This window comes from Streptomyces sp. NRRL S-337 (assembly GCF_000720175.1).
GTDB lineage: Bacteria > Actinomycetota > Actinomycetes > Streptomycetales > Streptomycetaceae > Streptomyces > Streptomyces siderophoricus.
Genome location: NZ_JOIX01000019.1, coordinates 56,264 through 112,335 on the forward strand (window position 1 = coordinate 56,264; position 56,072 = coordinate 112,335).

52 protein-coding genes (1 of these 52 cut by a window edge) are annotated in these 56,072 nt (G+C 72.0%); 23 read left to right on the top strand and 29 right to left on the bottom strand.

Features of this window, described 5'->3' with window-relative positions; translation table 11 throughout:
• Positions 1–174, top strand: the 3' portion of a protein-coding gene (locus tag IG62_RS0116715) for an ATP-binding SpoIIE family protein phosphatase (protein ID WP_030802835.1). It extends 1,998 nt beyond the left edge of the window; only the last 174 of its 2,172 coding nucleotides appear in the window; the start codon falls outside the window, past its left edge; it ends in the stop codon at positions 172–174.
• Here IG62_RS0116715 and IG62_RS0116720 read toward each other — a convergent pair.
• From IG62_RS0116720 to IG62_RS0116730, 3 genes are all read right to left on the bottom strand, one after another.
• A complete protein-coding gene (locus tag IG62_RS0116720; protein WP_030802838.1) occupies positions 96–1,250 on the bottom strand; it encodes an AI-2E family transporter in 1,155 nt (384 codons plus the stop codon). The genes IG62_RS0116715 and IG62_RS0116720 overlap by 79 nt on opposite strands.
• A 123-nt stretch (positions 1,251–1,373) precedes the next feature.
• On the bottom strand, positions 1,374–2,327 hold the full coding sequence (locus tag IG62_RS0116725) for a pirin family protein (protein ID WP_030802841.1): 954 nt from the start codon (positions 2,325–2,327) through the stop codon (positions 1,374–1,376).
• 185 nt (positions 2,328–2,512) lie between these two features.
• Complete coding sequence (locus IG62_RS0116730; protein WP_030802844.1) at positions 2,513–2,986, bottom strand: SseB family protein; 474 nt, start codon at positions 2,984–2,986, stop codon at positions 2,513–2,515.
• A gap of 168 nt (positions 2,987–3,154) precedes the next feature.
• Between IG62_RS0116730 and IG62_RS0116735 the strand changes: the two genes are divergently transcribed.
• The 7 genes from IG62_RS0116735 (at position 3,155) to IG62_RS0116765 (ending at position 12,656) form a co-directional block, all read left to right on the top strand.
• Positions 3,155–4,981 (top strand): acyl-CoA dehydrogenase, encoded by a 1,827-nt coding sequence (locus IG62_RS0116735; protein WP_030802847.1) that lies wholly within the window; start codon positions 3,155–3,157, stop codon positions 4,979–4,981.
• A 313-nt stretch (positions 4,982–5,294) separates the two neighbouring features.
• Positions 5,295–6,590: a M18 family aminopeptidase gene (locus IG62_RS0116740; protein WP_030802850.1), complete on the top strand. Its 1,296-nt coding sequence runs from the start codon at positions 5,295–5,297 to the stop codon at positions 6,588–6,590.
• Position 6,591: 1 nt separating this feature from the next.
• Positions 6,592–8,595 (top strand): AfsR/SARP family transcriptional regulator, encoded by a 2,004-nt coding sequence (locus IG62_RS0116745; RefSeq protein WP_030802853.1) that lies wholly within the window; start codon positions 6,592–6,594, stop codon positions 8,593–8,595.
• Between the two features lie 145 nt (positions 8,596–8,740).
• The gene (locus tag IG62_RS0116750; protein WP_030802855.1) at positions 8,741–9,541 is read left to right on the top strand and encodes a DUF4232 domain-containing protein; all 801 of its coding nucleotides are present in this window, start codon (positions 8,741–8,743) and stop codon (positions 9,539–9,541) included.
• A gap of 293 nt (positions 9,542–9,834) precedes the next feature.
• Complete coding sequence (locus tag IG62_RS0116755; protein WP_030802859.1) at positions 9,835–10,758, top strand: hypothetical protein; 924 nt, start codon at positions 9,835–9,837, stop codon at positions 10,756–10,758.
• Positions 10,759–11,063: 305 nt separating this feature from the next.
• The gene (locus IG62_RS0116760) at positions 11,064–11,834 is read left to right on the top strand and encodes a helix-turn-helix domain-containing protein (RefSeq protein ID WP_107052999.1); all 771 of its coding nucleotides are present in this window, start codon (positions 11,064–11,066) and stop codon (positions 11,832–11,834) included.
• Between the two features lie 171 nt (positions 11,835–12,005).
• Positions 12,006–12,656: a DUF4232 domain-containing protein gene (locus tag IG62_RS0116765; protein WP_030802866.1), complete on the top strand. Its 651-nt coding sequence runs from the start codon at positions 12,006–12,008 to the stop codon at positions 12,654–12,656.
• 70 nt (positions 12,657–12,726) lie between these two features.
• Here the strand turns inward: IG62_RS0116765 and IG62_RS0116770 are convergent, their stop codons facing one another.
• Positions 12,727–14,529: an NHL domain-containing thioredoxin family protein gene (locus tag IG62_RS0116770; protein WP_030802869.1), complete on the bottom strand. Its 1,803-nt coding sequence runs from the start codon at positions 14,527–14,529 to the stop codon at positions 12,727–12,729.
• A 64-nt stretch (positions 14,530–14,593) separates the two neighbouring features.
• Here IG62_RS0116770 and IG62_RS0116775 point away from each other — a divergent pair, with 64 nt between their 5' ends.
• Positions 14,594–15,124, top strand: coding sequence for an LURP-one-related/scramblase family protein (locus tag IG62_RS0116775; protein WP_051798160.1), 531 nt, complete (start codon positions 14,594–14,596; stop codon positions 15,122–15,124).
• Positions 15,125–15,278: 154 nt separating this feature from the next.
• Entirely contained in the window at positions 15,279–16,103 is an 825-nt protein-coding gene (locus IG62_RS0116780) for a maleylpyruvate isomerase family mycothiol-dependent enzyme (RefSeq protein WP_030802875.1), read from the top strand.
• 107 nt (positions 16,104–16,210) lie between these two features.
• Here the strand turns inward: IG62_RS0116780 and IG62_RS0116785 are convergent, their stop codons facing one another.
• From IG62_RS0116785 to IG62_RS0116795, 3 genes are all read right to left on the bottom strand, one after another.
• Positions 16,211–17,464 (bottom strand): MFS transporter, encoded by a 1,254-nt coding sequence (locus tag IG62_RS0116785; protein ID WP_037838468.1) that lies wholly within the window; start codon positions 17,462–17,464, stop codon positions 16,211–16,213.
• Between the two features lie 143 nt (positions 17,465–17,607).
• A complete protein-coding gene (locus IG62_RS0116790) occupies positions 17,608–18,291 on the bottom strand; it encodes a GntR family transcriptional regulator (RefSeq protein ID WP_030802881.1) in 684 nt (227 codons plus the stop codon).
• A gap of 110 nt (positions 18,292–18,401) precedes the next feature.
• The gene (locus IG62_RS0116795) at positions 18,402–19,241 is read right to left on the bottom strand and encodes a GNAT family N-acetyltransferase (RefSeq protein WP_030802884.1); all 840 of its coding nucleotides are present in this window, start codon (positions 19,239–19,241) and stop codon (positions 18,402–18,404) included.
• 198 nt (positions 19,242–19,439) lie between these two features.
• Here IG62_RS0116795 and IG62_RS47820 point away from each other — a divergent pair, with 198 nt between their 5' ends.
• Positions 19,440–19,616, top strand: a complete 177-nt coding sequence (locus tag IG62_RS47820) for a hypothetical protein (RefSeq protein WP_199812485.1) — start codon at positions 19,440–19,442, stop codon at positions 19,614–19,616.
• A gap of 6 nt (positions 19,617–19,622) precedes the next feature.
• Here IG62_RS47820 and IG62_RS0116805 read toward each other — a convergent pair whose 3' ends face one another.
• From IG62_RS0116805 to pdhA (IG62_RS0116825), 5 genes are read right to left on the bottom strand one after another with little or no spacing between them, the layout of a single operon-like run.
• On the bottom strand, positions 19,623–20,078 hold the full coding sequence (locus IG62_RS0116805) for a VOC family protein (RefSeq protein ID WP_051798161.1): 456 nt from the start codon (positions 20,076–20,078) through the stop codon (positions 19,623–19,625).
• Positions 20,079–20,126: 48 nt separating this feature from the next.
• Positions 20,127–21,134: a helix-turn-helix domain-containing protein gene (locus IG62_RS0116810; protein ID WP_078872046.1), complete on the bottom strand. Its 1,008-nt coding sequence runs from the start codon at positions 21,132–21,134 to the stop codon at positions 20,127–20,129.
• A gap of 6 nt (positions 21,135–21,140) precedes the next feature.
• Positions 21,141–22,622, bottom strand: a complete 1,482-nt coding sequence (locus IG62_RS49555) for a dihydrolipoamide acetyltransferase family protein (protein ID WP_030802893.1) — start codon at positions 22,620–22,622, stop codon at positions 21,141–21,143.
• Between the two features lie 23 nt (positions 22,623–22,645).
• A complete protein-coding gene (locus IG62_RS0116820; RefSeq protein ID WP_030802896.1) occupies positions 22,646–23,629 on the bottom strand; it encodes an alpha-ketoacid dehydrogenase subunit beta in 984 nt (327 codons plus the stop codon).
• Positions 23,630–23,631: 2 nt separating this feature from the next.
• On the bottom strand, positions 23,632–24,849 hold the full coding sequence (pdhA, locus tag IG62_RS0116825) for a pyruvate dehydrogenase (acetyl-transferring) E1 component subunit alpha (RefSeq protein WP_030802900.1): 1,218 nt from the start codon (positions 24,847–24,849) through the stop codon (positions 23,632–23,634).
• A 327-nt stretch (positions 24,850–25,176) separates the two neighbouring features.
• Here pdhA (IG62_RS0116825) and IG62_RS0116830 point away from each other — a divergent pair, with 327 nt between their 5' ends.
• The 3 genes from IG62_RS0116830 to IG62_RS0116840 all read left to right on the top strand — a co-directional run bounded on the left by IG62_RS0116830 (position 25,177) and on the right by IG62_RS0116840 (position 27,281).
• Positions 25,177–25,836: a response regulator gene (locus tag IG62_RS0116830; RefSeq protein ID WP_030802903.1), complete on the top strand. Its 660-nt coding sequence runs from the start codon at positions 25,177–25,179 to the stop codon at positions 25,834–25,836.
• A 139-nt stretch (positions 25,837–25,975) separates the two neighbouring features.
• Positions 25,976–26,185 (top strand): hypothetical protein, encoded by a 210-nt coding sequence (locus IG62_RS0116835; protein WP_030802912.1) that lies wholly within the window; start codon positions 25,976–25,978, stop codon positions 26,183–26,185.
• A gap of 52 nt (positions 26,186–26,237) precedes the next feature.
• Entirely contained in the window at positions 26,238–27,281 is a 1,044-nt protein-coding gene (locus tag IG62_RS0116840) for a phosphotransferase (protein ID WP_030802915.1), read from the top strand.
• A 21-nt stretch (positions 27,282–27,302) separates the two neighbouring features.
• Here the strand turns inward: IG62_RS0116840 and IG62_RS0116845 are convergent, their stop codons facing one another.
• Positions 27,303–28,916, bottom strand: a complete 1,614-nt coding sequence (locus IG62_RS0116845) for a protein kinase domain-containing protein (protein ID WP_030802917.1) — start codon at positions 28,914–28,916, stop codon at positions 27,303–27,305.
• A gap of 321 nt (positions 28,917–29,237) precedes the next feature.
• Between IG62_RS0116845 and IG62_RS0116850 the strand changes: the two genes are divergently transcribed.
• Positions 29,238–30,896, top strand: a complete 1,659-nt coding sequence (locus IG62_RS0116850; protein WP_030802920.1) for a protein kinase domain-containing protein — start codon at positions 29,238–29,240, stop codon at positions 30,894–30,896.
• Positions 30,897–30,959: 63 nt separating this feature from the next.
• Here IG62_RS0116850 and IG62_RS0116855 read toward each other — a convergent pair whose 3' ends face one another.
• From IG62_RS0116855 to pdhA (IG62_RS0116895), 9 genes are all read right to left on the bottom strand, one after another.
• Complete coding sequence (locus tag IG62_RS0116855) at positions 30,960–31,523, bottom strand: bacterial proteasome activator family protein (protein WP_030802922.1); 564 nt, start codon at positions 31,521–31,523, stop codon at positions 30,960–30,962.
• Between the two features lie 244 nt (positions 31,524–31,767).
• Positions 31,768–32,631 (bottom strand): hypothetical protein, encoded by an 864-nt coding sequence (locus IG62_RS0116860; RefSeq protein ID WP_158795050.1) that lies wholly within the window; start codon positions 32,629–32,631, stop codon positions 31,768–31,770.
• 137 nt (positions 32,632–32,768) lie between these two features.
• Positions 32,769–33,746, bottom strand: coding sequence for an NAD(P)H-quinone oxidoreductase (locus IG62_RS0116865; RefSeq protein ID WP_030802927.1), 978 nt, complete (start codon positions 33,744–33,746; stop codon positions 32,769–32,771).
• Between the two features lie 104 nt (positions 33,747–33,850).
• On the bottom strand, positions 33,851–34,993 hold the full coding sequence (locus IG62_RS0116870) for a potassium channel family protein (protein WP_030802930.1): 1,143 nt from the start codon (positions 34,991–34,993) through the stop codon (positions 33,851–33,853).
• Entirely contained in the window at positions 34,990–36,579 is a 1,590-nt protein-coding gene (locus IG62_RS0116875) for a molybdopterin molybdotransferase MoeA (protein WP_037838449.1), read from the bottom strand. Before IG62_RS0116875 ends, IG62_RS0116870 begins: the two co-directional genes overlap by 4 nt.
• Positions 36,576–37,460: an NTP transferase domain-containing protein gene (locus IG62_RS0116880; protein ID WP_030802936.1), complete on the bottom strand. Its 885-nt coding sequence runs from the start codon at positions 37,458–37,460 to the stop codon at positions 36,576–36,578. The genes IG62_RS0116875 and IG62_RS0116880 overlap by 4 nt, the downstream gene beginning before the upstream one ends.
• Positions 37,461–37,551: 91 nt before the next feature.
• The gene (locus IG62_RS0116885) at positions 37,552–39,027 is read right to left on the bottom strand and encodes a dihydrolipoamide acetyltransferase family protein (protein WP_030802938.1); all 1,476 of its coding nucleotides are present in this window, start codon (positions 39,025–39,027) and stop codon (positions 37,552–37,554) included.
• Positions 39,027–40,061 (bottom strand): alpha-ketoacid dehydrogenase subunit beta, encoded by a 1,035-nt coding sequence (locus tag IG62_RS0116890; RefSeq protein ID WP_030802940.1) that lies wholly within the window; start codon positions 40,059–40,061, stop codon positions 39,027–39,029. The genes IG62_RS0116885 and IG62_RS0116890 overlap by 1 nt, the downstream gene beginning before the upstream one ends.
• On the bottom strand, positions 40,058–41,248 hold the full coding sequence (gene pdhA, locus IG62_RS0116895) for a pyruvate dehydrogenase (acetyl-transferring) E1 component subunit alpha (protein WP_030802943.1): 1,191 nt from the start codon (positions 41,246–41,248) through the stop codon (positions 40,058–40,060). The genes IG62_RS0116890 and pdhA (IG62_RS0116895) overlap by 4 nt, the downstream gene beginning before the upstream one ends.
• Positions 41,249–41,473: 225 nt before the next feature.
• Between pdhA (IG62_RS0116895) and IG62_RS0116900 the strand changes: the two genes are divergently transcribed.
• Positions 41,474–41,989 (top strand): Lrp/AsnC family transcriptional regulator, encoded by a 516-nt coding sequence (locus tag IG62_RS0116900; RefSeq protein ID WP_030802946.1) that lies wholly within the window; start codon positions 41,474–41,476, stop codon positions 41,987–41,989.
• 118 nt (positions 41,990–42,107) lie between these two features.
• Here the strand turns inward: IG62_RS0116900 and IG62_RS0116905 are convergent, their stop codons facing one another.
• A complete protein-coding gene (locus IG62_RS0116905) occupies positions 42,108–42,698 on the bottom strand; it encodes a TetR/AcrR family transcriptional regulator (RefSeq protein WP_030802949.1) in 591 nt (196 codons plus the stop codon).
• A complete protein-coding gene (locus IG62_RS0116910; protein WP_030802951.1) occupies positions 42,695–44,221 on the bottom strand; it encodes a 3-hydroxyacyl-CoA dehydrogenase in 1,527 nt (508 codons plus the stop codon). The genes IG62_RS0116905 and IG62_RS0116910 overlap by 4 nt, the downstream gene beginning before the upstream one ends.
• A 146-nt stretch (positions 44,222–44,367) precedes the next feature.
• Here IG62_RS0116910 and paaN point away from each other — a divergent pair, with 146 nt between their 5' ends.
• Positions 44,368–46,050 (top strand): phenylacetic acid degradation protein PaaN, encoded by a 1,683-nt coding sequence (gene paaN, locus IG62_RS0116915; protein WP_030802953.1) that lies wholly within the window; start codon positions 44,368–44,370, stop codon positions 46,048–46,050.
• A 52-nt stretch (positions 46,051–46,102) separates the two neighbouring features.
• On the opposite strand, the gene IG62_RS0116920 is transcribed toward paaN, so the two are convergent.
• From IG62_RS0116920 to IG62_RS0116930, 3 genes are read right to left on the bottom strand one after another with little or no spacing between them, the layout of a single operon-like run.
• The gene (locus IG62_RS0116920; protein WP_030802955.1) at positions 46,103–46,777 is read right to left on the bottom strand and encodes a TrmH family RNA methyltransferase; all 675 of its coding nucleotides are present in this window, start codon (positions 46,775–46,777) and stop codon (positions 46,103–46,105) included.
• On the bottom strand, positions 46,774–48,222 hold the full coding sequence (locus tag IG62_RS0116925) for an HTTM domain-containing protein (RefSeq protein ID WP_107053000.1): 1,449 nt from the start codon (positions 48,220–48,222) through the stop codon (positions 46,774–46,776). The genes IG62_RS0116920 and IG62_RS0116925 overlap by 4 nt, the downstream gene beginning before the upstream one ends.
• Positions 48,223–48,230: 8 nt before the next feature.
• Entirely contained in the window at positions 48,231–48,902 is a 672-nt protein-coding gene (locus tag IG62_RS0116930; protein ID WP_030802959.1) for a DUF5819 family protein, read from the bottom strand.
• Between the two features lie 167 nt (positions 48,903–49,069).
• Between IG62_RS0116930 and paaA the strand changes: the two genes are divergently transcribed.
• The 6 genes from paaA (at position 49,070) to IG62_RS0116960 (ending at position 54,096) form a co-directional block, all read left to right on the top strand.
• Entirely contained in the window at positions 49,070–50,020 is a 951-nt protein-coding gene (gene paaA / locus IG62_RS0116935) for a 1,2-phenylacetyl-CoA epoxidase subunit PaaA (RefSeq protein ID WP_030802962.1), read from the top strand.
• Positions 50,017–50,367, top strand: coding sequence for a 1,2-phenylacetyl-CoA epoxidase subunit PaaB (gene paaB / locus IG62_RS0116940; protein WP_199812487.1), 351 nt, complete (start codon positions 50,017–50,019; stop codon positions 50,365–50,367). Before paaA ends, paaB begins: the two co-directional genes overlap by 4 nt.
• Positions 50,364–51,083: a 1,2-phenylacetyl-CoA epoxidase subunit PaaC gene (gene paaC / locus IG62_RS0116945; RefSeq protein WP_030802967.1), complete on the top strand. Its 720-nt coding sequence runs from the start codon at positions 50,364–50,366 to the stop codon at positions 51,081–51,083. Before paaB ends, paaC begins: the two co-directional genes overlap by 4 nt.
• Positions 51,084–51,295: 212 nt before the next feature.
• The gene (gene paaD, locus IG62_RS0116950; protein WP_030802971.1) at positions 51,296–51,763 is read left to right on the top strand and encodes a 1,2-phenylacetyl-CoA epoxidase subunit PaaD; all 468 of its coding nucleotides are present in this window, start codon (positions 51,296–51,298) and stop codon (positions 51,761–51,763) included.
• Positions 51,763–52,806 (top strand): 1,2-phenylacetyl-CoA epoxidase subunit PaaE, encoded by a 1,044-nt coding sequence (gene paaE, locus IG62_RS0116955; protein WP_030802974.1) that lies wholly within the window; start codon positions 51,763–51,765, stop codon positions 52,804–52,806. Before paaD ends, paaE begins: the two co-directional genes overlap by 1 nt.
• Positions 52,807–52,962: 156 nt before the next feature.
• Positions 52,963–54,096: an acyl-CoA dehydrogenase family protein gene (locus tag IG62_RS0116960; protein WP_030802977.1), complete on the top strand. Its 1,134-nt coding sequence runs from the start codon at positions 52,963–52,965 to the stop codon at positions 54,094–54,096.
• Between the two features lie 358 nt (positions 54,097–54,454).
• Here IG62_RS0116960 and IG62_RS0116965 read toward each other — a convergent pair whose 3' ends face one another.
• Positions 54,455–54,799, bottom strand: a complete 345-nt coding sequence (locus IG62_RS0116965) for a rhodanese-like domain-containing protein (protein WP_030802980.1) — start codon at positions 54,797–54,799, stop codon at positions 54,455–54,457.
• Between the two features lie 10 nt (positions 54,800–54,809).
• Positions 54,810–55,931, bottom strand: a complete 1,122-nt coding sequence (locus IG62_RS0116970) for a J domain-containing protein (RefSeq protein WP_234326574.1) — start codon at positions 55,929–55,931, stop codon at positions 54,810–54,812.
• Positions 55,932–56,072: the final 141 nt, after the last annotated feature.

A 56,072-nucleotide genomic window follows, 5' to 3' on the forward strand; every position in this document is an offset into this window, starting at 1 on the left:
GCCTCCTCGGGGCGGGGGTTGGTGCTGCTGGAGCTGCTGGCCGGGAAGTGGGGCGTGGATCCGCGCGGGGACGGCAAGTCGACGTGGTTCGAGCTCTACGAGGACGCGGGGGACGCGCTGGGCCCGGTGTCGCCGGAACTGGAGTCCGAGCCGGAGTCCGAGTCCGCCGCGTAGTGCTTGCGCAGTTCGTGCAGGACGCCGGAGACCGCGGCGGTCAGCGGGACGGACAGCAGCATGCCGAGGATGCCGGCGACACTGGCGCCGGCCGTGATCGCCAGCATCACCGTCGCCGGGTGCATCTGGACCGTGCGGCTCTGGATCATCGGCTGCAGGACGTGCCCCTCCAGTACCTGGACGGCGAGGACGACGCCGAGCGTCCACAGTGCGATGACGAAGCCCCGGTCGGCGAACGCGACCAGGATCGCCACCGCGCCGGAGATGAACGCGCCGAGGTAGGGGATGTACGCGCCGACGAAGACCAGTGCGCCCAGGCCCGGGGCGCCCGGCACCTGGAGGATCAGCAGGCCGACGGTGATGCACAGGGCGTCGATCAGCGCGATGACGGTGGTGCCGCGCATGAAGCCCTGTATGGCCTGGAAGCCGCGGCGGGCCATCCGTTCGAGCTGGGGCCCCGAATTGCCGGGCGCCCAGTCGTGCAGCGCGCGGACGGCCTTGTCCGCGTCGCGGAGGAAGAAGAATGTCAGCAGCAGGGCGAGGACCGCGGCGGCGATGAACTGGCCGACGACGCTGACCCCGGCCAGCAGCCCGGAGGCCGCCTCACCGCCGAACCTGGTGACCAGGCTCTTGGCGTTGGAGGCCAGGTCGCCGAGCGACGCACCGGCCGTGCCGAAGTTCTTGGAGAGGCCCTGGCCGGCCTCCTTGAGCGAGGCGATGATCTGGTCCCCGGTGTCCACCAGCGCACTGACGACGACATATCCGGCGCCGCCGACCACCACCAGCAGGACGGCGCAGGTCAGCCCGGCCGCCAGCGAGCGGTTGAGCCGCATCCCGACCAGCCGCCGGTAGAGCGGCCCGAGCAGCGCACTGCCGAGCAGCGCCAGCAGCACGGGCGTGACCGCCGCGCTCAGGAAGACGCACAGCCAGACGCCGACGGCCAGCACGGACGCGACCAGCAGCGCCACCACGCACCAGGCCGCGGCACGGCGGGCCTCGACCGGCAGCAACGGCTTCTCCGTCAGCGGCCGTTCGGGGCCGGAGCCGCTCCGGTCATGATCCGAATCGTTTCGCACCCGGACAGTCCACCATGACGCACGGTCCGGAAACGGGCAGGGGAACGCGCCGGGGCGGTGTTTCACGTGAAACACCTCGTTTCACGTGAAACACCGCCCCTCATCACGAGGTCCGGCGCCGGGTCAGTGCTCCCCGGCGGGGATCGTGCCGAGCCGGCCGGCCTGGAAGTCCTCGAAGGCCTGGGCCAGTTCGGCATGGGTGTTCATCACGAACGGGCCGTAGTGCATCATCGGCTCGCGGATCGGCAGCCCGCCCAGCAGCACCACCTCGAAGTTCGGGCTGCGCGACTCCTGGGTCTCGTCCGCCCGGATCGTGAGCGAGTCGCCGGCTCCGAACACCACCGTCTGGCCCATGCGGAACGGGCGTCCCTCCGCGCCGGCGGTGCCACGGCCGGCCAGGGCGTAGGCAAGGGCGTTGAAATCCTTGCGCCAGGGGAGGGTCAGCTCGGCGCCGGGGTTCACCGACACATGCATCATCGTGATCGGCGTGTGCGTGATGCCCGGGCCGTGGTGGCCGTCGATGTCACCGGCGATCAGGCGCAGCAGCGCCCCGCCGTCGGCGGAGGTCAGCAGCTTGACCTGGCCGCCGCCGATGTCCTGGTAGCGAGGGGCCATCATCTTGTCGCTCTTCGGCAGGTTGACCCACAGCTGGAGGCCGTGGAAGAGACCGCCGGACATGACCAGCGACTCCGGCGGCGCCTCGATGTGGAGCAGGCCGGAGCCCGCCGTCATCCACTGCGTGTCACCGCCGTTGATGACCCCGCCGCCGCCGTGCGAGTCACGGTGCACGAACGTGCCGTCGATCAGGTACGTGACGGTCTCGAAGCCGCGGTGCGGGTGCCAGGGCGTGCCCTTGGGCTCTCCGGGCGCGTACTCCACCTCGCCCATCTGATCCATCATGATGAACGGGTCGAGGTGCTTGTAGTCGATGCCGGCGAAGGCCCGGCGCACCGGGAAGCCCTCGCCCTCGAATCCGCTCGGCGCGGTGGCGACGCCCAGCACGGGACGGGTCTGCGCCTCGGCGGATGCCGCCACGCGGGGCAGGGTCAGCGGGTTCTCTACGGTCACAGCGGGCATGACGGCCTCCTCGGTCGCTCCAAACTTAGTTGAATGCTGAACAACCTGCAAGGCATAGTCATTCCCACGGGCGTTTCCGCAGGTCGAAGAACCAAAGCAGACGGCCGGCCGAACAATGTCGGCCGGCCGTTCAGGAACCCGGGCGGTCTCCGCGGGGCGCTCAGCCGCCCGCGCGGCAAGGGCGGCTAGCCGTACATCCGCCGCATCGCGAAGTCGACCATCTGCTCCACGGCCTTGGCGTCGAAGACCATCCGGTGGTCACCCTCCATGTCGAGGACGAAGCCGTAGCCGGTCGGCAGCAGGTCGAGCACCTCGGCACCGGTGATCACGAAGTACTTGGACTCCTTGCCCGCGTACCGCCGCAGCTCCTTGAGCGAGGTGAACATCGGGATCACCGGCTGCTGGGTGTTGTGCAGCGCCAGGAAGCCGGGGTTGTCACCGCGCGGGCAGTACACCTTGGACGTCGAGAAGATGCCCTGGAAGTCCTCGGCCGACATCGAGCCGGTGGTGAAGGCGCGCACCGCGTCGGCGAGCGAGGGCGGGGACGGCTCGGGATAGAGCGGCTGTTCGCCGTAGCCCCCGGGGGCCGACTGCTGCGGCGGTGGCGGAGGCGCGCCGTACTGCTGCCCGGTACCCGCGTTCTGGTCGTAGCCGTACATGCGCCACAGCGTACTGAGTCGGCGCACCGCCGGGGGACGCTCGTCACAGATGGGCGGAAGGGGTTGATTCTTATTACCCGCGGGTAGCATCATGCTAGCTACTAGCCGGTATTGCGTCTGAGGTCCCAGCCTTGGGGTCCTCTCCCGAACCCTTACGGAGCCGTACCCATGGGCCACTACAAGTCGAATCTCCGCGACATCGAGTTCAACCTCTTCGAGGTGCTGGGCCGTGAGCGCGTGTACGGCACCGGACCGTTCGCGGAGATGGATGTCGACACCGCCAAGAGCGTGCTGTCCGAGATCGCCCGACTGTCCGAGAACGAGCTCGCCGAGTCGTTCGCCGACACGGACCGCAACCCCCCGGTCTTCGACCCGGACACCAACACCGCGCCGGTCCCGGACACCTTCAAGAAGAGCTACCAGGCCTTCATGGACGCCGAGTGGTGGCGTCTGGGCATCCCGGAGGAGCTCGGCGGCACCCCCGCGCCCCGCTCCCTCCTCTGGGGCTTCGCCGAGACGATCCTGGGCGCCAACCCGGCCGTGTGGATGTACGCGTCCGGCCCCGCCTTCGCCGGTGTGCTCTTCGACGAGGGCACCGAGGAGCAGCACCGCATAGCCCAGCTGATGGTGGACAAGCAGTGGGGCTCCACCATGGTGCTCACCGAGCCGGACGCCGGTTCGGACGTCGGCGCCGGCCGCACCAAGGCCACCCAGCAGGAGGACGGCTCCTGGCACATCGAGGGCGTCAAGCGCTTCATCACCTCCGGTGAGCACGACATGTCCGAGAACATCGTGCACTTCGTCCTCGCCCGCCCCGAGGGCCACGGCCCGGGCACCAAGGGCCTCTCGCTGTTCATCGTGCCGAAGTACGACTTCGACTGGGAGACCGGCGAGCTGGGTGAGCGCAACGGCGTCTACGCCACGAACGTCGAGCACAAGATGGGCCTGAAGGCCTCCAACACCTGCGAGATGACGTTCGGCGCCAACCACCCCGCCAAGGGCTGGCTGCTCGGCGAGAAGCACGACGGCATCCGCCAGATGTTCAAGATCATCGAGTTCGCCCGGATGATGGTCGGCACGAAGGCCATCGCCACCCTCTCCACCGGCTACCTCAACGCGCTGGAGTACGCCAAGGAGCGGGTGCAGGGTCCGGACCTGGCCGCCTTCACCGACAAGACCGCGCCGCGCGTCACCATCACCCACCACCCCGACGTGCGCCGCTCGCTGATGACGCAGAAGGCGTACACCGAGGGCATGCGCGCCCTGGTGCTCTACACCGCCTCGGTCCAGGACGAGATCCTCATCAAGGAGGCCGCGGGCGAGGACGCGAGCGCCGCGAACCGCCTCAACGACCTGCTGCTGCCGATCGTCAAGGGCTACGGCTCGGAGCGGTCCTACGAGCAGCTGGCGCAGTCGCTGCAGACCTTCGGTGGCTCCGGGTACCTCCAGGAGTACCCGATCGAGCAGTACATCCGCGACGCCAAGATCGACACCCTCTACGAGGGCACCACCGCGATCCAGGGCCAGGATTTCTTCTTCCGGAAGATCGTCCGGGACCAGGGCCAGGCGCTGACCGTGCTGTCCGAGGAGATCAAGAAGTTCCTCGCCGACAACACCGGCGGCGAGGAGCTGGCGCAGGCCCGCGGCGAGCTGGCCAAGGCCGCCGCCGACCTGGAGGCGATCGTCGGCGCCATGCTGACCGACCTCGCCGCGACCGAGCAGGACGTCAAGTCCATCTACAAGGTCGGCCTCAACACCACCCGCCTGCTGATGGCCTCCGGCGACGTCGTCGTCGGCTACCTCCTCCTCAAGGGCGCGGCGGTGGCCGCGGAGAAGCTGGCCGGCGCCTCGGCGAAGGACAAGCCGTTCTACACCGGCAAGATCGCCGCGGCGAAGTTCTTCGCGCACAACATCCTGCCGGACGTCTCCGTCCAGCGTTCCCTCGCCGAGTCCGTCGACCAGTCGCTGATGGAGCTCGACGAGGCCGCGTTCTGAAAGAGCGCACAGGGGAGGGCAGGTCGCGTTCCGGGGCAGGGTCCGCTGCCCGGGCGCGCGGCCTTCCCGAGAGCCTCTGTCCCGGCGTTCTTAGAGGTCTCTCATAGAGGCAGTCCAGACTGACGTTGCCCGCCTCCCTTCCCCCGGGGAGGCGGGCTTCGTCATTCTTGGTCCGACCCACCCGCCCACCAGACCGGAATCGTTCGTTCCAGTGGGGTTCTCGTTCTGGAATGCAGAAATCGTGGCCGGAAGGGAGCGGAGTCACTCCGCACGCGCACGGGGAATGCGGGGCCCGGCTCCTTATGCTGAATCCATGACCAACTCCGCCCGCTTCGATCGCGGCCACACCGACGACCTGATGTCCTTCCTCGCCGCCAGTCCGTCGCCGTACCACGCGGTCGCCAATGCGGCGGAACGGCTGGAAAAGGCAGGTTTCCGGCAGGTCGCGGAGACCGACGCCTGGGACGGCGAGAGCGGCGGACGGTACGTGCTGCGCGGCGGCGCGATCATCGCCTGGTACGTCCCCGAGGGTGCGAGCCCGGCGAGTCCGTACCGAATTGTCGGGGCTCACACCGACTCTCCCAATCTGCGGGTCAAACCGATTCCGGACACCGGCGCCCGCGGCTGGCGGCAGGTCGCCGTGGAGATCTACGGCGGCACCCTGCTCAACACCTGGCTCGACCGCGACCTCGGGCTGAGCGGCCGGGTGACCCTCGGCGGCGGGGAGCACCGGCTCGTGCACGTGGACCGGGCGCTGCTGCGGGTGCCGCAGCTCGCCGTGCACCTCGACCGTTCGGTCAACGCCGAGGGCCTCAAGCTCGACAAGCAGCGGCACATGACGCCCATCTGGGGCCTGGGCGAGGTGGCCGAGGGCGATCTGATCGCCTTCGTCGCGGAGGAGATCGGCGTCCCGGCCGGGGACATCAAGGGCTGGGACCTGATGGTGCACAGCATCGAGCCGCCGGCCTATCTGGGCCGCGACCGCGAACTGGTCGCCGGGCCGCGGATGGACAACCTGCTGTCCGTGCACGCCGGTACGGCCGCGCTCACCGCGGCCGCCGCCCAGGGCTCCGCGCTGACCAGCATCCCGGTGCTGGCCGCCTTCGACCACGAGGAGAACGGCAGCCAGTCCGACACCGGCGCCGACGGCCCACTGCTCGGCACGGTCCTGGAGCGCTCGGTGTTCGCCCGCGGCGGCTCGTACGAGGACCGGGCGCGGGCCTTCGCCGGCACCATCTGCCTGTCGTCCGACACCGGGCACGCCGTCCACCCCAACTACAGCGAGCGGCACGAGCCGGGACACCAGCCGATGCCCAACGGCGGTCCGATCCTCAAGGTGAACGTCAACCAGCGCTACGCCACGGACGGCAGCGGGCGGGCCGTCTTCGCGGCGGCCTGCGAGCGCGCCGGCGTGCCGTGGCAGAGCTTCGTCTCCAACAACTCGATGCCGTGCGGGACCACCATCGGGCCGATCACCGCGGCCCGGCACGGCATCGCGACCGTCGACATCGGCGTGGCGATCCTGTCCATGCACTCGGCCCGCGAGCTGTGCGGCGCCGAGGACCCCCACCTGCTCGCGAACGCCCTGACGGCCTTCCTGGAGGGCTGAGTTGGACTTCTCGCTGCTCGGCCCGATCGCCGTGACGGCCGGCTCCCGGGAGCTGCCGCTCGGCCCCGCAAAACGGCGCAGTGTGCTGGCGCTGCTGTTGCTGCAGCCCAACACCACCGTTCCGCTGGAGCAGTTGATCGACTCCCTGTGGGAGGACGAGCCGCCCGAGCATGCGCGCACGGTCGTCCAGGGGCATGTCTCCCGGCTGCGCGCCACGCTCGCCGAGGGCGGCGCCGATGCGTACGGCATCGAGCTGGCCACCCATGGCTCGGCCTATCTGCTGCGACTGCCGGAGGAGCTGATCGACGCCCACCGCTTCAGCGAGCTGGTGACGCTGGCCCGTCCCGAGGCGGCCCCGGCCGACGCGGTGGCACTGCTGCGCGAGGCGCTGGGCCTGTGGCGCGGGCCGGCACTGACCGGCACGGTCACCAGTCCGCCGTTCGCGGCCGCGGCACATGCGCTGGAGGAGCGCCGGCTGGCGGCCGTGGAGGCACTGGGCCGGGCGCACGGCGCACTCGGCGAGCACGACCAGGCGGTGGCGATCCTCTACTCCGCGGCCGCCAACCACCCCTTGCGGGAAGGGCTGATCGCCGGGCTGATGCGGGCGCTGTTCCGCACCGGGCGGCAGTCCGACGCGCTGGAGTGGTTCCACCGCACCCGCCGGCTGCTCAACGAGGAACTGGGCGTCGACCCCGGCGAGCGGCTGCGCAGTGCGTACGAGGAGATCCTGCGCGCCGAGGCGGCGGGCAGCGGGCGCGGGAGCGCGACGAAGCCGGCGACGGGCAGGGACCGGGAGACGGCGCAGCTCGCGGGCGGGGAGCGGGGCGCAGCGCGTTCCGCGGGCGGGGGCCGGGTGCCCGCACCGGGGAGCCCAGCGGGTTCGGGGGCAGACGGCCCGGGACCCGAGGGAGTGCTTTCCGCCGCTCCGCCGTTCGGTCCCGTATCGGGCGGGCCGGGAGCCGGGGCCGAGCGGACCGGTGCCGCGCCGCGGCTGCTGCCCCGGCCGCCGGCCCGCTTCCTGGGCCGGGAGCACCAACTCGCGACGCTGACCGACGCCTTGATGGACCGTACGACCGGTGAGAGCCCGCTCGCGGTGGTCGCCGGACCGGTCGGCGTCGGCAAGACCGCCTGTGCCGTGCAGTGGGCGCATCTGCACGCCGACGCCTTCCCCGACGGCCAGCTCTTCGCCGACCTCCGCGGTTTCGGCGAGGGCGACGAGGCGGCGCCGGCCGAGATCCTGCGCGACTTCCTGCTCGCGCTCGGCACCCCCCAGGAGCAGGTTCCCGGCTCGGCGCAGGCCGCCTCGGCACTGTTCCGTTCACTGGTCGCCGAGCGCCGGCTGCTGGTCGTCCTCGACAACGCCCGCAGTTCGGCACAGGTACGGCCGCTGCTGCCCGGCGGACCGCACTGCGCCACGGTCGTCACCAGCCGCAGCCGGCTCGACGGCCTGGTCGCCACCGACTGCGCCCGGCCGGTGGGTCTCCAGGCGCTCGGTCACGAGGAGGGCGCGGCGCTGCTCGGCGCCATGCTCGGGCCGGAGCGGGTGGCCGAGGACCCGGCCGCCGCGCGCGAACTGGTCGACCTGTGCGACGGGCTGCCGCTGGCGCTGCGGGCCGCGGCCGCCCAGCTGACCGCCCGGCCGCGCTGGCGGCTGGCCCGGCTCGCGGCCGCCCTGCGCGACGAACAGCGGCGGCTGGCGCTGCTGTCGGCGGAGGACACCGGGATCGCGGCGGCGCTGCGAATGTCCGTCGCCCGGCTGTCCGCGGACGACGCCCGGCTGCTGTCGGCGCTGGCGACCAGCGCGGACGGGCACCTCAACGCGGCGGTGGCGGCGGCGCTGGCCGGTTACGACCCGGAGCGCACCCAGGACGGCCTGGACCGGCTCGCCGAAATGCATCTGGTGGACGAGGAGGCCACCGATGTCTACACGATCAGCACGCTGACGCAGCTGTTCGCCCGGGACGAGCGCGGCGAGGGCGGAGGAAGCGGCGCGGGCGGGGCGTAGCGGCGCGGGTGGCCTAGCGGGTGACGGTAAGGGACATGAGGCGCTGAGGGCGTCGGCGGGCACGGACGTTAGGCGCGCGTTAGTGGCGCGGCAGCGGCGGGCGGCAATCTGAGTGCATCGACCGACCGACTCGGGGGAGACCGCAATGCCGCAGCGTCAGGACCGCACCAGCAGCCCTCGCACCGCCCGTACCGCCCCTCGTGGCGCGCTGCGGATCGCCGCCGCCGGTCTGACCGCGGTGGCCGCGCTCACCCTCACCGCCTGCGGCGGCCAGGACAACCCGCTCCAGACCAGCGAGGCCAAGCCGTTCCACCCCGCGGTGCAGGGCGTCCAGGACTCGGCGTCCCGGACGGCCCGCAAGCTGCCGGAGAAGGAGGCCGGTGAGGCGGGGAGCGGGGCCCGGCCCGACGGCAGCGCGGCGGAGCAGGCCTCCGCACGGCGCGAGGTACCCGGCGCAGCCGGCGGCACCGACGCTCGTCCTGCCGGCGGGACCGCCGGACACGGCACCTCGGGCGTCCGGCATTCCGCCTGTGACGCCGCGACGATCCGGATCGTCGCCAAGCCGCTGCAGCGGCCGGTCAATCACCTGCTGCTGGTGGCCACCAACACCTCCGGCGCCACCTGCGACCTCTACTACGCTCCCAAACTGCGCTTCGACGACGCTCAGTCGCCGCTCGCCGACCTGCCGGAGAGCAGGCCGCAGGCGGTGGTCACCCTGGCGCCCGGGGAGTCGGGCTACGCCGGTGTTCTGACCTCCGCGGCCGACGGTTCCGGCCGCAACGGCGGCCGGCGGACCTCGCTGTCCGTCAGCCTGCCGGGCCGTGACGGCAAGGGCAGCGTCGGCGGCTCGGCGAAGGTGGCGCTGCCGGGCGGCGCGGTGTACGTCGACGACAGCGCGTGGGTGACGTACTGGCAGTCGGACGCGGGCGACGCCACTGCCTGGTAAGGCATCACGCCACCGCCGACTTCCCTTGAACCAGGGCGCCCGCATCCCCCAGCGGGCGCCCTTCCCGTTGTCCCGTCATGTCTCACGCAGGAGCCCGTGACGTCCCATCCAGCCAACATCTCCGCAGGTCACTCCCATGCATGCGGCAGAGATGTCTCAGGGGACACCAAGCCCGGGGCCGGCACCCTTCCGCCGTCCCACGATGTTCTCCGTCGCCGCGGCGGGACCACCCGGCGGCTCACCGACCGGCCGCCGGCCATTGGCCAACCGGCCGCCTACGGAGGGGACTCGGCATGAAGGAGCACACGCAAGGCGGTCGCGGGGCCGCAGTGCGGAAAGTGCTGCCCGCGGTGGTCGCCGCGGGAATCGGCGTCGCCGGATTCGCGGTGCCGGCCCACGGCAGCGAGCCCGGCCCTGCGGCCGCCACCGGCATACGGCAGACCGCGGACGCGGACATACGGCAGTCCACGGCCGCCGACGGACGGCAGGCGGCGGCCGCCGCGGACTTTCCCACCTGGGGGACGCGATGGGTGGTGCACGCCGGCCCCGACGTCAGCTCCCCCGCCGTCGGCATGATCAACAAGGCCGCCGCGGGCCAGGACCGGATCACCGCCGACTACCAGGTCGACACCGGGCACCAGGTGTGCCAGGGCAGCGCCTGCTCGACGTACATGGCCCACCTCACGGGCCCGGTCACCGGCTTCCTCACGGTGGTCGCGGTGGACGTCCCGCAGGACCGGCTGCCGGGCGTACCGGTCCACGGCGATGGCGGCCGGCCGCAGCCCAGCGGCTCCCGCCAGGAGATGCTGAACCGGGCCGCCGCCTGGCTCACCGCCAACAATGGCGCCCAGGTCCCGTACAGCCAGGCCCAGGTCTGGAAGGACGGCTACCGCCAGGACTGCTCGGGCTATGCGTCCATGGCGCTCGGGCTGCCGACGCCGGGCACCAACACCGTGGGGCTGGCCACCAACCGCGATATCACCCGGCCGATTTCGCTCGGCGCACTCAAGCCCGGTGACCTGCTCATCGATGCGTCCGGGGACAACAACAACCGGCACGTGGTGATCTTCGAGAAGTGGAACAACGACGCACACTCCTCGTACACGGCCTACGAGCAGCGCGGCGACCACGGCACCGACCACCGGACGCTGACCTATGGCCTGCCGGGCGGGGACGCGGAGTTCACGCCGTACCGTCCGGTGATGTTCGGCGACTGAGGCGCCGCACGACCTCGCGTCACTGTTTCACGTGAAACGAGGGGGCTGGTGCGAGGCGCTGATGCACGGCCCGTTTCACGTGAAACGTCATCAGCTGGTCCGGGTCCGATCCGGATCGTGTAACGAGGGGTACTTCCGTCACAGGGGAGCGGAAGTGCCCCTCGCGCGCGCATGTCCCCTGTGCTGGAATGCGGGATGTGCCTGGCAATCAGAACCACGCCGCTCATCCCCGACGTAAGCCACTGGCTCCTCTACCCGACGATCTCTCCGGTCCCACCCGTGAGTTCGCCCTCGCTCTACGCCGTATGCATGGTGAACTCGGTTACAGTCTCAAGGAGTTGGAGGGCCGGTTACCGGCGAGCCGCTCGTCGCTCTCGCGCTATTTGCGGGGCCAGGGGCTGCCCGATGAACGGCTGCTGGTGCAGTGGTGCAAGCTCTCCTTCACCGGCGAGGACCGGCTGCCCGCACTCGTCGATCTGCTGCACCGGGCCCAGGAGGCAGCGGACTCGGGCCCTGACCTCGCACGGGAAGCGGCCGGGACGGACGAGCCGGCGGACCAGGGGACGGAGCAGGGAGCGCGGGGACGGCGTCGGCTGCCGCTGGTGCTCGCCGCGCTCGGGACGGCCGCGGTGCTGGCCGGTGCCGCGGTGGCCATTCCCGCGCTCACCAGCCCGGACCGGACCTCGGACGGCCCCTCGCACGACAGCGTGGGCGCAGGCGGAGTGCAGGGGTCGGAGACCTCCGCCAAGGGCACCGGGTCCGCCCGGATCACCGTCAACAACGTCGAACGGGCCTGTCAGCGCCCCCGCACCGAGAACTGTGCGCTCGGCCTGGCCCGTGATCCCTACCTGGTCTACCGGCGCTCCAACGTCGTGGCGCACGTCTGGCACGGCGACGTGCTGCGTGCGGTGTGCCGGATCGCCAACGGTGTGTCGGTCACCGACGAGGCGGGCGGGCACAGCAGCATCTGGTTCCGGGTCGATCACGACGGCGCCAGGATGTGGGTGCCGGGAATCCGCATCCGGCCGGAACAGCTCGACAACACCACCTTGCCGACCTGTCCGGAGGGATCCTGACCCTGCCTTTCCGGGCCGCGACTCCGCCGCGCGTCGCTGACCTGCGGTGACGTCGCTCCGGCCGGAGCCGCCGCGCACCCGCCCTGGAAGATCGAACCGCAATCGATATCGTGGCCGTGCCATGACAGACACACCTCGCTGACCGTAGCGACCCACTGGGGGACTCCACCCATGACCGCACCCCGCTCCCGCCGCCGCTCCGCCGCGTACGCCGCGCTGGCCCTCGGGCTCGCCGGTTCGCTCGCGCTGACCGGCTGCAACAGCCACTCCTCGAAGAAGTCGAAGAAGACCTCCTCCTCGTCCTCCAAGAGCAAGAAGCGGAAGATCATCGGTGGCGGTGCGGCCGCGGCAGGCGCGGGAGCCGGCGCGGCGTCGCGCCGCGTGTCCCCCTGCTGGCCCAGCACCTACCGGGTCACGTTCTCCCAGCAGACCGGCCCGGACAGTCATGTGACGGTGAAGTTCAAGAACACCACCAGCAACACCTGCCGGCTGTACAACGGCCCGCGGCTGCGCTTCAACAACGCCAAGGCACCGCTGCCGCTGCTGGCGGGCGAGCCCAATGTCATGGGCTCGACCATCGACGTGCCCGCCAAGGGCTATGCGTACGCGGTCATCCCGACCAACACGCCGGCCAGCAAGGGCACCGAGCAGAAGTCGGTGACCATCGACTTCATGGGCTCCACCGCGAGTTCCACCACCCGCGGCCCGGTCACCCTGAACTTCGCGGAGAAGCGGCTGCACATCTCCGTCGGCAAGAGCAAGATCACCAACTGGTCGCACAGCATCCACGGGGCCGAAGTGACGGCCGGCGTCGGGAACTGATCCGGCACCACCAACACCGCCGCCCCACCGGCACGGCCCGGGCCCCGTCAACGGGCCCGGGCGCCGGGGGCTATGCGGCGTCCAGCCCCGCCAGCACCAGCCCGAGCCGGGCCACGCCGTCCTCGGTGACGGTCACCGGAACGCCCCAGTCCTGCTGGTGGACGTGGCAGGCGGGGTACTCGATGTCCGGGGCGTCGTCGCAGGACGCGGCCATCGCCGAGACGTGCAGCACGCCATCGGTCACCCCGTCCGCGAGCACCAGCTCCCGGCTGAGGTCCGTGCCGGCGCCCGCACCGTCGGCGAGCAGTTCCGGCGGGGTCGCGCTGACCAGCAGCCGGGTCGACGGGCCGTAGCGGGTGTCGAGCTTCTGGCCCGCCGGGGCCTGGAAGACCACATCGAGCCGGAGTGCGCCCGGCGCCACCTCGGTGGCCGCACGCTGGGTGCGGTGCGCCACCGCCTCCACCCGGACCGCCTCCTCGGGCAGCCGCAGCCGGGTCAGCCGGTGCCGCGCGGACTCGACGACCACGATGTCGTCGTCGACGAGCACCGCGTCGGACGGCTCGCGCAGATCCGTCGCCAGCGTCGTCACCTCGCCGCTCGCCGGGTCGTAGCGGCGCAGGGCGTGGTTGTAGGTGTCCGCGATCGCGACCGAGCCGTCGGGCAGCGCGGTGACGCCCAGCGGGTGCTGGAGCAGCGCCTGCCCGGCGGCGCCGTCGCGGTGGCCGAAGTCGAAGAGACCGGTGCCGACGGCCGTGCGGATGACGTATCCGTCCTCCGCGGGCTCGACCCAGCGGACCGCGCTGGTCTCCGAGTCCGCGATCCACAGCCGGTCAGCGGCCGCCGCGAGCCCGGACGGCTGGGCGAACCAGGCCTCGGCGGCCGGGCCGTCCACCAGGCCCTCGTTCGTCGTGCCGGCGGCCACCTCGACCGTGCCGGTGGCCGGGTCGTACGTCCACAGCTGGTGCACACCGGCCATCGCGATCCACAGCCGGTCCTGCCACCAGGCGATGTCCCACGGGGAGGAGAGGGCCACCTCGCGCGCCGGTCCGGACGTCGGGGAGCCCTGCCACCACTGCTTGCCGGTGCCGGCCACCGTCTCCAGCGTGCCGCTGGCGGGGTCGAAGACGCGCAGGGCGTGGTTGACGGTGTCCGCGACGGCGACCTTGCCGTCGGGCAGCAGGGCCAGGCCCTGCGGTTCGTTGAAGGTGTCCGGGGTCAGGCCGCGCTCACCGCTGCCGATCCGGCGCAGCACCCGCTCGCCGTCCTCGGCCAGCTCGACGAGCTGGTGGCGGGTGGTGTCGGAGACCAGGAAGCTGCCGCCCGGCAGCCGGACCGCCTTGCCGGGGAAGCGCAGGTCCGTGGCGACCGGCTCCGGCGGTACGTACGGGCCGTCGCCGCGCCGCAGGGTGCCCTTCGCCTCGTGCTCGGCCTCCAGCTCCTCGACGAGCGTGGCGATGGCGTGCGCATGGCCCTCGCCGGCGTGCTGGGCGACGACGTACCCCTCAGGGTCGATCACCACCAGCGTCGGCCAGGCCCGGACCGCGTACTGCTTCCACGTGGCGAGCTCGGGGTCGTCGAGGACCGGGTGCTCGACGCCGTACCGCTCGACGGCGTCCACCACCGCCTGGTGTTCGGCCTCGTGCACGAACTTCGGGGAGTGCACACCGATGATCACGACCGTGTCGCGGTGCTTCTCCTCCAGCTCCCGCAGCTCGTCCAGGACGTGCAGGCAGTTCACACAGCAGAACGTCCAGAAATCCAGGACGACGATGCGTCCTCGCAGGTCGGAGAGGGTCAGGTCCTTGTTGCCGGTATTCAGCCAGCCGCCCTTGCCGATCAGCTCGGGGGCCCGGACGCGCGCACGTGAAGCCATGTGGACATTCAACGTCACTCGGGTGCGTGCGCATTCCGCAGGGGCGTCGGGGAACAGGTCAGCCATGCAGCCCTCACCCGCGGCGCAGTCGCCGCGCTCCGGCACCTTCCTCGTCCGCGACCGGATCTTCGGCATCGGCGACGACTACTGGATCGACGACGAACACGGCCGCCACGCCTTCCTCGTGGACGGCAAGGCGCTCCGGATGCGGGAGACGTTCGAGCTGAAGGACGCCGAAGGCCGGGTGCTGATCACCATCCGGAAGAAGATGCTGGCCGTGCGCGACACGATGACGATCGAGCGGGACGACGCGCCGCTGGCCACCATCCGCCGCAAGCGGCTCTCGCTGCTGCGCAACCACTACCGTGTGGAGCTGGCGGACGGCACCGTGCTGGACGTCAGCGGCAAGATCCTGGACCGGGAGTTCGCCGTCGAGTACGAGGGCGAACTGCTCGCCGACATCTCGCGGCGCTGGCTGACCGTGCGCGACACCTATGCCGTCAAGGTCGTACGGGACGACGCGGATCCGGCGCTGCTGATCGCCGTCGCGGTGTGCGTGATCCGGCTGGCCGAGCGGGAGCGCGGCGGGGACTGAGCTACGGGCGCCCGGGAACCCCGCGCCGGAACCCGCTGCGGTCGCGGGACATCGTCCTACGATGGTCCCCCGAAAGCACTGCCGGGGTGCCCGTGCGCAGCGGTAACTTAACTGCACAGACAGCAGCCCGCGTACGAACCGTCCGAGGGGTCCCGTGACCGTCCATCCCAGCCTTCAGTCCTCCATCGATGCCTGGACGCACTCCATAGAAGCGATAACCGAGCTGGTGACTCCGCTCGTCGAGGGCGAGTGGAACCGGGCGACGTGCCTGCCAGGATGGTCGGTTCGCGATGTGGTCTCGCACATCATCGGCCTGGAATGCGAAATGCTGGGCGATCCACGGCCGATTCACACCCTGCCGCGCGACCTCTACCACGTCCGCAGTGAGTCGGCGCGCCGCATGGAGGTGCAGGTCGACGTCCGCCGGCACCACACCGCGCCGGAAATGCTCAGCGAGCTCGAATACACCGTCATCCGCCGTTCCCGGCAGCTGCGCAACGAGTCCCGCGAACCCGACGCGGTGGTGCGCAGCCCGCTCGATGAGGACCGGTCGCTGGAATTCGTGCTCCAGCAGCGGGCGTTCGACGTGTGGGTGCATGAGCAGGACCTGCGCCGGGCGCTCGGTAAGCCCGGCAATCTCGACTCCCCCGGCGCGCAGGTGACCCGCGATCTGCTGGTCAAGGTGCTGCCCGGCATCGTCTCCAAGAGGGCCCAGGCGCCCGCCGGTTCGGTGGTGGTCTTCGACGTCAGCGGCCCGCTGGAGTTCCTGCGTACGGTCCGGATCGACAACGAGGGCAACGCCACCATCGACGGCAGCGTGTCGCTCGGCCCGACGGTGACCCTCGCCCTGGACTGGGACACCTTCCACCAGCTGGCCTGCGGCCGCATCGGCCCGGCGGCGGTCGCCGAGCAGATCAAGATCGATGGTGACCAGGAGCTGGCCGAGGCGATCCTGGACAACCTCGCGGTCACGCCGTAGTGAACGCGGTCACGCCGTAGTGAACTTGGGCCGGCGGACCACTCCGCGTCGGCCGGCCCCCGTTTCACGTGAAACAGCACCCGCCGTTTCACGTGAAACAGCGCCGCTCAGGCCGGAACATGCACCGCCTCGACGCGGCTGACGACCAGCCGCTCACGCTCGCGGCGGGCGGCCCGGCGGCGCAGTCGCAAGATCTGTGAGACACCGACCGCTTCGAGGACGAAGACCGAGGCGAAGGCGATCCGGTAGTTGTCGCCGGTCGCGTCCAGCAGGACGCCGATCGCGAGCAGCGTCGTCATCGACGCGGTGAAGCCGCCCATGTTGACGATGCCGGAGGCGGTGCCCTGGCGCTCGGGCGGATTAGCGGGCCGGGCGAAGTCGAAGCCGATCATCGACGCCGGACCGCAGGCGCCCAGCACGGCGCAGAGCGCGATCAGCAGGCCCATGGGCGCATGGTCGGCCGGCCAGCTCAGCACGCTCGCCCAGAGCAGGGCGGTGGCGCCGACCGTGCCCAGTGCCAGCGGCATACGGGCGGCGTGGTGGCGGGCGATGATCTGGCCGTAGACCAGCCCCACGGCCATGTTGGAGAGCACCACCAGGGTGAGCAGTTCACCGGCGGTGCCGCGGGACAAGCCCTGTGCCTCGACGAGGAACGGCAGGCCCCACAGCAGCAGGAAGACCATGGCCGGGAACTGGGTGGTGAAGTGCACCCACATGCCCAGCCGGGTGCCGGGCTCCCGCCAGACGTCCGCGATCTGCCGGCGCACGAACCCGGTGCCGGTGTGCCCGGCCGGGGCCGGCGGCGGCTCGAAGCCCTCGGGGTGGTCTTTGAGGAAGGCCAGCAGCACGATCAGCACGACGATGCCGCCGGCCGCACTGGCGGCGAAGGTCGGGGTCCAGCCGAAGGTGTGCAGGAAGCGGGCGAGGACGAGGGTGGAGATGAGGTTGCCGGCCATTCCGACCAGTGCGGCGATCTGGGCGATCATGGGGCCTCGCCGGGCCGGGAACCAGCGCGACCCCAGCCGCAGCACGCTGATGAAGGTCATCGCGTCACCGCAGCCCAGCAGCGCGCGCGAGCCGAGCGCCATGGGGTACGAAGCGGAGAGCGCGAAGCCGAACTGGCCGGCGGTGTAGAGGACGACGCCGAGCGTCAGCACCCTTTTGGCGCCGAGCCGATCGACCAGCAGGCCGACGGGAATCTGCATCCCCGCGTACACCAGCAGCTGGAGGATGGAGAAGGTCGACAGCGCCGAGGCGTTGATGTGGAAGCGTTCGGCGGCGTCCAGCCCGGCCACGCCCAGGCTCGTGCGGTAGGTGATCGCGACGAAGTAGACGGCGACGCCGATGCCCCAGACCGCCATGGCCCGGGGGCCGCCGGGCGGGTCGGCGGTCAGCAGCCGGGCGCCGCCCCCTGTGCCGGAGCAGGCGGAACCGCCGCCGACGGACCCCGGGCCCGTGCCGGAGCCGCCGTCTATGGAGCCGTCCGGTCCGCCGGTCCCACCGCTCATCGCACGTCTCCCTGGGCGAGGTTGCGGACCCAGCTGACGTGCCGGTGCACGACCTCGGTCGCGGCCTCCGCGTCGCCGGCCCGCAGCGCGTCGAGGATCTCGGCGTGCTCGGCGATGTTCTTGGCGATCCGGTCGGGGTGGGCGTGCATCACCGCGACGCCCATCCGCAACTGGCGGTCGCGTAGCTGCTCGTAGAGCCGGTCCAGGATCTGGTTGCCGGCGCTGCGCACGATGGCGGCGTGGAAGGCGCGGTCGGTGATGGACACGGCGGCCAGGTCACCGGACGCGGCCTGCTCGCGCATGGTGTCCAGCAGCTCGGTCAGCTCGGTGAGCAGCGGCTCGCTCGCGGGCACCGCCTTGGCGGCGGCGTGCTTCTCCACCAGCAGCCGGGTCTCGACCACGTCGGCGATCTCCTGTGCGGAGACCGGCAGCACCATGGCGCCCTTCTTCGGGTAGAGCTTGATCAGCCCCTCGACCTCCAGGCGCAGCAGCGCCTCGCGCACCGGCGTCCGTGACACGCCCACCGCGTCGGCCAGCTCGCCTTCGGTGAGCAGCATGCCGCCCTCGTAGCGGCGCTGCAGGACGGCGTCCTTGACGTGCGCATAGACCCGCTCGGCGGCGGGCGGTTGTTTGGCGGTGGATTCTCTGGCGGGGGCGGTGGGCGTGGACGCGGTGGGCATGCGCACAGGATAGATACAACAGGTATGCGTCCGAAACGTGATTCCGCGATGCGGACGATCGATGGGGGCGGACGGGCGTGGACGATCGACGGACGGCTCGGAGCCGTACGTCAGCCCGGCATCCGCCCCTGGGCCACCAGGCGGTCGACGACCTGGGAGTGCGCCGGGGCACAGCGCTCGCGCGCTTCCCGGCGGTCGAACCAGGCGTACTCGGCGATCTCCCGGCCCGGCACCGGCACGATGTCCTGTGGCCCGCCGGTGAAGCAGGTCATGTGCAGCCGGCGGCCGTTCTTGCCGTGCGCGACGTCATGGATGACGAACGCCTCCGTCAGGGTCCCGGCGGGGACGTCGAGGCCAAGTTCCTCGGACAGCTCCCGTGACAGCGCCTCAGGGGCGGACTCCCCGGGCTCGTACTTCCCGCCGGGGAGGTAGAACGTGTCGTTGCCGCGCGTGCGGACGCTCAGCAGCCGGCCCTCCCGCACGTGCAGCCAGCTCACCGACCTCAGCGGCGCCGCCCGTTCCAGCACGAGCAGCGGGTGGCCGGTCTCCTCGTCCACCCGCCGCCCCCGCTCGGTGAAGCCCAGGTGCGCGTAGAAGCGGCGGGCGCGGGCATTGCCCTCGAAGACCTCCAGGGTCAGCGCGCCGTACCGCGCCGCCCCGTGTTCCACCAACTGCCGGCCGACGCCGCTGCCTTGGGCCTCCGGCGCGACGAACAGCCCGCCGATCTCGCCGTCGGGGAGCAGGCCGAGCAGCCCGATGACCGTGCCCGCGCGTTCGGCGACCCAGTTCTCGGCCCGGACGAGATACACCTCGCGGAGGATCCGGGCGCGCTCGCCCTCGCCCTCCCCCTCGATGAACGGATGCGCCCGGCGCACCGCCCGCGACCAGAGATCGATGACAACGTCCTGGTCAGCATCCCGGTACCGGCGGATGATCAAGTCGCGGCTCATTCCGCCGACGGTAAGCGGCTGCGACCGGCGACGGCAAACCCTTTCCCGGCCCCGGTCGCAAGGGGGACCACAGGCGGACGGCGGGTCCACCTCAGGTCTGACCCGAGTCCGTACCTGGCGCGTACGGAGCGGCCCGGATTCCATGGGTGAATGGAGGCATGGAGCCGGGGAGGCTCCGGGATTCAAGGGGAGTTGACCATGCAGTCCAGGACGAACGCCGGCCGTCGTGCGCGGAACACCGTCGTACTGGCGTTGATCGTCGCCGGCCTGTGGGCGGGGGTCGCGCTGACCCGCGGCGCCGCACACGCCGATGAGTCCGGTCCGACCGGGCCGGTGGCCCACTTCAGCCGCGCCGTGCAGCTCATCCGCGGCTGACCGGCCCTACGAACGGACCGGCTGCGGCGCGCCGCGGTAGCTGCCGAAGGACCAGCGGTTGCCCTCCGGGTCGCGGGCGCTGAAGCCCCGGGACCCGTAGTCGGTGTCGGCCGGTTCGTCGGTGATCTCCGCGCCGGCGGCCCGGGCACGGGCACACAACGCGTCGGGCCGGCCGGTGACCACATAGGCGCCACAGGCCCCCGGCTGCAGCCCGCAGGGGTCGTCGTCCGCCTCGCGGACCGAACCGAGCATGATGCCGCCGCCCTCGGGCCAGGAGAGCTCGGCGTGCTCGACCCGCTCCCCGTCGCCGTACACCGCGGTCGCTTCAAAGCCGAACGCCTCGGTCAGGAACCGGATCAGGGCGCGGGCGTCCCGGGCCCTGATCATCGGCCACACCTGGGGTGCGGGTGCGGTCGCGGAGTCGTGCGGGGATGTGGTGGTCTCAGACGTGGTCTGCGGCATGAGCGCCGTTCCTCCTCGGTCGGTACGGCCCCGGGTGGGCCGCCGGCCTCAGCCTTTCGCGCAGCCGTCCGCCGGGGCTTGGACGTTTCGGAACTCCTCGGCGAGCCACCGGCTGGGCGGACAGCCGGCCAGCGAGCGGAACTCCCGGGCGAGGTGCGCCTGGTCGAAGTAGCCGCAGTCGGCGGCCAGTTCGGCGAGGAGCGGGGGCGAGCCGGTACGGGCCGCGGCGCCCAGCCGTCGTCGTGCGCGGTCGAAACGGATGACCCGGGCGGCGGTCTTGGGCGTCAGACCGGTTTCCTGCCGGAAGCGGGCGGTCAGATGGCGGGCGCTCCAGCCGATGTCGGCGGCGAGCGCCGCGACCGGTACGGCGCCCCGGGAGGCGGTCAGCAGCTGCCAGGCGCGGGCGACCTCGGGCACCGGGGCGGGCCCCGCACCACCCGGCTCCCGGTCCAGCCACCGCAGCAGATGGGCGTCCAGCAGCGCGAACCGTTCCGGCCAGCCGGCGGCCGCCCGCAACCGCTCGGCGATGTCCCGGCCCCGCGGCCCGAGCACCGCCTCCGCGGGGAGATCGAGACCGGCCAGCTCACCGGCCGGCAGACCCAGCAGCGCCCGGGCGCCCAGCGGGTGCAGACCGAGCTGGATGCCCGACTGGCGGCCCTGATGGGTGATCAGCGCGGGACGGGTGTGCAATCCGCCGAGGAGGGTGACGTAGCTGCCGGGGGCCTGACCGGGGTCCGGGTGGCCGGCCAGGGTGAGCGGTTCGTCGAGGGTGAAGATCAGGGTCAGCCGGGGCGAGGGCAGCCCGCGGTGGAGGGCGGGCGGGACCCCGGCCTGCCGGTATGCGACGTAGGAGCTGACGTACGGCCGGAGCGCGGGCGCGGGCCGGGCGATCAGCTGCTCGTCGACGGCAGCGGACGGGACGGCAGCGGGCGCGCCCCTGGCATGAGGGCGGGCCGGCCCGGCGTGGGGGTGGGGCGGTGTTTCACGTGAAACACCGCCCCCGGCCCCAGGCGCCGTTTCACGTGAAACGACGCCCTTGCCCGACCGGCCCTGCATCCCTGGTCAGCCCCAGGTGATCAGCCGCTTCGGTCGCTCCAGCACCGCCGCGATATCCGCGAGCAGCTTGGAGCCCAGCTCACCGTCGACGAGACGGTGGTCGAAGGACAGCGCGAGGGTGGTGACCTGGCGCGCCTTCACCTTGCCCTTGTGCACCCAGGGCTGGAGCTTGATCGCCCCGACGGCGAGGATCGCCGACTCCCCCGGGTTGAGGATCGGCGTACCGGAGTCGACGCCGAAGACACCGACGTTGGTGATGGTGACGGTGCCACCGCTCATGGCCGCCGGAGAGGTCTTGCCCTCGCGGGCGGTGGCGACCAATTCGCCCAGTTCCTCGGCGAGTTGCGGAAGCGTCTTGGACCCGGCGTCCTTGATGTTGGGGACGATCAGCCCCCGCGGGGTGGCCGCCGCGATGCCGAGGTTCACATAGTCCTTGTAGACGATCTCCTGGTTCGCCTCGTCCCAGGACGCATTGACCTCCGGGTGCCGCTTGAGGGCGACCAGGAGGGCCTTGGCGACGATCAGCAGCGGGTTGACCCGCAGGCCGGCCATGTCCGGGTCCTGCTTCAGTTCCTGGACGAGCTTCATCGTGCGGGTCACGTCGACGGTGATGAACTCCGTGACGTGCGGCGCGGTGAAGGCGCTGGCCACCATCGCCTGCGCGGTGGCCTTGCGTACGCCCTTGACCGGCACCCGCCGCTCGCGGGCCGCGGCGTCCACGACACCGGTCACCACGGGAGCGGCGGCTCGCGCGGCGGGAGCCTCCACGGCCGGTGCCTGCGCCGGTGCCGGGGCGGCGGCCGCGTGCACGTCCTCGCGGGTGATGATGCCGTCCGGCCCGGTCGGGGAGACGGTCGCCAGGTCGATGCCGAGGTCCTTGGCGAGCTTGCGCACCGGCGGCTTGGCCAGCGGCCGCCCGGCGGTCCCACCGCCCACGGGCCGGGCGTCCGGCGTCACCGGCGCGACCGGCTGCGGTGCGACGGGAGCGGCCGGCTGCGCCGCGGGCCGTCCGTTCAGCTCGGCCTGGAGCGCGGCCTTCACCGGCTCCGGCTGGGCCGGCACACCGGCCTGCGGCTTGCGCGCCCGGCGCTTGGTCGAGGACGGCGCGGCGCCGTAGCCGACCAGGACCGCCTGCCGGCCCTGCGGCTCGGCGTCCTCCTCGGACGGTGCGGCCTCCTGCGGCGTGCTCGCGGTCGCGGGGGCCTCGGCCGGTCCCGCGCCCGGGTCGGTGTCCACCGCGATGATGGCGGTGCCGACGTCGACGGTGACGCCCTCGCCGAAGCGCAGCTCGTGCACCACCCCGGTGTAGGGGATGGGCAGTTCGACGGCGGCCTTGGCGGTTTCGACCTCACACACGACCTGGCCGTCGGTGACGGTGTCACCGGGCTGGACGTACCACTTGAGGATCTCGGCCTCGGTGAGCCCCTCGCCCACGTCGGGCATCTTGAACTCGCGGAAGCGCTGGGCGTTGGCGGTGCCTGTAGTCATGGTTCCGAACTCTCCTCAAACCCTCAGTACGCCAGCGCACGGTCGACGGCGTCGAGCACCCGGTCCAGACCCGGAAGGTACTCGTCCTCCAGCCGGGAGGGCGGGTACGGGGCGTGGAAGCCGCCGACGCGCAGGACCGGGGCCTCCAGGTGGTAGAAGCACCGTTCGGTGATCCGGGCGGCGATCTCCGCGCCCGCACCGAAGAACACCGGCGCCTCGTGGACGACGACCAGGCGCCCGGTCTTCTGCACCGACGACTGCAGGGTGTCGAAGTCGATCGGGGAGAGCGAGCGCAGGTCGACGACCTCGACGGACTTGCCCTCCTCGGCCGCGACCTTGGCGACGTCCAGGCAGACCTTCACCATCGGGCCGTAGGCGGCCAGCGTCAGGTCCGAGCCGCTCTGGGTGATCCGGGCCTTGTGCAGCGGGTCCGGGATCGACTCGGTGTCCAGCCGCGACTTGTCGTGGTAGCGCCGCTTGGGTTCGAAGTAGATGACCGGGTCGTCACCCGCGATGGCCTGCTGGAGCATCCAGTAGGCGTCGGAGGAGTTCGAGGGAGTGACGATCTTGAGGCCCGCGACGTGCGCGAACAGCGCCTCGGGGGACTCGGAGTGGTGCTCGACCGCACCGATGCCGCCCGCGTACGGGATGCGGATGACGACCGGCACCTTGATCTTGCCCAGCGCGCGGGCGTGCATCTTGGCGAGCTGGGTGACGATCTGGTCGTAGGCAGGGAAGACGAAGCCGTCGAACTGGATCTCGACGACCGGGCGGTAGCCGCGCAGCGCCAGGCCGATCGCGGTGCCGACGATTCCCGACTCGGCGAGCGGAGTGTCGATCACCCGGTCCTCTCCGAAGTCCTTCTGCAGCCCGTCGGTGACCCGGAAGACGCCGCCGAGCTTGCCGACGTCCTCGCCCATGACGAGGACCTTGGGGTCGGCGTCCATGGAGGCGCGGAGCGAGGCGTTGATCGCCTTGGCGATGGTGATCTTCTCGTGGACGGCCATGGTCAGTTCCCCTCCGCCAGGACATCGGCATCGACGAACGACGCCTGGTACGCGGCGAACTGCGCGCGCTCCTCATCGACGAGCGCGTGCCCGTCGGCATAGACATTCTCGAAGATCGCCATGGTGTCCGGGTCCGGCATGGCGCGTACCGCGTCGCGGACCCGCTTGCCCAGGGCCTCGCTCTCCTCGTCGATGGCCGCGAGGAACGCCTCGTCGACCAGGCCCTCGGCCTCCAGGTACGTCCGCAGCCGCAGGATCGGGTCCTTGGCCTCCCAGGCCACCCGCTCCTCGTCCCCGCGGTAGCGCGTCGGGTCGTCGGAGGTGGTGTGCGCGCCCATCCGGTACGTGAACGCCTCGATCAGCATCGGGCCCTGGCCGGTGCGCGCCCGCTCCAGCGCCGCCTTGGTCACCGCGAGACAGGCCAGCACGTCGTTGCCGTCGACCCGTACGCCGGGGAATCCGAAACCGCGGGCACGCTGGTAGAGCGGCACCCGGGTCTGCTTCTCGGTGGGTTCGGAAATGGCCCACTGATTGTTCTGGCAGAAGAACACGACGGGGGCGTTGTACACCGCGGAGAACGTGAAGGATTCCGCGACATCGCCCTGGCTGGAGGCACCGTCACCGAAATACGCGATGACCGCGGAATCCGTGCCGTCCTTCTGGACACCCATCGCATAGCCGGTCGCGTGCAGCGTCTGCGAACCGATCACGATGGTGTAGAGGTGGAAGTTGTTGCTGTTCGGGTCCCAGCCGCCGTTGTTGACGCCACGGAACATGCCCAGCAGATTCGTCGGGTCGACCCCGCGGCACCAGGCCACGCCGTGCTCGCGGTACGTCGGGAAGACGTAGTCGTCGTCACGCAGGGCACGGGCGGAGCCGATCTGGGCCGCCTCCTGGCCCAGCAGCGAGGCCCACAGGCCCAGCTCGCCCTGGCGCTGGAGGGTGGTCGCCTCGGCGTCGAACTTCCGCGTCAGCACCATGTCGCGGTAGAGGCCGCGCAGTTCTTCGGGGGAAAGGTCGATGGCGTAGTCCGGGTGCTCGACCCGCTTCCCTTCCGGGGTCAGCAGTTGTACGAGCTGATCCTGCTCCGCCTCGTCGGCTCGGCCGTTGGGACGGGCCTTGGCCGGGGACGCCTTCTTGGCCGGCGTCGCCTTTTTGGCGGTGGTGCGCTTGCTGCCGCCGCGGGTGTTTTTCCGCTGCGCAGTGCCTTCCACGGTCACGTGCTGCTCCTCCGTCTGTCCGGCCCCCGGGGTCCGCCGGTGGCCGTATTGCGGCTCACCCGGTATCCGATACGGCGCACGGGGTGTGTGCGAACGCGGCCGGATCCGGGTGGAACAAAGCTCCCGGACAGTGGCCTGCTCATTGCACGTTACCCATTGTCAAAGCCGAAGTGGAAACGGCGCTGACCTGCGATTTTGCTTGGATTTCCAAGTAAAATCACGAAGGCTGGAACAACTCCTGGTCACAGCGTTGCAGGCCGCCGGGACAACGGCACGTTATATCGGTGACCTGGAGCACGGGAAGACTTGATGTGTGAGACTGAGCCCGTGCCCGAAGACGGAAAAATCACGGTATTTCTGCTCGACGACCATGAAGTCGTCCGCCGCGGGGTCCACGAAATGCTCGCGGTCGAGGCGGACATCGAGGTGGTCGGCGAGGCCGGCACCGCCGCAGATGCCCTGGTGAGGATCCCTGCGACGCGTCCCGACGTGGCCGTGCTGGACGTCCGGCTGCCGGACGGCAGCGGGGTCGAGGTCTGCCGGGAGATCCGTTCACAGAATCCGGACATCAAGTGCCTGATGCTCACCTCCTTCGCGGACGACGAGGCACTCTTCGATGCGATTATGGCCGGTACATCCGGTTATGTCCTCAAGGCCATCCGGGGGAACGAACTGCTCTCCGCCGTCCGTGACGTGGCCGCCGGCAAGTCGCTGCTCGACCCCGTGGCCACCGCCCGCGTACTGGAGCGGCTGCGCGACGGCAACGCCGCCAAGGGGGACGACCGGCTGGCGAGCCTGACCGAGCAGGAGCGCAGGATCCTCGACCTGATCGGCGAGGGCCTGACCAACCGCGCCATCGGGGAGCGCCTCCACCTCGCCGAGAAGACCATCAAGAACTACGTCTCCAGCCTGCTCTCCAAGCTCGGCATGGAGCGCCGCTCCCAGGCCGCCGCCTATGTGGCGCGCCGGCAGGCGGAGCGCCGCTGACCGACGGGTTACGGGACGGCCGCGCCGCGAGCTGCCACCACTCCGGCCGCCCGGGTCATGGCGATTCAGGACCATCGTCCCGTTCGTTCAAGGCTGCTGGATCCTGTTGCCTGCCCGCCCCGACCGGCAGGGTGGCGGCGTGCCCACCGACCACCACCGTGCCATCGAGCTGCTCGGCCGCACCCCCTACGGGCGGGTCTCGGCCAGTCGGCGGGCGCTGCCCTTCACCACCGTCACCCTGCCCGACGGGGTGCCCTTCGATCCCGTCTTCCTGCGCGTCGAGCCGGAGTTCGTCACCCTGCACCACCTCACCGAGGTGCCGGCCCTCGACCTCGCTCACTCAGGGTGAGGCTTTCCGATACCCCCACCCGCATAGGTGTAGTTGATCTAACATCTGGCGCGTGCTGCGCTCATCTGTAGTCCGGACGGCGGCGACGCCCGACAAAGACGCCCTCGGATCCCTGCTCCGCCACTACACCGGCGCCGGCGCGCCGCTGTCCTGCGAACCCGTCGCCGAGGGCCTGCTCAACCACGGCTACTTCCTCGCCACCACCCGCGGCCGCTACTTCCTCAAGCACCACCTCGACGGCGACCTGGCCGCGCTCACCCGCCAGCACCGCGCCACCCGGCGGCTCGCCGCGCTCGGCCTGCCGGTCGCCCCGCCCGTCGCCGACGCCGACGGCCGCACCGTCACCGTCCTCGACGGCCGCTGCTACGCGCTGCACCCCTGGGTCGAGGGGCGGCACCTGAGCGGGGCCGCGCTGACCGCCGGCCAGTCCCGCCGGCTCGGCGCCCTGCTCGGGCTCGTGCACACCGCGCTGGCACAGGTCATGGCGGACGAACCGCCTCCGCCCCGACTGCCCTGCGCGGACGCCGGCGCCGACCCCGAGCGGACCTTCGAGACCATCGACGAGCTGCTGGACCTGGCCCGCTGCGCCCGCCCGCGCACCAGCTTCGACGAGCTCGCCGAGCACCGGCTGCTGGAGCGTCGGGCCCTCCTGGAACGGCAGGTGCACCGACGCCCCGCACCCGGCGCGGAGCCCGCCGCCGGCTGGGTACACGGCGACTTCCACCCGCTGAACGTGCTCTACCGCGGCAGCGAGCCGACCGCGATCGTCGACTGGGACCGGCTGGGCGTCCAACCCCGCGCCGAGGAGGCGGTGCGCGCCGCCGCGATCTTCTTCGTACGCCCCTGCGGCACCCTGGACCTGGCCAAGGTCGCGGCGTACGCCGGTGCCTACCGCAGCGCCTGCGGGGCCGGCGCCGACGAACTCGCCGCGGCCGTCCACCGGGTGTGGTGGGAGCGGCTGAACGACTTCTGGATGCTCACCTGGCGCTACCAGCTCGGCGACCGCCGCACCGATCCGCAATTCCCGGCGGCGGCCGCGCTGGCGGTGTGGTGGACCCGCGAATACCGCGCCGTGCGCGACGCGTTCACCCGCTGACCCGTTACGGCGCGCGGCCGGTCAGCCGCCGGTCGTGCCCAGCGTGGCGCCGCTGTCCGCGCCCGAGGACGCCCCGCTGTCCGCCCCGGCCGTCGAGCCGCCGTCGGCCGTCCCGCCGTCCGCGGTACCGCCGTCGGCCGTCCCACCGTCCGCGGTGCCACCGTCGGCCGTGCCACCGGTGGTGTCGGTGGGCGGCTCGGTGGTCGGCTCCTCGGTCGTCGGCGGCTGCGAGGTCGGCGGCTCGGAGCTCGGCGGGGTGCTCGGCGGCGTCGTCGGCGCCTGGGTGTACGAACCGCTGTCGCCGCCGGTGCCCTCCGGCTGGGTCTCCGGAGTGGTCGGCTCCTCGGTCGTCGGCTCGCTGGTCTCCTTGTGCTTCTTCGGCGTCGGCGACTGCGTGGTGTGCGTCTCGTGCTGACGGCCCGGGTCCTTGGTGTTCTGCAGCGCGAAGGCCACCCCGACCGCGATGGCGATCAGTGCGAGCGCCGCGATCAGCCAGACCTTGCCGCGGCCGCCCCTGGCCGGGCGGGGCCCGCCCTCGAAGCCGCCGTCATCCTCCCGCATCCCGTGCGTGAGGATCGGCTGCGCCGTGGTGTGGCCGGCGTCCGGGTGCGGCAGCGCGGTGGTCGCGGCGGTCCCCATGGACGGCGAGTGACCGCCCTCGTGCATGACCACCGGGCCGGTGTTCCAGGTGCCGGTGTGCCCGCCCTGCTCCTGCAGCATCTGCAGCGAGTACTGGACCAGCCCGCGCATCTCCTCGGCGGTCTGGAACCGGTCGTCGGGGTCCTTGGCCAGCGACCGCATGACCAGGCCGTCCAGCTCCGGCGGCACGCCCTCGGCGACCTCGGAGGGCGGCACCGGCATGTCCTGGACGTGCTGGTAGACGACCGAGAGCGGGGTCTCGCCGGTGAACGGCGGCCGCAGCGCGAGGAGTTCGTACAGCAGACAGCCGGTGGCGTAGAGGTCGGAACGGGTGTCGACGGTCTTGCCGAGCGCCTGCTCAGGAGAGAGGTACTGGGGCGTACCCATGACCATGCCGGTCTGGGTCATCGTGGACTGCGCGCCGTGCAGGGCGCGGGCGATGCCGAAGTCCATGACCTTCACGGCGCCGCTGTTCGTGATGATCACGTTCGCGGGCTTGATGTCACGGTGCACGATGCCGTGCTGGTGGCTGTAGGCCAGCGCCTCCAGCACGCCCGAGACGATGATCAGCGCCTGGTCCGGCGGCGGGGCGTCGGCGTTCAGCAGCAGATCACGGATGGTGTGGCCCTCGACCAGCTCCATCACGATGTACGGCACGGTGTTGCCGCCGACCAGGTCCTCACCGGAGTCGTAGACCGCGACCACCGCGTGGTGGTTCAGACCGGCCACGGACTGTGCCTCGCGGGTGAAGCGGGCCTTGGACACCGGGTCCTCGGCGAGGTCGGCGCGCAGCAGCTTCACGGCCACGGTGCGGCCGAGGCGCACGTCCTCGGCGGCGAACACCTCCGCCATGCCGCCGCGCCCGAGGCGCCGCGTGAGCCGGTACCGGCCGTCGCCGACCAGGCCGCCGTTGCCCCACATCTCCGGTGCGTCGGGGACACGGGAGCCGGTGGCCTCAGGATCGGACGGGCCCTGGGGGCTCTGCGTCGGTGCCATCGGTCCTCGCCGTCGAATCGATCCGCCCGAGAGCGGTAAGGTCATCGGTCTTCGCTAGAGCACGCTACAGGTTCCGCGGCACCCACCGGTCCGTCGTGGACCGGCCATCAAACCCGCCGTTCGCCTGACATCGCAAGTTCACCCCCGGTGATTCAGGGTGCCGAACGTCTCAGGTCCGTGACCGGATCTTGCACATCTGGTCACGGAACGGGCACACAGCTTGACGTGTCCGGGCCCTGGGGCACACTTGGCTCCGGAATTCCAGATTTTGATCGCTATACGTACGGGTAGTGCGCCGTGCGCCTAGGGGGAAGCGGAACGATGAGCCAGGACGGCGCTCAGGGCCAATTCGAGGGCCGTTCGGTCGGCGGAGGACGTTACCAGCTTCGTGATCTTCTCGGGGCCGGTGGAATGGCATCCGTGCACCTCGCGCACGACACCGTGCTCGACCGCGACGTCGCGATCAAGACACTGCACACCGAGCTCGGCCGCGAGCAGGCCTTCCGCGAGCGCTTCCGCCGTGAGGCGCAGTCAGTGGCGAAGCTCACGCACACCAATATCGTCTCGGTCTTCGACTCCGGCGAGGACGAGCTCGACGGCGGCATGGTGCCGTACATCGTCATGGAGTACGTCGCGGGCCAGCCGCTGCGCTCCGACCTCGACGCCGACATCGCCCAGCACGGCGCGATGCCGACCGAAAAGGCCCTGAAGATCACCGCCGATGTGCTCGCGGCGCTGGAAGTCAGCCACGAGATGGGCCTGGTCCACCGCGACATCAAGCCCGGCAACGTCATGCTGAACAAGCGCGGCGTCGTCAAGGTCATGGACTTCGGTATCGCCCGCGCCATGCAGTCCGGCGTGACGTCCATGACCCAGACCGGCATGGTGGTCGGCACCCCGCAGTACCTCTCCCCCGAGCAGGCGCTGGGCCGCGGGGTGGACGCCCGCTCCGACCTGTACTCCGTCGGCATCATGCTCTTCGAGCTGCTGACCGGCCAGCTGCCGTTCGACGCGGACTCCCCGCTCGCCATCGCCTACGCCCACGTCCAGGAAGAGCCGCCGGTCCCGTCGAGCATCAACCGCTCGCTGCCGCCGGCCGTGGACGCGCTGGTGGCCCGGGCGCTGAAGAAGAACCCCAACGAACGGTTCCCGACCGCCGAGGCGATGCGGGACGAGTGTCTGCGGATCGCCGGGTCCGGCCAGTCCGGTGCCACCCCGCTGATCATCGGCGAGGGCCCGCGGGCGCGCACCAGCGGCTCCTCGGTGTCCTCGGCGGTCTTCCCCACCGCCTCCGGAAACCCGCAGACGCCGGTCCCGCCGAACGTCCAGCAGCCCTACCAGCCGACGCAGGCGGTCGGCTACGGCCCGCAGACGCCCCCGCCGCCGAACAACGTCTACCCGACGCCGGCCCCCGGTCCGGTCCCGGGCCCGGCGCCGTTCAACGCGGGCGGGTACCAGGCTCCGCCGGCGTACACCCCGCCCCCGCCGCCGATCACCGCCTCGATGCCGTCGGCCGGCGGGCCCGGCGGGCGGAAGAACAACACCCCGGTGATCGTGGTCTCGGCGATCGTCGGTGTCGTCGTGGTCACCGCGATAGCGATCGGCATCGGTCTGAGCGCCGGTTCCACCGACGACACCGGCGGCGACGTCACCCCGTCCAGCTACTCCGCTTCGCCCACCGAGAGCGTCCGCCCCGAGGACAAGACGGCGACGATCCTGACGTCCGAGTGCACCAACCCGACCAAGAGCTACGCCGACAAGCGCAAGATCCTCTTCCCGTCGTTCCGGTTCAAGAACCTGGACTCGGTGAAGGAGTGCATCAAGGCGGCCGGCTGGAAGTACAAGATCGTCAAGGAAGAGGACAGCGCGATCTGGGGCAAGAACACCGTCACGGATCAGTCCCCGGCCGCCATCAGCTGGTGGTACCCGACCAAGGACGCCACGATCGAGCTGACCATCTCCACCGGTCGCAGCGGCTGACGGTCGCACCGCATACAGAAGGGGCCGGCACGCATCTCGCGTGCCGGCCCCTCGTGCATACGGTCAGAGGTACGGGCCCGAGCGGGCGCCGCCGTGGCCGGGCTTGCCCTCGTCGCCCTCCGTGGGCAGGACACCGGGCGGCAGGGCCCGGCGCATCGACTCCAGCTGGGCGCGGGCGGCCATCTGCTGGGCGAACAGCGCGGTCTGGATGCCGTGGAACAGCCCCTCCAGCCAGCCCACCAGCTGCGCCTGGGCGATCCGCAGCTCCGCCTCCGTGGGCACCGACTCATCGGTGAACGGCAGCGACAGCCGCTCCAGCTCCTCCACCAGTTCGGGCGCCAGCCCGTCCTCCAGCTCCTTCACCGAGCTGGCGTGGATCTCCTTGAGCCTGACCCGGCTGGCCTCATCGAGAGGAGCGGCTTTCACCTCTTCCAGCAGCTGCTTGATCATGCTGCCGATGCGCATGACCTTCGCAGGCTGTTCGACCATGTCCGTCACCGGGACCTCGCGGGGCTCGTTGCCGTCGTCCCCGCCGCCGGAGCCGGCGCTGCCGAGCGCCATGCCGTCCGGGCCGACAACCAGGACGTGCGGGTTCTCCTGCGACCGTTCGTTCATCGGCATATCCATGCCGCCATTCTCTCGTACGAGGGCTTCTCGACGGTGTTGCCCCCGGGAGAACGTGATCCACCTTTCCGGGGGACCCGATCCCCGGTGTTTCACGTGAAACCACGGATTCGCGCTGTTTCACGTGAAACCACGCCAACCGTTTCCACCGTTTCACGTGAAACAACCGGGAGCGTTTCACGTGAAACGGTGTGGCGTTCCTGCCTCCTCGTTTCACGTGAAACGAGGAGGCAGGAAAGCTGCGGCCTCAGCGGCGGCGAAGTCGCAGACCCAGGAACGCCAGACCCAGGCCCGTCAGCGCCAGACCCGCACCCATCGGCAGCACCCGCTCGACCGGTGCCGTCGGGGACTCCAGGGCGTACGGGCGGACCGTGTCCCCGTCCCCGTCCGTGGTGCCGGTGGTCGCGTCCTCGGGGACGGTGGGCGACGGGAGCGGCGGCAGCGTTTCGTACGAGCGAGGGCTGTGCCGGTCCGCCGTCCTGACGCGGTGCGACGGGGTGGAGTGCGAGGGTGCGGTGTCGGATACGGCCTCCGCCGGGACATGCCGTTTCACCGGATCGCGACGGCCGGGCAGCGCGTGGGCGCGGTCGGAGTCGGACGGATCGTCCGGCATCGCCTTCCGGGAGGGGCCGCGGCCCGCGAACTCCGCACTGCCCGGGCCGGCCCCGTGGAAGCCCGGACCGAACGAGTGGGGGTGGTGGTGCCACCGGCCGTGCCAGCGGCCCGGGTGGTGGTGCGGCACCCGGCGCGGATAGCCCGCCATGTCGTACGGGAAGCCGGGAAAGCCGTCCGGGAGCTCGCGGAAGCGGGCCGGAGCCCCCGGGTGGCCGGCGTGGCCCCGGCCCGGCGCGAACGGGTCCTCGACCTGCGGCAGATCGCTCCCGAAGTCCTCGGCGGCGAAGGCATCCGCCCCGAGCATCTCGGGCCGGAACTCCTCCGGCACGTCGTCGTCCGGCGAATCGCCCGGCCGGACGAGCTGCGGTGAGCGGTCCACCGGTGTGGCCTGCCGGTCCGCGGCCGCCGCGGGTACGGCTCCCAACGGAACGGGCAGGACGACGGCGGCGACCAAAAGACTGCTGGCAATGCGCGAACGGAAACCTGGAGCGACCACGGTGCCCCTCCCGTGCCGAGCCGTCGGGTGACCAGCCCAGCGTCACATGTGATCAGATGCACGGCATCTTGGGACTGTCCGCCGGGTTATCCGCCGACGGCCCGGGAGGGGTGATCCGGAAGGCCGCAGCGGCCGGTTCAGACGGTCAGCACGACCTTGCCGACGTGCACACTCGCGTCCACGACGCGGTGCGCCTCCGCGGCCTCGGCCATCGGGAGCGTACGGTCCACGATCGCCCGGACCTGGCCGTTGCCGATCAGCGGCCAGACGTGCTCGCGTACGGCCGCGACGATGGCCGCCTTCTCACTCAGCGGGCGGGCGCGCAACCCGGCGCCGGTGATCGCGGCGCGCTTGGCCATCAGCGCGGCGAGGTTCAGCTCCGCCTTCACCCCGCCCTGCAGCCCGATGATCGCAAGTCGCCCGCTGACCGCCAGCGCCTTCACGTTCCGCTGCAGGTACTTCGCGCCGATGATGTCGAGGATGACGTCCGCGCCCTTGCCGTCGGTGGCCTTGCGGATCTCCTGGACGAAGTCCTGCTCGCGGTAGTCGATCAGGATGTCCGCGCCGAGCTCCGCGCAGCGGGCCAGCTTCTCGGGGCCGCCCGCGGTGACCGCGACCCGCGCCCCGACGGCCTTGGCGAGCTGGATCGCCATCGTGCCGATGCCGCTCGCGCCGCCGTGGACCAGCAGCGTCTCGCCGGGCCGCAGGTGGGCGATCATGAAGACGTTGGACCAGACCGTGCAGGTCACCTCGGGCAGCGCGGCAGCCGTGACCAGGTCCAGGCCGGGCGGCACCGGCAGCACCTGCCCGGCCGGCACCGCGACCTTCTCCGCGTAGCCGCCGCCCGCCAGCAGCGCGCACACCTCGTCGCCGACCGCCCAGCCGTGCACGCCCGGGCCGACCGCGCTGATGCGTCCCGAGCACTCCAGCCCCGGGTACGCCGAGGCTCCGGGCGGCGGGTCGTAGAAGCCCTGCCGCTGGAGCAGGTCGGCGCGGTTCACGGCGCTGGCCGCGACCTCGATCAGGACCTCGCCCTCGCCGGGCTGCGGGTCGGGCACATCCGTCCAGACAAGTGCTTCGGGGCCACCGGGCTCCGGGATAGTGATCGCTCGCATGGGCGCGAGGCTACTCGCCGTCCGCGGACAGAGCGATGGCACGGGGGCCGGTGACCACGGACGCGTCGTCACACCGCCGCATGTCGGAGCGGGTTAACGGGCCGTCATTCGCCGTCCAGCCGGCGCATCGGGGAGACGGTGGTGCCCGGCAGCGTCGGCCGCGCCGACTGCTTGGCGGGCAGGTCCGACTCGTCCGACACGGCCGCCCGGACGATGGTGATCAGCCGGTCCGTGCTCTGCAGCGGGCTGGCCTCCGGGTCGTCGTAGCCGAGCAGCCGGTGGCCGCGCAGCACGGACACGACCAGGTCGTCGGTCTCGCGTACGGACCTGCCCACCTCGGCCTTCACCACCGGGCGTTCGATCAGGTCCAGGCCGCTGCCCTGCTGGATCAGGTCCTCGATGACCGCGCCCGCGCTGGGGCTGTGCACGGAGAGTCCCAGCAGCCGGCCGGCCGCGCTGGCCGAGGTGATCACCGCGTCGGCGCCGGACTGCCGCAGCAGCGGGGCGTTCTCCTCCTCCCGCACCGCCGCGACGATGTGGGCCCGCTTGTTGAGCTGGCGGGCGGTCAACGAGACGAGCACGGCGGTGTCGTCGCGCTGGGTGGCGATGACGACCTGCCGGGCGCGCTGGAGCTCGGCCCGCAGCAGCACATCGCTGCGGGTCGCGTCGCCGACGACCCCGGCGAATCCTTCGGCCACCGCCGCCTCGATCACCTTGGTGCTGGGGTCGACGATGACGATGCGGTCGCGCCCGACGCCGGTCGCCCGGAGGGTCTGCACGGCGGACCGCCCCTTGGTGCCGTAGCCGACGATGACGGTGTGGTCGCGCACGGCGTTTCTCCAGCGTTTGAGGTGCCACTGCTCGCGGGTGCGTTCGGTCAGCACTTCCAGGGTCGTACCGACCAGGATGATCAGGAAGAGCACGCGGAGCGGCGTGATGAGCAGGATGTTCAGCAACCGCGCGCTGTCGCCGTACGGGACGATGTCGCCGTAGCCCGTCGTGGAGAGGGTGACGGTCGCGTAGTAGAAGCAGTCGAGCAGGTCGACCGCGCCGTCGGCGTTGTCGTGGTACTCGTCGCGGTCCATCCAGACGACGAAGACCGTCGCCAGCAGCACCAGCAGCGCCATCATCAGCCGGCGGGCGACCTGCCGCAGCGGCGCCTTCGGCGCCCGGCGCGGCAGTATCAGGCGGTGGGAGCGGTCCTCGGGCACCTCGTGCGCCGTGCTGTCGTGGGAGGGGAGCTTCACGCGGCGCCTCCGGCCGGTCCGAACGGATCCCCGAGCGCGGCCCGGTCCGCCGGCCCACCCGCCGACCACCCCGCTGACCAGGGGAGTTCCAGGAGTTCGAGTTCGGTGCCGCGCTGGGCGCCGCCGGGCGGGACGACCGCCAGCGCATCGGCGGCGGCGATCCCGCGCAGCATGGCCGGGCCGTGGAAGTGCAGCGGCTCGGCCGTCAGGCCGTACCGCTCGTCGTCGCGGTAGGCCACCGGGACGAGCCGGGTGTCGTGCGGATGCCCGTGCACCGGCGCGGTCAGCGGGGTACGGCACGGGGCGGGCGGCCGGCGGGCGGCAAGCGCCCGCAGCAGCGGCTCGGCCAGCGTGCAGAGCCCGGACACCGCGGCGAGGGGGTTGCCGGGCAGACCGACGAGGTGCCGGCGCGGGGCCAGCCGGGCCAGCAGCATCGGATGCCCGGGGCGCACCGCCACGCCGTCCACCAGCACCTCGGCGCCGAGGCGGCGCAGGGTCGGATGCACATGGTCGACCGGTCCGGCGGCCGTGCCGCCGGTGGTGATCACCACATCGGCGGTGGACTCCGCCAGCGCCGTGTACAGCGTGTCGGCGTCGTCGGCGAGGTGACGGGGAGCGGCCGCGACCACGCCGAGGGCCTGCAGCCAGGGGCCCAGCATCGGCCCGAGCGCGTCCCGGATCCGGCCCGCCTGCGGCAGCCCGTGGTCCAGCAACTCGTCGCCCAGGACGAACACTTCGGCCCGCGGCGGGGGGTAGGCGGTCAGCTCGTCGTAACCGGCCGCGGCGGCCAGGCCGAGGACGGCGGGGGTCACCAGCGCGCCGGCGGGCAGGAGGTGGTCACCGCGGCGGCACTCCTGGCCGCGCGGGCGGATGTCCTGGCCCGGCGGTACCGGCCGCGGCGCGTGCAGCTGCCGGCCGCCGCCGGGCAGTTCGCGTACGTCGCCGTGCTCGCTGCGCAGTACGGCGGTGGCGCCGGACGGGAGGCGCGCACCGGTCGCGATCGCGATGGCACGGCCGTCCTGGAGTGCCTCGGCAGGGGCCTGACCGGCGAGGATGCCCGCAGCATCGGTGCCCGCGGGCCGGTCGACGCGCCAGGGGCCGGGGCCGGAGACCGCCCAGCCGTCCATGGCCGAGGTGTCGAACGACGGCAGGTCGGTGAGTGCGGTCAGCGGCACCGCGAGCGTCCGGCCGAGCGCCGCGGCGAGCGGGGTGGCCACCGGCGCGGGCGGCCCGGGGACGGCGTGCGCGGCGAGGTCGCGGGCGCGCTGCCAGGGCGTGGCGGGCGGCCTGCGGCGCGGGGCGGGGGACGGCGGCCGGCCGTCATCCGCGGGGCCGGAAGGTCCGGACGGGTGGCCGGCGGCGGCGTCCGGGTCGTGGCCGCCGTTCGCGGTGGGTGCGGCACCGGAGGCCGCCGTGGGCGGGCCGCCCACGGACGGGGTGGCGGGGCCGGATTCCGGGCGCCGGGCCGGGTCGGTGGCCGCTGCGCGGGTGTGGTTGGCCAGTGCGAGCGCGTCCTCGAACGGGTCGCCGCCGCGCCGGTCGTCCCGGGCGGCGCCGAACGCCCCGCCGGTCTCGCCGTCGGTCATCCCGCCGGCTTCGTTCCGGTGCCGGGGGCGTCCCCGGGGCCGGCCGGCCCCTCGGCCTCCGCGGCCCAGCGGTTCGCCAGGGCGGCGGCCCGGTCGGTCAGCTCCTTGACGTCCCGGCCCTGTTGCCCCGCCGCGTACCCGATCAGGAAGGTGGTCAGCGGCGCGGCCGGGCGGGCCACGCCGTGCGCCGCGTCCCGCGCGAGGTCGAGAAGCGCCGCCACGTCGACATCGAGGTCGATGCCCAGTTCGGCCTTGACTGCGGTGATCCATTCGTCCAGCACGTGTCCATGCTCCCTGATCCGGGCGCGCGCCGCGCCGAGGTCTTCCCAGGTGTCGCAGTCGAAGGCGGCGGTGTCCGTGGGATCCGGGACGCGGACGAGCGTCAGCCCGTCCAGCAGGGCGCGCAGCGGCAGACCGGCGGGTGTGCCGTGTGCGGCCCGGACCCGCGCCAGCGCGCGGCGCAGCGGCTCGGCGCGGTAGGCCGCCACCAGCGGCTGGTCGCGGCCCGAGGCGTCCTGGAGCAGCGCCCCTTCCGCGGGGGCGGCGGCCGCCGCCAGCAGGCCGCGTACCGTCGCGGCGGTCAGGAACGGCAGGTCCGCGGAGAGCACGAGCACGGTGGGGGCGGTGCTGTGCCGCAGGCCGGCGTCCAGCGCGGCGAGCGGGCCCCCGCCCGGCGGGTCCTCGCGGGCGTGCAGCACGGCGCGGGCGGTCGGGCGGGCGGGGCCGACGACCACGGCGCGGGCCGCATCGGGGCAGGCGGCGAGCACCCGGTCCAGGAGCGGGCGGCCGCCGACGGACAGGGCGGGCTTGTCCGCCCCGCCGAGCCGCCGGGCCGCGCCGCCGGCCAGGACGATCACGTCGTGGTCGGTGTGGTCGTTCACCTCTTGAGTATCGCCGGCCCCGGCGCGCTCACACAGGGTCCTACGCAGTGCCCCTCCGGGCCCGTCGGGGGGCGGGTCCGGAGGGCCGGTCTCACAGGCCCCGCAGCAGCAGTGCGGGCTGCTCGACGCAGTCGGCCACGAACCGCAGGAAGCCGCCCGCGGTGCCGCCGTCGCACACCCGGTGGTCGAAGGTGAGCGACAGCTGGACGACCTGCCGCACCGCCAGCTCGCCCTCGTGCACCCAGGGTTTGGCGGCTATCCGGCCGACGCCGAGCATCGCCGCCTCCGGGTGGTTGATGATCGGCGTGGAGCCGTCGACACCGAAGACGCCGTAGTTGTTGAGGGTGAAAGTGCCGTGGGTCAGCTCGGCCAGGGACAGCCCGCCGGCCCGGGCGGTCTCCGTGAGCCGCGCCATCTCGGCGGAGAGGTCCTCGACCGTACGGGCCTGGGCGTCACGGACCACCGGCACCACCAGGCCGCGGTCGGTCTGCGCGGCGAAGCCGAGATGGACCGCGGGCAGCCGGACGATCTCCTGGGTGCGGGTGTCGACGGTGGCGTTGAGCTGCGGGAAGCGCGCGAGCGCGGCCGTGGTGATCCGGGCCAGCAGCGCGAGCAGCGACACCTTGGGCGTGCCGGGGACGTTCATCGCCCGGCGGGCGGCGAGGAGTTCGGTGGCGTCCGCGTCCACCCAGCAGGTCGCCTCGGGGATCTCGCGGCGGCTGCGGCTGAACTTCTCGGCGGCCGCGCCGAGCATCCCGCGCAGCGGGATCCGCTCCTCACCTGGGGTGGGGGCGAGGCCGGCCGCTGCGCCGGGGGCGGCGGCCATGGCGGTCGCGCCTGCAGTCCCTTCGACCGCGGCGGCTGCGGTGGCCGGCCGCTGCGCGCGCTCCCGGCGGGCGCGGAGCGCGGACTCGACGTCCGTACGGAGGATCAGGCCGTCCGGCCCGGTGCCGGTCACCTCCCGCAGGTCCAGGTCGTTCTCCCGCGCCATGCGGCGCACCAGCGGCGAGATGACGGCCACCGTACGGCTGTCGGCGTCCGCGGCGCGGGCCGGGCGGTCCGCACCGGCCTCCTCGGCCGGCGTGGTGGGCTCGGCTCCGGTCGGGGGCTGCGGGCCGCCCGCCTCGGGGCGCGCGCCGTCCGCGGGGCGGATCCGGCGCCGCCGCGCCGCGGCCGCGCTCGTGCCGTAACCGACCAGGACGTTGCCGGAGCCGTTCTCCGTCGCGTCGGCGGCCGGTGCCTCGGGGGCGGTCGCCGTCCCGGTGGCGGTGCCGGAACCGGCGTCCGTCGTGGGGGCCTGCTCCGCCAGATCGTCCGGTACCGCGCCGACCGCGACGGTCACCAGGGGGGTGCCCACCGGGACTTCGGCCCCTTCGTCGCCGTAGCGGGCGGTCACCACGCCGCCGTACGGGCACGGCACCTCGACCATCGCCTTGGCGGTCTCGACCTCGACCACCGGCTGGTCGACGGCGACGACCTCGCCGACCTCGACCAGCCACTGCACGATCGTCGCCTCGGTGAGGCCCTCCCCCAGGTCGGGCAGGGTGAATTCACGGACCACGGCCATCACGCACCACGTCCTTCGGTCCAGTCCGACTCCCACTGCAGGCGCGCGACGGTGTCCAGGATCCGGTCGACGCCCGGGAGGTGGTGCCGCTCCAGCATGGGCGGCGGGTAGGGGATGTCGAAGCCGGCCACCCGCAGCACGGGCGCCTCCAGGTGGTGGAAGCAGCGCTCGGTGATCCGGGCGGCGATCTCCCCGCCGGGCCCGCCGAAGCCGCCGGCCTCGTGGACGACCACGGCCCGTCCGGTGCGCCGTACGGACGCGCAGACCGTCTCGTCGTCGAACGGCACCAGGGAGCGCAGATCGACCACTTCCAGGTCCCAGCCCTCGGCGCGGCCGGCTTCGGCGGCCTCCATACAGGCGGGCAGCGAGGGGCCGTAGGTGATCAGGGTGGCGCTGCTGCCGCGGCGGCGTATCTCGGCCCGGCCCAGGGGCGCGACCGCGGTGGGCGTGTCCGGCGACCACTCGGCCTTCGACCAGTACAGCCGCTTGGGCTCCAGGAAGACGACCGGGTCGTCGGAGGCGATGGCGGCCCGCAGCAGGCCGTAGGCGTCCTCGACGGTGGCGGGGGTGACGACGTGCAGCCCCGGGGTGGCGAGGTAGTAGGCCTCGGAGGAGTCGCTGTGGTGCTCGACGCCGCCGATGCCGCCGCCGTAGGGGATGCGGATGGTCAGTGGCATCGGGACCGCGCCGCGGGTGCGGTTGCGCATCCGGGCGACATGGCTGACCAGCTGCTCGAACGCCGGGTAGGCGAACGCGTCGAACTGCATCTCGACCACCGGCCGCAGCCCGTACATCGCCATGCCGACGGCGGTGCCCAGGATGCCGGCCTCGGCGAGCGCGGTGTCCGTGCAGCGGTCCTCGCCGAACTCCTTGGCCAGGCCGTCGGTGATGCGGAAGACGCCGCCCAGGGCGCCGACGTCCTCGCCCATCACATGGACGGCCGGGTCCTCGGCCATGGCGTCACGCAGCGCACGGGTCAGCGCCTGCGCCATGGTGGCGGGCTTGCGCGCGGTGGCCGGAGCGGTGGTCGTCATGGCCTGGCCTCCTCGGCGGGCGCGGTGCCCGCGGTGTCCTCGGTGTGTCCGGCGGCCTCGGCCTCCAGCTCGGCGCGCAACTGCGCCGCCTGGGCGCGCAGTTGGCCGGTCTGCTCGGCGAACACGTGGGTGAACAGGTCCATCGGGTTCAGCACCGGGTCGGCGTTCATCCGCTCGCGGAGGTCGGCGGCCAGCTGCTCGGCGCTCTCCCGGGTGGTGGCGACGAACTCGTCGGTCAGCAGGCCACGGCCGGCCAGCTCGTGCTCCAGCAGGGCTATCGGGTCGTGCGCCCGCCAGGTCTCGACCTCGGCGTCGGTGCGGTAGCGGGTGGCGTCGTCGGCGTTGGTGTGCGCCTCGATGCGGTACGTGACGGCCTCGACGAGGGTGGGGCCGCCGCCCCGGCGGGCGCGTTGGACGGCCTCACCGAGCACCTCGTGCATCGCGGGCGCGTCATTGCCGTCGACCAGGCGGCCGGGCATGCCGTAGCCGACCGCTTTGTGGGCGAGGGAGGGCGCGGCGGTCTGCTTGGCGAGCGGCACGGAGATGGCAAAGCCGTTGTTCTGCACCAGGAAGACGACCGGGGCCTGCCAGAGCTCCGCGAAATTCAGCGCCTCGTGGAAGTCGCCCTCGCTCGTGCCGCCGTCGCCCACCATGGCCAGCGCCACCACCTCGTCGCCCTTGAGGCGGGCGGCGTGTGCCAGGCCGACGGCATGGGGCAGCTGGGTGGCGAGCGGGGTGCACAGGGGGGCGATGCGGTGTTCGTGCGGGTCGTAGCCGCAGTGCCAGTCGCCGCGCAGCAGGGTCAGCGCCTGTACGGGGTCGAGGCCGCGGGCCACCGCGGCCAGGGTGTCGCGGTAGCTGGGGAACAGCCAGTCCCGCTCCTCCAGCGCCAGCGCGGCGGCGACCTCGCAGGCCTCCTGGCCGGTGGAGGACGGATAGACCGCCAGCCGTCCCTGCCGGGTCAGGGCGGTGGCCTGGGCGTTGTACCGGCGGCCGCGCACGAGCTGGGCGTACAGCCGGGTCAGCAGTCCGGAGTCGAGCCGGGCGGCGGCGTCCGTACCGAGGATGCGGTACGGCTCCTCGTCGGGCAGGAGAGGCGCGGGATCGACGCGCGGGCGCCACGCGGGCGGCGGGCCGGCCAGGCTGCTCTTGTTCCTGCTGCTGCCGGGCTGCTCTAGGACCGTCATGTCGAGCACCTCCTCGGTTCGAAGGGGTGGCGCGATCGCGCCGCAGAAGGGTGGTGGGCGAACGGCGGATGGGCAGGATGAAACCGGTCGGGGCGGGTGAGCCCTTCCCTACCGATTGTTCGGTCGCTGATGCATTTTGGCTACAGGCGGGTTCAGCCTGTGGACAAACGGTTCTCCACAGCTTCAGATGAAGACAGGGCGTCCACAAAGGGGAGGCGGGACCATATGCCGGACGAACAGATGGCCAATAACAACGGTCAGCCACCGACGCCCGAACCGCCCACCCCGGCCGCACGCCCGCTGGACACCATCGACCGGTCGATCCTGCGCATGCTGCAGACCGACGGCAGGGCCTCGATACGTTCCGTGGCCGAGCGGGTGCACGTTTCCCGCGCCAATGCCTACGCGCGCATCAACCGGCTGATGGACGACGGGGTGATCCGCGGTTTCAGCGCCCTCGTCGACCAGGAAAGGGCAGGCCAGGGCGCCTCCGCGTACATCACGCTGAAGATCGTGCAGAACTCCTGGCGGACCGTGCGCAAGCAGCTCACCGCGCTACCGGGCGCCACGCACATCGCGCTGGTCAGCGGGGACTTCGACGTGCTGCTGCTGGTGCACACCAAGGACAACCGGGAGCTGCGGGAGCTGGTCCTCACCCGTATCCAGTCGATACCGGAGGTGCTCAGCACCCGCACCCTGCTGGTCTTCGAGGAGACCGATCTCGGGCCCGAGGGGGAGTGAGGCGCCCGGTGGCCGCGGGGCGGGCCTGAGGTGCCGGTGTGCCGCGGGGCGGGCCGTCAGGGGCTTCCAGGGGGCCGTCAGGGGCTTTTCCAAGGCCCCTGGGGCCCCGCAGGGGCCGTCAGAGGCGACGCAGGCCCGTGAACGCCGTGCGCACCACGGCCTCGGCGACCTCGTCGCGACTCGCCGCGCCACCCCGCCCGGGCCGGTACCACTCCACGATCGAATTGATCATGCCGAAGAGCAGCCTCGTGGCGAGCCGGACGTCCACGTCGTCCCGCAGGTCGCCGTCGGCGGCGGCCTGCTTGAGCAGCGCGGCCACCTCGTGGTCGAACTCCCGGCGGCGCTCCATGGCCCACCGTTCGGTGTCCGTGTTCCCGCGCACCCGCAACAGCAGCGTCACGTAGGGGAGTTCGTCCATCAACACCTCGGTCACCCGGCGGGTGACGTGCTCCAGCCGCTCGATCGCCCGCCCCTGGAGGGCAGCCGGTTCCTCCAGCACGCCGAAGAGGCCGTCCAGGGCCCGGCTTATGGCACGGTGCAGCAGCTCTTCCTTGCTGCGCACGTGGTGGTAGATCGAGGACTTGGAGATGCCGGCCGCCTTGGAGAGGTGCTCCATGGAGGTGCCGTCGTAGCCGCGCTCGATGAACACCTCGACGGCGACGGCGAGCAGCGAATCGGGCGTGTAGGTGTCGCGCTTGGCCATGGTCATGATGAGAGCACCTGTTCGTCGAGGTCCGCACGGCGCCGCAGCGCCCAGGACGGTACGTAGCGTCCCTGGGCATTCTGGTGGTGCATCGAGTCCAGCAGGTCCCACACCCAGTAGGCGCCGAGCCGTTCGGCCCACTCCATGGGGCCCCCGGGGTAGTTGACGCCCAGCCGCATGGCCGTGTCGATGTCCTCAGGGGTGGCCACCCCGCGGGCGGCGGCATCCACGGCGAAGTCGACGATCATCGCGATCGTCCGGGCGACGATCATGCCCGGGACGTCGCCGATGACACTGACCTCCTTGCCCAGCGCCTGGAACAGCCCGACGGCCTCCGCGAGGTCCGACTCGGAGCAGGTCTCCGAGGCTGCCAGCGCGATCCGGGTGGCGGCCCGGTAGTCGAGCGAGAGGTCGAAGCGGATGTACTTGTCGTAGACGATGCTCGTCGCCGGGTAGCCGTTCGTAAGCGCGAGGCAGGCCCCACCGGGCAGCCGGAGGAAGCCCTCCGACTCGCCGGGCGTGCGGTCCCGGGTGACCTTGATGCCGGCCTCCTCGATCAGCTCGCGGAGCACCGCGGCGGGGCCGGGCAGCTTCGCGTGCAGGGCGACGGCGTCCGGAGCCGGGCAGGGCGCCGCGGTGTGCGGCGCGGGCCGCTTCGCACCCTCGGAGTAGTCGTACCAGCCGCGCCCCGTCTTGCGGCCGTGCAGCCCGGCCTCCACCAGCCTGCGCTGCGCCAGCGAGGGGGTGAACTTGGGGTCCTGGAAGAAGGACTGCCACACGGAGTGGGTGACCGCCTCGTTCACGTCCTGCCCGATGAGGTCGGTCAGCTCGAACGGCCCCATCTTGAAGCCCGCGCCGTCGCGCAGCACCGCGTCGATGGTGGCGGGGTCGGCGACCCGCTCCTCGTAGGCACGCAGCGCCTCGGCGTAGAAGGGGCGGGCGACGCGGTTGACGATGAAACCGGGGGTGTCGGCGCAGTGGACCGGCTTCTTCCCCCAGGCCGCGGCGGTGTCGTACGCCGTGGAGGCGGCCGCCTCGTCCGTGGCGAAGCCGCTGACCACCTCGACCAGCGGCAGCAGCGGCGCGGGGTTGAAGAAGTGCAGGCCCACGCAGCGGCCGGGGCGGCGCAGGCCGCCGGCGACGGCCGTCACGGACAGCGAGGACGTATTGGTGGCCAGGAGGCAGTCGTCGCCGACGATGTCCTCCAGCGACCTGAACAGCTCCTGTTTGGCGCTGAGCTCCTCCAGGATCGCCTCGATGACCAGCGCGGCGTCGGCCAGCTCGGCCAGGGCGGTGGCGGGGGAGAGGCGGTCGCGGGCGGCGTCCCGCTCGGCCGCCGTGATCCGGCCCTTTTCCACCAGCCGGTCCAGCCGCCGCACGAGCCCGCCGGCGGCCTGGCCCGCGCGCCCGGGGGCGCTGTCGTAGAGCCGTACGCGATGGCCGGCGACCAGCGCCACCTGCGCGATTCCCTGCCCCATGGTGCCCGTACCCACCACTGCCACGGTGTTGCCGGTGCCGATTGCCGTCATGCCAGCTGATCCTCCCCGACCGACTTTTCCACAGGCTCGCCGGGCCCTCTTGCCCCGACCGATCGTTCGGTTACTCTAACTCCGTTGTCCTGTCCGCTCCCAGCCCCATCCGCTCTCCGCCCGGCTCGACGAGGAGTTGGTCATCGATGGCCGCCGAAATGACCGCAGCGCAGTTGATCGAGAAGCACCGCCCGACCCTCGACCAGGCGCTGGAGGCGATCCGTACCCGCGCCTACTGGTCCCCGCACCCCGAGCACCCCAAGGCGTACGGCGAGACCGCCGCGGCCGACGGTGCGGCCGCGTTCGAGGCGCTGCGCGGCAAGCGCTTCGAGCTCACCCAGCCCGGCACGGACGACTGGACGGGCCAGGAGGTCTCGCCCTACGGGCCGGAGCTGGGGATCAGCTACCCGCACCCGGACGTGGACGTCCTGCTGCCCGCGATGCGCGCCACGATCCCCGCCTGGCGGGACGCCGGCCCGGAGCTGCGCGCGGCGGTCTGCCTGGAGATCCTGGCCCGGATCAGCGCCCGCACCCATGAGTTCGCCCAGGCCGTGATGCACACCAGCGGCCAGGCGTTCATGATGGCGTTCCAGGCCGGCGGACCGCACGCCCAGGACCGGGGCATGGAGGCGGTGGCGTACGCGTACGCCGAGCAGACCCGCACCCCGGGGCAGGCGGCCTGGTCCAAGCCGCAGGGCAAGCGCGACCCGCTGGAGCTGTCCAAGAGCTTCACGGCCGTGCCGCGCGGCGTGGCCCTGATGATCGGGTGCAACACCTTCCCGACCTGGAACGGCTACCCCGGCCTGTTCGCCTCCCTGGCCACCGGCAACCCGGTCCTGGTCAAGCCGCATCCGCGGGCCGTGCTGCCGCTGGCGATGACCGTCAAGGTGGCGCGCGAGGTCCTCGACGACGCCGGGTTCCCCGCCGACCTGGTGTGCCTGGCCGTGGACAAGCCGGACGAGGGCCTGGCCAAGACGCTGGCCGTCCGCCCCGAGGTGCGCATCATCGACTACACCGGCTCGACCGCGTTCGGCGACTGGCTGGAGACCCACGCCCGGCAGGCGGCGGTACACACCGAGAAGGCCGGCGTGAACACCGTCGTCATCGACTCCACCGATGACTACAAGGGCATGCTCAGCAACCTCGCCTTCTCCTTGTCGCTCTACAGCGGCCAGATGTGCACCACCCCGCAGAACCTGCTGATCCCCCGCGGCGGCATCACCACGGACGCCGGGCCCAAGTCGTACGACGAGGTGGTCAGCGACCTCGCGGGCGCGGTGAGCGGGCTGCTGGGCGACGACGCGCGGGCCAACGCGCTGCTGGGCGCGATCGTCAATCCGCAGGTCAAGGAGCGGATCGACGCCGCCGCCGGGCTCGGCGAGGTGGCCCTGGCCTCCCGTGAGGTGGCCAACCCCGACTTCCCCGGGGCGACGGTCCGCACCCCGGTGATCGTCAAGCTGGACGGCGCCAAGCCGGATGCCGAGGCGGCGTATCTGTCGGAGTGCTTCGGGCCGGTGTCGTTCGCGGTGGCCGTCGACTCCGCCGCCGTCGCAGTGGACCTGCTGCGGCGGACGGTCCGCGAGAAGGGCGCCATGACGGTCGGCGCGTACACCACGGACGCCGAGGTCGAGCGGCTGGTGGAGGACGCCTGCCTGGAGGAGTGCGCCCAGCTGTCGCTGAACCTCACCGGCGGGGTCTATGTGAACCAGACCGCGGCGTTCTCGGACTTCCACGGCTCCGGCGGTAACCCGGCGGCGAATGCGGTGCTCTGCGACGGCGCGTTCGTGGCCAACCGCTTCCGGATGGTGGAGGTGCGCCGACCCGCATGACGTCGCGCGGGCCGGGCGCCGGCCCGCGTGAGGTGGCCGGGGCCGGCGCCGGTCAGCCGGCGTCCGGCCCGTCGATCCGCGCGTGGCGGCCGATCCAGGCGTGCATCGCGATGGCGGCCGCCGCCCCCGCGTTGATCGAGCGGGTCGAGCCGAACTGCGCGATCGAGCAGACCAGCGAGGCGTGGCGGCGCGCCTCCTCGGTCAGCCCCGGGCCCTCCTGACCGAAGAGGAGCACACAGCGCCGCGGCAGCTCCGTCGTCTCCAACGGCACGGCCCCCGGGAGATTGTCGATCCCGATGATCGGCAGTCCCTCGGCGGTGGCCCAGGCGGTGAGGTCCGCGGTGTCCGGGTGGTGGCGGACGTGCTGGTAGCGGTCGGTCACCATCGCCCCGCGCCTGTTCCAGCGCCGCTGGCCGACGATGTGGACCTCCTTGGCCAGGAACGCGTTCGCGGTGCGCACGACGGAGCCGATGTTGAAGTCGTGGCCCCAGTTCTCGACCGCGACGTGGAAGTCGTGGCGGCGGGTGTCGAGGTCCGCGACGATCGCCTCCCGCGTCCAGTAGCGGTAGTGGTCGACGACGTTGCGGCGATCGCCGTGTGCGAGCAGCTCCGGATCGTAACGGTCGTCCTGCGGCCAGGGCGCCGGATGCGGGCCGACGCCGATCTGGGTCCCGTAGCCCTCGTCGTACTGAAGGGGCTCGGCGGGGGCGGTTTTCTCGCTGCTCACCCCACGAGCGTATGGCCACCGCCGCCGTGCTCCGTACGGGCCGGGGGTTCACCGCCTCCGGGGCCGCCGTCCGGTCCGGCCGCGAGGGTGCGCGGGAAGAGCCGTTCGCGCAGGCCGGAGACGCGGGTGGAGAGCCAGGTCAGGAAGTTCGTCGGCAGGAAGACCGCGTCCGCGGCGATCATGGCGAGCGAGAAGAACGGCAGCCCCAGCAGGAACGCGATCGAGAGGTGCTCGCAGATCATGATGACCAGGAGCACGTTCTTGAGCCGGCGGTTGAAGAGCGTGAAGGGGAAGGCCACCTGGACGATCACCGTGCCGTAGGTGATCAGCATGACCATCAGGCCGTTGCTGCCGAGCAGCTGGGAGAGCGCGGGCCAGGGCGAGAAGTAGTCCAGGTGCATCGGGTAGTAGACCGCGGTGCCGTCCTGCCAGCGGGAACCCTGGATCTTGTACCAGCCGGCGGTGGAGTACACCAGGCAGACCTCGACCATGATCACCAGCAGTGCGCCGTTGTGGGCGAGCTTGGTGAGGGTGTCCAGGACGGTGCGCGGCTCCCCCGGTGCGTAGCGCTGGACCGCCCACCAGAGCCCGTGCGCAACCCACAGGCCCCACAGGACCAGGCTCCAGCCGATGTGGGGGAACGGGCCGTTGTCGAACCACAGGAGGGCGTAGCTGCCGGTGAGCTGCGCGACGGCGAGGGCGAGGCCGAGCACGGCCCACAGGACGATGCCGGTCAGATCGCGTCCGCGGCCCGCACCCGGCGTGCGTACGGCGGTCTGCGCCTGCTCGGACGCCTCCCCGCCGGCCGCGGACACCTCGGCCGCGGACGCCTCCGCCGCGGTCCGGGCACGCTTGGCACGGCGTGCGTCCAGCGACCAGACCTGGCCGCACCGGGTGAGCACGAGATACATCGACATCAGGTGGATGACGTTGTCGCCGCCGTCCCCTATGAAGACGCTGCGGTTCTGCAGCGAGATCACGCCCAGCATGAAGAGCACCGACATGGTGCGGGTGCGCCAGCCGAGCAGCAGCGCCGCACTGGACGCGACGGCCATCAGGTAGACGCACTCGAACCAGCCGCGGCCGTCGGACCACAGCAGCATGGAGAAGGCGTGGTTGGCGTCCAGGAGGCGGCGCGCCATGTCCAGGCTCCAGGGGCTGTCGGGCCCGTAGAGCGTCAGGCGGTGCGGCCACTCGCGCAGCAGGAACAGCAGCCAGGTCGCCGAGAAGCCGATCCGGATCACTGCGGTCTGGTACGGGGCCAGCGCGCGGCCGGTGGCGCGGCCGAAGAGGCGGCCGACGGCGCGCTCGATCCGGGTCTCCTCGTAGGGGGCCGGGGTCGCGGCGGGGGCCTGGGGGTCGTGGGGTGCGTGCGCCTGCTGCGGCACGTCGGTGGGCTCCGTGGTGTGCGAGGGCTGCGAGGTGTTCTGGGGCTGCTGGGGCATCGGGGACGTCACTGGCTGTTCGCCCCCTCGGGCAGGTCGGCCGTGGTGACCTGCCACCAGGGCTGCACGCGGTACACGGGCTTGTCGCTGATCTTCTCGGTGCTCCACGGCGGCGGGCTGACGGCGGCCGTACGGGAGCGGACCTGGATGCGCTCGACCCGGCCGCCGCCCGCGGTCCACTCGCCCTGCATCCGGAACATCACGATCCGCCGGATGTAGCGCTCGGCCAGCTCGCCGCGGGTGCCGATGGGGCGGCCCTGGGCGTTGTGGCTGTTGAGGAAGAGCTCCCAGCCCCGGCGCAGCTGATTCTGCTCGGTGTGGCTGGGCAGCGGGTTGTGGAGTATGGCCCGGCCGTCACGGGCGGTCAGGTCGGTCCAGCCGGTGGTGCGGCCGTTGCCGTCCTCGGCACGGACCTCCGCGCGGACCTGGACCGCGACGTTCTGCTGGAGGGGGTTGGGTGCGAACAGCTTCCAGTTCTGTTCGTACTCGGGATAGACGTAGTCGCTGATCAGGGCGCCCTGCTGCTTGCTGAGCGTGTTCTGCGGCGCGACGTGCAGAAACATCATGGCGAGATGAATCGCGACGATGACGGCGACGGCGCAGGCCGCCACGCCTATGACGATCCGCGAGGGTAGCGACAGCGCGGCCAAAGGCCGCGGTTCGTCCCCGTATGACTGCATTCCCGCCCCGTTCCCGTAAATCCATGCGGTCAACTCCGCTGGGGAACCGTACCTACGCGGCCGCACCGGGCACACCCTCCCCCGACTTATCCACAGGCTTGACACCCGCTGCCCGCCCACTCACCATTGAACCGAACGATCGGTCGGTCGGGAGCGAGGGGGCACACATGACGACGATCGCGCCGGAGGAGGCGGCTCAGGAGGCCGCGTTCGACGCCACCGTGGCCGCGGAAGAGCGGATCGAGCCACGGGACTGGATGCCGGAGGCGTACCGCTCCACACTCGTGCGGCAGATAGCGCAGCACGCCCACTCCGAGATCATCGGCATGCAGCCGGAGGCCAACTGGATCACCCGCGCGCCCTCCCTGCGCCGCAAGGCGATCCTGATGGCCAAGGTGCAGGACGAGGCCGGCCACGGCCTGTATCTCTACAGCGCCGCCGAAACCCTCGGCACAAGCCGCGACGAGCTCCTCGACAAGCTCCACACCGGCCGCCAGAAGTACTCCTCGATCTTCAACTACCCGACCCTGACCTGGGCGGACGTCGGAGCCATCGGCTGGCTGGTGGACGGCGCGGCGATCACCAACCAGGTCCCGCTGTGCCGGTGCTCCTACGGCCCCTACGCCCGCGCGATGGTCCGCATCTGCAAGGAGGAGTCCTTCCACCAGCGCCAGGGCTACGAGCTCCTGCTGACCCTCAGCCGCGGCACGGACGCCCAGCACGCGATGGCGCAGGACGCGGTCAACCGCTGGTGGTGGCCCTCCCTGATGATGTTCGGCCCGCCGGACGACGAGTCCTCGCACTCCGCCCAGTCCATGGCCTGGAAGATCAAGCGGCACTCCAACGACGAGCTCCGCCAGCGCTTCGTCGACATCTGCGTCCCCCAGGCCGAGGCCCTCGGCCTCACCCTCCCCGACCCCGACCTGGTGTGGAACGAGGACCGCGGTCATCACGACTTCGGCTCCATCGACTGGACCGAGTTCCGCGAGGTCCTCAAGGGCAACGGACCCTGCAACGAACAGCGGATCAACCGCCGCCGACGGGCCCACGAAGAAGGCGCCTGGGTGCGCGAGGCAGCCGCCGCACACGCGGCCAAGCACGGGAAGGCCGGACGATGACGACGACACCCCGCCCCGCGGAAAGCCGCGCCTCCGGCGCCCCCGCCGAAGCGGCGGACGCCCGCCCCACCGACTGGCCCCTGTGGGAGGTCTTCGTCCGCAGCCGCCGCGGCCTGTCGCACACCCACGCCGGCAGCCTCCACGCCCCGGACGCCGAGATGGCACTGCGCAACGCCCGCGACCTCTACACCCGGCGCTCCGAAGGCGTCTCCCTCTGGGTGGTGCCCTCCGCCCAGATCACCGCCTCCTCCCCGGACGAGAAGGACGCCTTCTTCGAGCCGGCCGGCGACAAGCCCTACCGCCACCCGACCTTCTACGAGATCCCGGAGGGGGTGCACCACCTGTGAGGGACACCGTGACCACCCCCGCCCTGCCCCTCGGGGACGACGCGCTGATCCTCTCCCACCGCCTGGGCGAGTGGGCCGGCCACGCCCCGGTCCTGGAGGAGGAGGTGGCGCTGGCCAACATCGCGCTGGACCTGCTCGGCCAGGCCCGGGTGCTGCTCTCCCTGGCCGGCGACGAGGACGAGCTGGCGTATCTGCGCGAGGAGCGGGAGTTCCGCAACCTCCAGCTCGTCGAGCAGCCCAACGGCGACTTCGCCCACACCATCGCCCGCCAGCTCTACTTCTCCACCTTCCAGGAGCTGCTCTTCGAGCAACTGGCAAGCGGAGACACCGAGTTGGCGCCCCTGGCCGGTAAGGCCGTCAAGGAGGTCGCCTACCACCGCGACCACGCCGCCCAATGGACCCTCCGGCTGGGCGACGGCACCGACGAGAGCCACACCCGGATGCAGCGCGCCCTGGACGCCCTCTGGCGCTTCACGGGCGAGATGTTCGAGCCGGTGGCCGGGCTGGAGGCGCTGCCCTGGGCCACGTTCCACGACGTGTGGACCACCCGCATCACCGCCACCGTCGAGCAGGCCACCCTCCGCCTCCCCGAAGGGCCGCAGCGCGGCGCCTGGACCGCCGGCGCGGGCCGCCAGGGCCTGCACACCGAACCGTTCGGACGATTGCTCGCCGAGATGCAGCACCTCCACCGCAGCCACCCGGGGGCGACATGGTGACCACCGGAGACACCACGACCACCAGGCCCGGCAGGCCCCCTACGGCCGACACAGCCGGCAGGCCCACCACGGGCGGCACGGCAAGCACGGCCGGCACGGTCGAGACGGTCGGCGCGGTCGAGACGGTCGGCGCGGTCGAGACGGTCGGCGCGGTCGAGACGGTCGGCGCGGCCACCCCGCCCCCCACCCCCACCACGGCCCTCGAAGCGGAACTGCTGGCACTGGCCGGCTCCGTTCCCGACCCAGAGCTGCCCGTCCTCACCCTCGCCGAACTCGGCGTCCTGCGCGGGCTGCGGCTGACCGCCCCCGGCCGCGTCGAGGTCGAGCTCACCCCCACCTACACCGGCTGCCCCGCCATCGAGGCCATGTCCGCCGACATCGAGCGGATACTCCACGACCACGGCATACCCGACGTCGAGGTCCGTACGGTCCTCAGCCCGCCCTGGACCACGGACGCCATCACCGCCGAGGGCCGCCGCAAGCTGGCCGACTTCGGCATCGCCCCACCGCGCCCCGCCGGCCCGTCCGGCGGACCGGTCTCCGTCACCCTCACGATCCGCTGCCCGCACTGCGGATCGACCGACACCACCCTGCTGAGCCGGTTCTCCTCCACGGCCTGCAAGGCGCTGCGCCGCTGCGAGTCCTGCCGCGAACCCTTCGACCACTTCAAGGAGTTGTGATGTTCCACCCGCTCCGGGTCCAGGAGGTCGAACGGCTCACGGACGACGCGGTGGCCGTCACCTTCACCGTCCCGCCCGAACTCCGCAGCGCCTTCCGGCACACCCCCGGGCAGCACATCGCCCTGCGCAGGACGGTCGACGGCCAGGAGATCCGCCGTACGTACTCCATCTGCGCCCCGGCCACCGACGAGCCCGTCCTGCGCGTCGGCATCCGGCACGTCGAGGACGGCGCCTTCTCGACCTACGCGCTCAAGGAGCTGGCGGTCGGCGACACGGTGGAGGTGATGGCCCCGGCCGGCCGGTTCGTCCTCGCCCCGCGCCCCGGTCACTTCGTGGGGATCGTCGGCGGCAGCGGCATCACCCCCGTACTGTCCATCGCCACCACCCTCCTCTCCCAGCAGCCCGAGGCCCGCTTCTGCCTGATCCGCAGCGACCGCACCGCGGCCTCGACGATGTTCCTGGAGGAGGTCGCCGACCTGAAGGACCGCTATCCCGACCGCTTCCAGCTGATCCACACCCTCTCCCGCGAGGAACAGCAGGCCGGCCTGCCCTCCGGCCGCCTGGACGAGGACCGCCTCCGCACCCTGCTGCCCGCCCTGCTGAGGACCGACGCCATCGACGGCTGGTACCTCTGCGGCCCGTACGGCCTGGTCCAGGGCGCCGAACGCGCCCTGCGCGCCCTCGACGTCCCCCGCAACCGCATCCACGAAGAGATCTTCCACGTCGACAACGGCACCCCGACCGCGCCCGTGGCCAAGGCCCCGGCGCACAGCACGGTGACCGCCACCCTCGACGGCCGCTCCGGCACCTGGCCCGTCCACGACGGCGAATCGCTCCTCGAAGCCGTCCTCCGCAACCGCGCCGACGCCCCCTACGCCTGCAAGGGCGGCGTCTGCGGCACCTGCCGGGCCTTCCTGGTCTCCGGCGAGATACGCATGGACCGCAACTTCGCCCTCGAATCCGACGAGGTCGACGCCGGCTACGTCCTCGCCTGCCAGTCCCACCCGGCCACGGAGAAGGTGGAGCTGGACTTCGATCGGTAGGACCGGGGGGCGCCGCAGGACGGGGGGACGGCCGTAGAGCTGGTCTGCCGCCTCTTCACCACCACCGCCATTCCCAATTCCTGAAACATGTTCTACCTTGGCGCCTGACTTGACGGCTCGTCAGGTCGTGGTGGCGTGCGGAAGGAAGGACAGGCAGTGGACTTCACCTTCACCGAGGAGCAACAGGCCGCCGTCGAAGCGGCGCGGGCCGTCTTCTCGGGGACCGCTCCGGACGACGTACCCAGCCCGGCACTCACCACCGGAGCGGTTGCCGACGACTTCGACCGCGCACTGTGGCGCAAGCTCGCCGACGCGGATCTGCTGGGCCTGCTCATCGCTCCGGACCACGGCGGCGCCGGCCTCGACCCGATAGCCCTCTGTCTCATACTGCGCGAATCGGCGAAGGTGCTGGCCCGCGTGCCTCTGCTGGAGTCCGGCGCGGCCGCGCTCACCCTCCAGCGGTACGCCGATGCCGCCCTCCGTACGGACGTACTGCCGCAGATCGCCACCGGCGACCTCGTCGTCACGGTCGCCGCAGCCGGCCGTACGGGCCATGAACCGGCCGAACTCGCCGTACGCGCCACCCACGAGGGCACCGACTGGATCCTCGACGGCACGCAGACCGCCGTCCCCTGGGCCGCGACCGCCGACCGGATCCTGCTGCCCGCACACACCGCCGAGGGCCACGCCGTCCTCACCCTCGTGCCCCGTGCCCACCCAGGCGTCACGCTCTCCGACCAGATCTCGACCAGCGGCGAGCGCCAGGCCGAGGTACGGCTCGAATCCGTTCGTATCAGCGCCGCCGAAACGCTCACGGACCCGGCCGCCTGGGAATCCCTCCGCCACCTCCTGACCATCGGCACCTGCGCCCTGGCCCTGGGGCTCGGCGAGCGGGTACTTGCCATGACCAGCGAGTACACCGGCAAGCGCGAACAGTTCGGGTTCCCGCTGGCCACCTTCCAGGCGGTAGCGGTCCAGACCGCCGATCGCTTCATCGACCTGCGCGCCATGGAGGCCACCCTCTGGCAAGCCGCCTGGCGCCTCACCTCCGACGCGCCCGGCCCGCTCCCACCGGCCGGGGACATCGCGGTCGCCAAGATCTGGGCCTCCGAGGGCGTACGCCGCGTCGTCCAGACCGCCCAGCACCTGCACGGCGGTTTCGGTGCCGACACCGACTACCCGCTGCACCGCTACCACGCCTGGGCCAAGCACCTCGAACTCTCCCTCGGCCCCGCCGCCGCCCACGAAGAGGCCCTCGGCGACCTGATCGCGGCGCATCCGCTCGGGTGAGCTTCGGTGGGGAGGGCGGGCGGACTCACCGGGTGGTCGTGCGCTCATGGGCTGGTGCGCGCTTCCTGGCTATCGCACGCTCCCCGGGGTATCGCGCGCTCGCCGGGCTGGTGCCCGCTCATCGGACGAGCGTGCTGCCCTCTCGGCCCGCCCGGGGGGGAGGGGCGGGGCGTAGGGGTAGGGCGTGGCGGGCGTGGCGACGCACGTGGGCAGCGTGCAGCGGCAGGTGGGGCGGCCAAGTGGGGCCGGCCAGGTGGGTGGCGGAGGTCGGCCAACTGTGCCACGCAGGCACTGGCCGGCCAGCCGTGACCAGCTAGGCACTGCCCGGCCATACACCGGCCCGGTAGGCACCGACCGGCTAGATAACCGTCCCCGTTCCGCCCTTACCGTCGGAAACGGGACGACCCGCAGCCTCCCATGCCTGCATACCGCCCGCGACGTTCACGGCGTCGATGCCCTGCTGGACCAGGTACTGCGCCACCTGGGCCGAACGGCCACCGACGCGGCACAGGACGTAGACCTTGTCGCCCTCGGGCGCCTTCTCGGTCAGCTCCCCGCAGCGGGCGACGAACTCGCTCATCGGGATGTGCAGCGCACCCTCGGCGTGCCCCGCCTCCCACTCGTCGTCCTCCCGGACGTCCAGGAGGAAGGCCTCGGCCGAGAGCGCATCGACACCGACGGTGGGTACAGAACCAAATTGCATGGTCCCGACGCTACCCGACCAGCTGCGTGAGGTAAGCCTCACGTTCTGCGACGTCGGCGAGCAGCTTCTCGGCGATCTCGTCCAGCAGCCGGTCCGGGTCCTCCGGGGCCATCTTGATCATCGCGCCGATAGCGCTCTCCTCCAGCTCGGCGGCAACGGCCGCCAGCAATTCCTTGCGCGTGGCCAGCCACTCCAGGCGGGCGTAGAGCTCCTCGCTCTCGCTGAGCCGCTCCTCGGCCGGCGCCGGACCGGTCTCCCACTCCCGCGCCAGCTCCCGCAGTGCCCCCTCATCGCCCCGGCCGTACGCCGCATTGACCCGCGCGATGAACGCATCCCGCCGCGCCCGCTCCGCGTCGTCCCGCGCCAGGTCCGGGTGGGCCTTGCGGACCAGCTCGCGGTAGGCCTTACGGGCCTCCTCGCTGGGCCGTACCTTCTGCGGCGGCTGCACCGGCTGCTCGGTGAGCATCGCCTGAGCCTCCGGGAACAGCCCGTCCGACCCCATCCAGCCGTGGAACAGCTCTTCCACCTCCGGCATCGGCAGTACCGACGCCCGGGCCTCGTGCGCCTTGCGGATGTCCTCGGGGTCGCCGGTACGCGCTGCCACGGCCTCGGCGATCTGCGCGTCCAGCTCGTCCAGCCGCGCGTACATGGGGCCGAGCCGCTGGTGGTGCAGCCGGGAGAAGTTCTCCACCTCCACCCGGAACGTCTCCACCGCGATCTCGAACTCGATCAACGCCCGCTCCGCCGCCAGCACGGCCTTGGCCAACCGCCGCGTCCCCTCGTCGGCCGCGTCTTGAGGGTTGGGGTCCTGCTGACCTCGGGAGTCCTGGCCGGGGGAATTTTGGCCGGGGGATGGGTCCGGATCAACGGACGGGGCCTGGTCGGCGGAGGCGCCCTGACCGGTGGATGGGTCCGGGCCGGTGACATTTGCGGGTTCGCCCGACGCGGCGGCGTCGCCGGACGAGCCGGAGCCGTCAAACGGGGCCGGCTGTCCTTCCGTGCCGGCGGTTGGGGCGCCCTGGCCGCCGTCGCGAGCATCCGACGCCTGCGGTCCCCCCAGGGCATCCGCCGTGCCCGGTCCGTCCGCTCGGTGCTGGCCGTCCTGTGTGTTCTCCGCGTGCGAGTTCGTCACCCGGTCAGCGTACGGCCCGAGCCGACCCCCGCCCTGCCTCGCCACCGGCTGAAGGCTTTCGTCACCCGTACCTCGGCCATGGCCTGCCCTGGAGGGTGGCGGGTCACCTTTCCCTGCTGCCTTCCCCCTGGGCCCCTCCCC

Bases quoted from the DNA above. Each gene is read 5' to 3' on its own strand.
- IG62_RS0116725 (WP_030802841.1), bottom strand. From the start codon at position 2,327: ATGCCCGCTGTGACCGTAGAGAACCCGCTGACCCTGCCCCGCGTGGCG.
- IG62_RS0116730 (WP_030802844.1), bottom strand. From the start codon at position 2,986: ATGTACGGCTACGACCAGAACGCGGGTACCGGGCAGCAGTACGGCGCG.
- IG62_RS0116735 (WP_030802847.1), top strand. From the start codon at position 3,155: ATGGGCCACTACAAGTCGAATCTCCGCGACATCGAGTTCAACCTCTTC.
- IG62_RS0116740 (WP_030802850.1), top strand. From the start codon at position 5,295: ATGACCAACTCCGCCCGCTTCGATCGCGGCCACACCGACGACCTGATG.
- IG62_RS0116750 (WP_030802855.1), top strand. From the start codon at position 8,741: ATGCCGCAGCGTCAGGACCGCACCAGCAGCCCTCGCACCGCCCGTACC.
- IG62_RS0116755 (WP_030802859.1), top strand. From the start codon at position 9,835: ATGAAGGAGCACACGCAAGGCGGTCGCGGGGCCGCAGTGCGGAAAGTG.
- IG62_RS0116760 (WP_107052999.1), top strand. From the start codon at position 11,064: ATGCATGGTGAACTCGGTTACAGTCTCAAGGAGTTGGAGGGCCGGTTA.
- IG62_RS0116765 (WP_030802866.1), top strand. From the start codon at position 12,006: ATGACCGCACCCCGCTCCCGCCGCCGCTCCGCCGCGTACGCCGCGCTG.
- IG62_RS0116770 (WP_030802869.1), bottom strand. From the start codon at position 14,529: ATGGCTTCACGTGCGCGCGTCCGGGCCCCCGAGCTGATCGGCAAGGGC.
- IG62_RS0116775 (WP_051798160.1), top strand. From the start codon at position 14,594: ATGCAGCCCTCACCCGCGGCGCAGTCGCCGCGCTCCGGCACCTTCCTC.
- IG62_RS0116785 (WP_037838468.1), bottom strand. From the start codon at position 17,464: ATGGCGGTCTGGGGCATCGGCGTCGCCGTCTACTTCGTCGCGATCACC.
- IG62_RS0116790 (WP_030802881.1), bottom strand. From the start codon at position 18,291: ATGCCCACCGCGTCCACGCCCACCGCCCCCGCCAGAGAATCCACCGCC.
- IG62_RS0116795 (WP_030802884.1), bottom strand. From the start codon at position 19,241: ATGAGCCGCGACTTGATCATCCGCCGGTACCGGGATGCTGACCAGGAC.
- IG62_RS47820 (WP_199812485.1), top strand. From the start codon at position 19,440: ATGCAGTCCAGGACGAACGCCGGCCGTCGTGCGCGGAACACCGTCGTA.
- IG62_RS0116805 (WP_051798161.1), bottom strand. From the start codon at position 20,078: ATGCCGCAGACCACGTCTGAGACCACCACATCCCCGCACGACTCCGCG.
- IG62_RS0116810 (WP_078872046.1), bottom strand. From the start codon at position 21,134: ATGCAGGGCCGGTCGGGCAAGGGCGTCGTTTCACGTGAAACGGCGCCT.
- IG62_RS49555 (WP_030802893.1), bottom strand. From the start codon at position 22,622: ATGACTACAGGCACCGCCAACGCCCAGCGCTTCCGCGAGTTCAAGATG.
- IG62_RS0116820 (WP_030802896.1), bottom strand. From the start codon at position 23,629: ATGGCCGTCCACGAGAAGATCACCATCGCCAAGGCGATCAACGCCTCG.
- IG62_RS0116845 (WP_030802917.1), bottom strand. From the start codon at position 28,916: ATGGCACCGACGCAGAGCCCCCAGGGCCCGTCCGATCCTGAGGCCACC.
- IG62_RS0116850 (WP_030802920.1), top strand. From the start codon at position 29,238: ATGAGCCAGGACGGCGCTCAGGGCCAATTCGAGGGCCGTTCGGTCGGC.
- IG62_RS0116855 (WP_030802922.1), bottom strand. From the start codon at position 31,523: ATGGATATGCCGATGAACGAACGGTCGCAGGAGAACCCGCACGTCCTG.
- IG62_RS0116865 (WP_030802927.1), bottom strand. From the start codon at position 33,746: ATGCGAGCGATCACTATCCCGGAGCCCGGTGGCCCCGAAGCACTTGTC.
- IG62_RS0116875 (WP_037838449.1), bottom strand. From the start codon at position 36,579: ATGACCGACGGCGAGACCGGCGGGGCGTTCGGCGCCGCCCGGGACGAC.
- IG62_RS0116885 (WP_030802938.1), bottom strand. From the start codon at position 39,027: ATGGCCGTGGTCCGTGAATTCACCCTGCCCGACCTGGGGGAGGGCCTC.
- IG62_RS0116890 (WP_030802940.1), bottom strand. From the start codon at position 40,061: ATGACGACCACCGCTCCGGCCACCGCGCGCAAGCCCGCCACCATGGCG.
- pdhA (WP_030802943.1), bottom strand. From the start codon at position 41,248: ATGACGGTCCTAGAGCAGCCCGGCAGCAGCAGGAACAAGAGCAGCCTG.
- IG62_RS0116900 (WP_030802946.1), top strand. From the start codon at position 41,474: ATGCCGGACGAACAGATGGCCAATAACAACGGTCAGCCACCGACGCCC.
- IG62_RS0116905 (WP_030802949.1), bottom strand. From the start codon at position 42,698: ATGACCATGGCCAAGCGCGACACCTACACGCCCGATTCGCTGCTCGCC.
- IG62_RS0116910 (WP_030802951.1), bottom strand. From the start codon at position 44,221: ATGACGGCAATCGGCACCGGCAACACCGTGGCAGTGGTGGGTACGGGC.
- paaN (WP_030802953.1), top strand. From the start codon at position 44,368: ATGGCCGCCGAAATGACCGCAGCGCAGTTGATCGAGAAGCACCGCCCG.
- IG62_RS0116925 (WP_107053000.1), bottom strand. From the start codon at position 48,222: ATGCCCCAGCAGCCCCAGAACACCTCGCAGCCCTCGCACACCACGGAG.
- IG62_RS0116930 (WP_030802959.1), bottom strand. From the start codon at position 48,902: ATGCAGTCATACGGGGACGAACCGCGGCCTTTGGCCGCGCTGTCGCTA.
- paaA (WP_030802962.1), top strand. From the start codon at position 49,070: ATGACGACGATCGCGCCGGAGGAGGCGGCTCAGGAGGCCGCGTTCGAC.
- paaB (WP_199812487.1), top strand. From the start codon at position 50,017: ATGACGACGACACCCCGCCCCGCGGAAAGCCGCGCCTCCGGCGCCCCC.
- paaE (WP_030802974.1), top strand. From the start codon at position 51,763: ATGTTCCACCCGCTCCGGGTCCAGGAGGTCGAACGGCTCACGGACGAC.
- IG62_RS0116965 (WP_030802980.1), bottom strand. From the start codon at position 54,799: ATGCAATTTGGTTCTGTACCCACCGTCGGTGTCGATGCGCTCTCGGCC.